This window comes from Nocardiopsis sp. CNR-923, from assembly GCF_001942255.1.
GTDB lineage: Bacteria > Actinomycetota > Actinomycetes > Streptosporangiales > Streptosporangiaceae > Nocardiopsis.
The window spans coordinates 57,672-114,249 of sequence record NZ_MKKC01000011.1; the positions used below are offsets into that span (position 1 = coordinate 57,672).

Annotated in this window: 48 protein-coding genes and 13 pseudogenes (1 of these 61 running past the window's edge); 24 read left to right on the forward strand and 37 right to left on the reverse strand. The window is 73.4% G+C overall.

What is annotated here, in order from left to right; translation table 11 throughout:
* A pseudogene (locus tag BJF83_RS00565) lies at positions 1 to 641 on the forward strand (glycoside hydrolase family 10 protein); it begins 1,051 nt to the left of the window's first position.
* 125 nt (positions 642 to 766) lie between these two features.
* Here BJF83_RS00565 and BJF83_RS00570 read toward each other — a convergent pair.
* From BJF83_RS00570 to BJF83_RS00625, 12 genes and pseudogenes are all read right to left on the reverse strand, one after another.
* Positions 767 to 1,851: pseudogene (locus BJF83_RS00570) on the reverse strand (S-(hydroxymethyl)mycothiol dehydrogenase).
* Between the two features lie 122 nt (positions 1,852 to 1,973).
* On the reverse strand, positions 1,974 to 2,159 hold the full coding sequence (locus BJF83_RS00575; RefSeq protein ID WP_075924742.1) for a hypothetical protein: 186 nt from the start codon (positions 2,157 to 2,159) through the stop codon (positions 1,974 to 1,976).
* On the reverse strand, positions 2,120 to 2,488 hold the full coding sequence (locus BJF83_RS00580; RefSeq protein ID WP_075924743.1) for a DUF3817 domain-containing protein: 369 nt from the start codon (positions 2,486 to 2,488) through the stop codon (positions 2,120 to 2,122). Before BJF83_RS00580 ends, BJF83_RS00575 begins: the two co-directional genes overlap by 40 nt.
* Before the next feature lie 126 nt (positions 2,489 to 2,614).
* Positions 2,615 to 3,566 (reverse strand): annotated as a pseudogene (locus BJF83_RS00585) (GNAT family N-acetyltransferase).
* An 86-nt stretch (positions 3,567 to 3,652) separates the two neighbouring features.
* Positions 3,653 to 3,859: a DUF5988 family protein gene (locus tag BJF83_RS00590; protein ID WP_075924744.1), complete on the reverse strand. Its 207-nt coding sequence runs from the start codon at positions 3,857 to 3,859 to the stop codon at positions 3,653 to 3,655.
* A gap of 129 nt (positions 3,860 to 3,988) precedes the next feature.
* Positions 3,989 to 4,603, reverse strand: a complete 615-nt coding sequence (locus BJF83_RS27740; protein ID WP_075924745.1) for a hypothetical protein — start codon at positions 4,601 to 4,603, stop codon at positions 3,989 to 3,991.
* A 117-nt stretch (positions 4,604 to 4,720) separates the two neighbouring features.
* The gene (locus BJF83_RS00600; RefSeq protein ID WP_075924746.1) at positions 4,721 to 5,320 is read right to left on the reverse strand and encodes an HAD family phosphatase; all 600 of its coding nucleotides are present in this window, start codon (positions 5,318 to 5,320) and stop codon (positions 4,721 to 4,723) included.
* Positions 5,321 to 5,546: 226 nt separating this feature from the next.
* Positions 5,547 to 6,632, reverse strand: coding sequence for a protein-L-isoaspartate O-methyltransferase (locus tag BJF83_RS00605; RefSeq protein ID WP_075924795.1), 1,086 nt, complete (start codon positions 6,630 to 6,632; stop codon positions 5,547 to 5,549).
* Positions 6,633 to 6,684: 52 nt separating this feature from the next.
* A complete protein-coding gene (locus tag BJF83_RS00610; protein ID WP_143831731.1) occupies positions 6,685 to 7,098 on the reverse strand; it encodes a hypothetical protein in 414 nt (137 codons plus the stop codon).
* Positions 7,099 to 7,203: 105 nt separating this feature from the next.
* Entirely contained in the window at positions 7,204 to 8,052 is an 849-nt protein-coding gene (locus BJF83_RS00615) for a helix-turn-helix transcriptional regulator (RefSeq protein WP_075924748.1), read from the reverse strand.
* Positions 8,053 to 8,079: 27 nt separating this feature from the next.
* The gene (locus BJF83_RS00620; protein WP_075924749.1) at positions 8,080 to 8,607 is read right to left on the reverse strand and encodes a DUF6879 family protein; all 528 of its coding nucleotides are present in this window, start codon (positions 8,605 to 8,607) and stop codon (positions 8,080 to 8,082) included.
* On the reverse strand, positions 8,579 to 8,824 hold the full coding sequence (locus BJF83_RS00625; RefSeq protein WP_083678354.1) for a hypothetical protein: 246 nt from the start codon (positions 8,822 to 8,824) through the stop codon (positions 8,579 to 8,581). The genes BJF83_RS00620 and BJF83_RS00625 overlap by 29 nt, the downstream gene beginning before the upstream one ends.
* A 230-nt stretch (positions 8,825 to 9,054) precedes the next feature.
* Between BJF83_RS00625 and BJF83_RS00630 the strand changes: the two genes are divergently transcribed.
* The 3 genes from BJF83_RS00630 (at position 9,055) to BJF83_RS00640 (ending at position 11,300) form a co-directional block, all read left to right on the forward strand.
* A complete protein-coding gene (locus tag BJF83_RS00630; RefSeq protein WP_075924750.1) occupies positions 9,055 to 9,909 on the forward strand; it encodes a helix-turn-helix transcriptional regulator in 855 nt (284 codons plus the stop codon).
* Positions 9,906 to 10,121: a DUF397 domain-containing protein gene (locus BJF83_RS00635; RefSeq protein WP_075924751.1), complete on the forward strand. Its 216-nt coding sequence runs from the start codon at positions 9,906 to 9,908 to the stop codon at positions 10,119 to 10,121. The genes BJF83_RS00630 and BJF83_RS00635 overlap by 4 nt, the downstream gene beginning before the upstream one ends.
* A 405-nt stretch (positions 10,122 to 10,526) precedes the next feature.
* The gene (locus tag BJF83_RS00640; RefSeq protein WP_075924752.1) at positions 10,527 to 11,300 is read left to right on the forward strand and encodes a creatininase family protein; all 774 of its coding nucleotides are present in this window, start codon (positions 10,527 to 10,529) and stop codon (positions 11,298 to 11,300) included.
* Between the two features lie 30 nt (positions 11,301 to 11,330).
* Here BJF83_RS00640 and BJF83_RS00645 read toward each other — a convergent pair.
* The 8 genes and pseudogenes from BJF83_RS00645 to BJF83_RS00680 all read right to left on the reverse strand — a co-directional run.
* Positions 11,331 to 12,353, reverse strand: a pseudogene (locus tag BJF83_RS00645) (lysylphosphatidylglycerol synthase transmembrane domain-containing protein); the annotation flags it as partial.
* Entirely contained in the window at positions 12,337 to 13,134 is a 798-nt protein-coding gene (locus tag BJF83_RS00650; RefSeq protein WP_075924798.1) for a class I SAM-dependent methyltransferase, read from the reverse strand. The pseudogene BJF83_RS00645 and the gene BJF83_RS00650, both read right to left, overlap by 17 nt.
* Positions 13,131 to 14,168, reverse strand: a complete 1,038-nt coding sequence (locus BJF83_RS00655; RefSeq protein ID WP_075924753.1) for a glycosyltransferase family 4 protein — start codon at positions 14,166 to 14,168, stop codon at positions 13,131 to 13,133. Before BJF83_RS00655 ends, BJF83_RS00650 begins: the two co-directional genes overlap by 4 nt.
* Complete coding sequence (locus BJF83_RS00660; RefSeq protein ID WP_075924754.1) at positions 14,165 to 14,548, reverse strand: 6-carboxytetrahydropterin synthase; 384 nt, start codon at positions 14,546 to 14,548, stop codon at positions 14,165 to 14,167. Before BJF83_RS00660 ends, BJF83_RS00655 begins: the two co-directional genes overlap by 4 nt.
* A gap of 75 nt (positions 14,549 to 14,623) precedes the next feature.
* Positions 14,624 to 15,597: pseudogene (locus BJF83_RS00665) on the reverse strand (zinc-binding alcohol dehydrogenase).
* Positions 15,598 to 15,648: 51 nt separating this feature from the next.
* Positions 15,649 to 16,224 carry a CDP-alcohol phosphatidyltransferase family protein gene (locus BJF83_RS00670; RefSeq protein WP_316042166.1) on the reverse strand — a complete coding sequence of 192 codons (576 nt, stop codon included), beginning with the start codon at positions 16,222 to 16,224 and terminating at the stop codon, positions 15,649 to 15,651.
* Between the two features lie 137 nt (positions 16,225 to 16,361).
* Positions 16,362 to 17,006, reverse strand: coding sequence for a GTP cyclohydrolase II (locus BJF83_RS00675; protein ID WP_075924755.1), 645 nt, complete (start codon positions 17,004 to 17,006; stop codon positions 16,362 to 16,364).
* Between the two features lie 183 nt (positions 17,007 to 17,189).
* Positions 17,190 to 17,828, reverse strand: a complete 639-nt coding sequence (locus tag BJF83_RS00680) for a hypothetical protein (protein WP_075924756.1) — start codon at positions 17,826 to 17,828, stop codon at positions 17,190 to 17,192.
* A gap of 508 nt (positions 17,829 to 18,336) precedes the next feature.
* Here BJF83_RS00680 and BJF83_RS00685 point away from each other — a divergent pair.
* On the forward strand, positions 18,337 to 18,588 hold the full coding sequence (locus tag BJF83_RS00685) for a hypothetical protein (protein ID WP_075924757.1): 252 nt from the start codon (positions 18,337 to 18,339) through the stop codon (positions 18,586 to 18,588).
* A 449-nt stretch (positions 18,589 to 19,037) separates the two neighbouring features.
* Positions 19,038 to 19,558 (forward strand): annotated as a pseudogene (locus tag BJF83_RS00690) (GNAT family N-acetyltransferase).
* A 59-nt stretch (positions 19,559 to 19,617) separates the two neighbouring features.
* Here BJF83_RS00690 and BJF83_RS00695 read toward each other — a convergent pair.
* Positions 19,618 to 20,181 (reverse strand): aldo/keto reductase, encoded by a 564-nt coding sequence (locus BJF83_RS00695; RefSeq protein WP_316042167.1) that lies wholly within the window; start codon positions 20,179 to 20,181, stop codon positions 19,618 to 19,620.
* A gap of 311 nt (positions 20,182 to 20,492) precedes the next feature.
* A pseudogene (locus BJF83_RS00705) lies at positions 20,493 to 21,295 on the reverse strand (IclR family transcriptional regulator C-terminal domain-containing protein).
* A 172-nt stretch (positions 21,296 to 21,467) separates the two neighbouring features.
* Here BJF83_RS00705 and pcaD point away from each other — a divergent pair.
* Positions 21,468 to 22,244 (forward strand): 3-oxoadipate enol-lactonase, encoded by a 777-nt coding sequence (gene pcaD, locus BJF83_RS00710; protein WP_075924758.1) that lies wholly within the window; start codon positions 21,468 to 21,470, stop codon positions 22,242 to 22,244.
* Between the two features lie 192 nt (positions 22,245 to 22,436).
* Here pcaD and BJF83_RS00715 read toward each other — a convergent pair whose 3' ends face one another.
* From BJF83_RS00715 to BJF83_RS00740, 6 genes are all read right to left on the reverse strand, one after another.
* On the reverse strand, positions 22,437 to 23,273 hold the full coding sequence (locus tag BJF83_RS00715; RefSeq protein ID WP_075924759.1) for an SAM-dependent methyltransferase: 837 nt from the start codon (positions 23,271 to 23,273) through the stop codon (positions 22,437 to 22,439).
* Between the two features lie 350 nt (positions 23,274 to 23,623).
* Positions 23,624 to 24,355, reverse strand: coding sequence for a hypothetical protein (locus BJF83_RS00720; RefSeq protein WP_075924760.1), 732 nt, complete (start codon positions 24,353 to 24,355; stop codon positions 23,624 to 23,626).
* A complete protein-coding gene (locus BJF83_RS00725; protein WP_262391207.1) occupies positions 24,352 to 26,889 on the reverse strand; it encodes a DEAD/DEAH box helicase in 2,538 nt (845 codons plus the stop codon). The genes BJF83_RS00720 and BJF83_RS00725 overlap by 4 nt, the downstream gene beginning before the upstream one ends.
* The gene (locus BJF83_RS00730) at positions 26,837 to 27,487 is read right to left on the reverse strand and encodes a hypothetical protein (RefSeq protein WP_075924761.1); all 651 of its coding nucleotides are present in this window, start codon (positions 27,485 to 27,487) and stop codon (positions 26,837 to 26,839) included. The genes BJF83_RS00725 and BJF83_RS00730 overlap by 53 nt, the downstream gene beginning before the upstream one ends.
* Positions 27,488 to 27,540: 53 nt before the next feature.
* Positions 27,541 to 28,947, reverse strand: a complete 1,407-nt coding sequence (locus BJF83_RS00735; RefSeq protein WP_075924762.1) for an MFS transporter — start codon at positions 28,945 to 28,947, stop codon at positions 27,541 to 27,543.
* A gap of 8 nt (positions 28,948 to 28,955) precedes the next feature.
* Positions 28,956 to 29,780 (reverse strand): glycerophosphodiester phosphodiesterase, encoded by an 825-nt coding sequence (locus tag BJF83_RS00740; protein WP_187347053.1) that lies wholly within the window; start codon positions 29,778 to 29,780, stop codon positions 28,956 to 28,958.
* 152 nt (positions 29,781 to 29,932) lie between these two features.
* On the opposite strand from BJF83_RS00740, the gene BJF83_RS28140 reads away from it, so the two are divergent.
* From BJF83_RS28140 to BJF83_RS00760, 7 genes and pseudogenes are all read left to right on the forward strand, one after another.
* Positions 29,933 to 30,142: a hypothetical protein gene (locus BJF83_RS28140; protein WP_262391208.1), complete on the forward strand. Its 210-nt coding sequence runs from the start codon at positions 29,933 to 29,935 to the stop codon at positions 30,140 to 30,142.
* Positions 30,142 to 30,414, forward strand: coding sequence for an Rv3235 family protein (locus BJF83_RS28145; protein WP_262391209.1), 273 nt, complete (start codon positions 30,142 to 30,144; stop codon positions 30,412 to 30,414). The genes BJF83_RS28140 and BJF83_RS28145 overlap by 1 nt, the downstream gene beginning before the upstream one ends.
* 301 nt (positions 30,415 to 30,715) lie before the next feature.
* A pseudogene (locus tag BJF83_RS00750) lies at positions 30,716 to 32,606 on the forward strand (alpha/beta fold hydrolase).
* A 308-nt stretch (positions 32,607 to 32,914) separates the two neighbouring features.
* On the forward strand, positions 32,915 to 33,454 hold the full coding sequence (locus tag BJF83_RS28150) for a hypothetical protein (protein WP_262391210.1): 540 nt from the start codon (positions 32,915 to 32,917) through the stop codon (positions 33,452 to 33,454).
* Between the two features lie 23 nt (positions 33,455 to 33,477).
* Entirely contained in the window at positions 33,478 to 34,080 is a 603-nt protein-coding gene (locus tag BJF83_RS28155; RefSeq protein ID WP_262391211.1) for an RNA-guided endonuclease TnpB family protein, read from the forward strand.
* 218 nt (positions 34,081 to 34,298) lie between these two features.
* Positions 34,299 to 34,475, forward strand: a complete 177-nt coding sequence (locus tag BJF83_RS27745; RefSeq protein WP_143831736.1) for a DUF4175 domain-containing protein — start codon at positions 34,299 to 34,301, stop codon at positions 34,473 to 34,475.
* Positions 34,476 to 34,604: 129 nt separating this feature from the next.
* Positions 34,605 to 36,196, forward strand: a pseudogene (locus BJF83_RS00760) (glycosyltransferase).
* A gap of 37 nt (positions 36,197 to 36,233) precedes the next feature.
* On the opposite strand, the gene pstS reads toward BJF83_RS00760, so the two are convergent.
* On the reverse strand, positions 36,234 to 37,388 hold the full coding sequence (pstS, locus tag BJF83_RS00765; protein WP_187347054.1) for a phosphate ABC transporter substrate-binding protein PstS: 1,155 nt from the start codon (positions 37,386 to 37,388) through the stop codon (positions 36,234 to 36,236).
* 194 nt (positions 37,389 to 37,582) lie between these two features.
* Here pstS and treY point away from each other — a divergent pair.
* The 4 genes and pseudogenes from treY to BJF83_RS25830 all read left to right on the forward strand — a co-directional run bounded on the left by treY (position 37,583) and on the right by BJF83_RS25830 (position 43,569).
* Positions 37,583 to 39,971: pseudogene (gene treY, locus BJF83_RS00770) on the forward strand (malto-oligosyltrehalose synthase).
* Positions 39,972 to 40,215: 244 nt separating this feature from the next.
* Positions 40,216 to 41,159: pseudogene (locus tag BJF83_RS00775) on the forward strand (putative RNA methyltransferase).
* A 156-nt stretch (positions 41,160 to 41,315) separates the two neighbouring features.
* Positions 41,316 to 43,087, forward strand: a pseudogene (gene treZ / locus BJF83_RS00780) (malto-oligosyltrehalose trehalohydrolase).
* A 176-nt stretch (positions 43,088 to 43,263) separates the two neighbouring features.
* Complete coding sequence (locus BJF83_RS25830; protein WP_143831733.1) at positions 43,264 to 43,569, forward strand: alpha/beta fold hydrolase; 306 nt, start codon at positions 43,264 to 43,266, stop codon at positions 43,567 to 43,569.
* 4 nt (positions 43,570 to 43,573) lie between these two features.
* Here the strand turns inward: BJF83_RS25830 and erm are convergent, their stop codons facing one another.
* Positions 43,574 to 44,374, reverse strand: a complete 801-nt coding sequence (gene erm, locus BJF83_RS00790) for an ErmE/ErmH/ErmO/ErmR family 23S rRNA (adenine(2058)-N(6))-methyltransferase (RefSeq protein WP_075924764.1) — start codon at positions 44,372 to 44,374, stop codon at positions 43,574 to 43,576.
* A 279-nt stretch (positions 44,375 to 44,653) separates the two neighbouring features.
* Positions 44,654 to 44,785: a hypothetical protein gene (locus BJF83_RS28160; RefSeq protein ID WP_262391212.1), complete on the reverse strand. Its 132-nt coding sequence runs from the start codon at positions 44,783 to 44,785 to the stop codon at positions 44,654 to 44,656.
* A 64-nt stretch (positions 44,786 to 44,849) separates the two neighbouring features.
* On the opposite strand from BJF83_RS28160, the gene BJF83_RS00795 reads away from it, so the two are divergent.
* Positions 44,850 to 45,551, forward strand: coding sequence for a class I SAM-dependent methyltransferase (locus BJF83_RS00795; RefSeq protein ID WP_075924765.1), 702 nt, complete (start codon positions 44,850 to 44,852; stop codon positions 45,549 to 45,551).
* An 89-nt stretch (positions 45,552 to 45,640) separates the two neighbouring features.
* Here the strand turns inward: BJF83_RS00795 and BJF83_RS00800 are convergent, their stop codons facing one another.
* Positions 45,641 to 46,366, reverse strand: a complete 726-nt coding sequence (locus BJF83_RS00800; RefSeq protein WP_075924766.1) for a response regulator transcription factor — start codon at positions 46,364 to 46,366, stop codon at positions 45,641 to 45,643.
* Between the two features lie 807 nt (positions 46,367 to 47,173).
* Here BJF83_RS00800 and BJF83_RS00805 point away from each other — a divergent pair.
* Genes BJF83_RS00805 through BJF83_RS00815 form a run of 3 tightly spaced genes read left to right on the forward strand, consistent with a single transcriptional unit; the run spans position 47,174 to position 50,141 of the window.
* Positions 47,174 to 47,773, forward strand: coding sequence for a TetR/AcrR family transcriptional regulator (locus BJF83_RS00805; protein WP_075924767.1), 600 nt, complete (start codon positions 47,174 to 47,176; stop codon positions 47,771 to 47,773).
* Complete coding sequence (locus BJF83_RS00810) at positions 47,770 to 48,630, forward strand: ABC transporter ATP-binding protein (RefSeq protein ID WP_075924768.1); 861 nt, start codon at positions 47,770 to 47,772, stop codon at positions 48,628 to 48,630. The genes BJF83_RS00805 and BJF83_RS00810 overlap by 4 nt, the downstream gene beginning before the upstream one ends.
* On the forward strand, positions 48,627 to 50,141 hold the full coding sequence (locus BJF83_RS00815; RefSeq protein WP_075924769.1) for a hypothetical protein: 1,515 nt from the start codon (positions 48,627 to 48,629) through the stop codon (positions 50,139 to 50,141). The genes BJF83_RS00810 and BJF83_RS00815 overlap by 4 nt, the downstream gene beginning before the upstream one ends.
* Before the next feature lie 9 nt (positions 50,142 to 50,150).
* Here BJF83_RS00815 and BJF83_RS30205 read toward each other — a convergent pair whose 3' ends face one another.
* Genes BJF83_RS30205 through BJF83_RS30215 form a run of 3 tightly spaced genes read right to left on the reverse strand, consistent with a single transcriptional unit; the run spans position 50,151 to position 51,417 of the window.
* On the reverse strand, positions 50,151 to 50,474 hold the full coding sequence (locus BJF83_RS30205) for a hypothetical protein (RefSeq protein ID WP_316042168.1): 324 nt from the start codon (positions 50,472 to 50,474) through the stop codon (positions 50,151 to 50,153).
* Positions 50,462 to 51,232 (reverse strand): MFS transporter, encoded by a 771-nt coding sequence (locus BJF83_RS30210; protein WP_316042169.1) that lies wholly within the window; start codon positions 51,230 to 51,232, stop codon positions 50,462 to 50,464. The genes BJF83_RS30205 and BJF83_RS30210 overlap by 13 nt, the downstream gene beginning before the upstream one ends.
* Positions 51,229 to 51,417 carry a hypothetical protein gene (locus BJF83_RS30215; RefSeq protein WP_316042170.1) on the reverse strand — a complete coding sequence of 63 codons (189 nt, stop codon included), beginning with the start codon at positions 51,415 to 51,417 and terminating at the stop codon, positions 51,229 to 51,231. Before BJF83_RS30215 ends, BJF83_RS30210 begins: the two co-directional genes overlap by 4 nt.
* 80 nt (positions 51,418 to 51,497) lie before the next feature.
* On the opposite strand from BJF83_RS30215, the gene BJF83_RS00825 reads away from it, so the two are divergent.
* Positions 51,498 to 52,052 carry a transcriptional regulator gene (locus tag BJF83_RS00825; RefSeq protein ID WP_075924770.1) on the forward strand — a complete coding sequence of 185 codons (555 nt, stop codon included), beginning with the start codon at positions 51,498 to 51,500 and terminating at the stop codon, positions 52,050 to 52,052.
* A 427-nt stretch (positions 52,053 to 52,479) separates the two neighbouring features.
* Here BJF83_RS00825 and BJF83_RS00830 read toward each other — a convergent pair whose 3' ends face one another.
* On the reverse strand, positions 52,480 to 53,076 hold the full coding sequence (locus tag BJF83_RS00830; protein ID WP_075924771.1) for an ABATE domain-containing protein: 597 nt from the start codon (positions 53,074 to 53,076) through the stop codon (positions 52,480 to 52,482).
* A 122-nt stretch (positions 53,077 to 53,198) separates the two neighbouring features.
* On the opposite strand from BJF83_RS00830, the gene BJF83_RS00835 reads away from it, so the two are divergent.
* The gene (locus tag BJF83_RS00835; protein WP_075924772.1) at positions 53,199 to 53,990 is read left to right on the forward strand and encodes an MBL fold metallo-hydrolase; all 792 of its coding nucleotides are present in this window, start codon (positions 53,199 to 53,201) and stop codon (positions 53,988 to 53,990) included.
* Positions 53,991 to 54,179: 189 nt separating this feature from the next.
* On the opposite strand, the pseudogene BJF83_RS00840 reads toward BJF83_RS00835, so the two are convergent.
* Positions 54,180 to 56,206: pseudogene (locus tag BJF83_RS00840) on the reverse strand (DUF6351 family protein).
* Between the last annotated feature and the right edge of the window lie 372 nt (positions 56,207 to 56,578).

Sequence of the window (56,578 nt, forward strand, 5' to 3'; positions counted from 1 at the left end):
ATCGACTACGTCGCCCCGCAGCTGTACTGGGACCGGGGGTTCGGCGTCGCGGACTACGAGACCCTGACCGACTGGTGGGCGGACGAGGTCGAGGGCACCGGGGTGGATCTGTACATCGGGCAGGCCGCCTACCGCGTGGGCGACGACGGCTGGAGCGGCGAGGACGCGCTGAGCACCCAGCTCGACTACTCCGGGCAGGACGCCCGGGTCGGCGGGGACGTCTACTTCTCCATCAGGAGCCTGAGGGAGAACGCGGCCGAGGCCTACGCCCACCTGGTCCGGACCCACTACCCCCATCCGGCGCTCGCGCCGGGGACGGCGCCGCAGGGCCGCGCACCGCTGACCGGGCGGGTCGGGGCCGTGGCCGCCCGACCCGACGGCGACCGGGTCGACGTGGAGTGGGAGGCGGTCGAGGAGGCCCGGTTCTACGCCGTGTACCGGGTCGCGGCGGGCGCGCGGGCTCCGCCGACGGCCCCGGGGAGTGTCCGAGCCTGGAGCCCGGGGACCTCGTGGGCGTCACCGGCGGGACGTCGCTGACCGACGCCGCCCCGGCCGAGGACGGGGACGGGTACGTGGTCACCGCCCTGGACGTCTTCCGCAGCGAGGGCCCCGCCAGCGAGATCGTGCGCGTGCGTGATTAGGGGTTGGACACGGACACGGGAGCCGTGCCCCTCCACCCGCACGTCGCGGCGGGTGCGACGCCGCTTCCGCAGGTGGCCTGTCCCGTCCTGGTGACCGCTCCTGGTCGCCCGACCGACGGCGGACCTCAGAGCCGCACCACCGACCGCAGCACCTCGCCTCGCCGCATGCGCGCGAACGCCTCCTCCACGTCCCCCAGCCCGATCTCCTCGCTGACGAACGTGTCCAGGTCCAACCGGCCCTGGCGGTACAGGTCGACGAGCACGGGGAAGTCGCGGGAGGGCAGGCAGTCGCCGTACCAGGAGGACTTCAGCGACCCGCCGCGGGCGAACACCTCCAGAAGGGGCAGCTCCAGCCGCATCCGCGGGGTGGGCACCCCGACCAGGACGACCGTGCCCGCCAGGTCGCGCGCGTAGAACGCCTGCTCGTAGGTCTGGGGCGTGCCGACCGCCTCGATGACCACGTCCGCGCCGAACCCGCCGGTGCGGGCGCGCACGGCGGCGACCGGGTCCTCGTCCCGGGCGTTGACGGTGTGGGTGGCGCCGAGCCCGCGCGCCCGGTCGAGCTTGCGGTCGTCCAGGTCCACGGCGATGATCCGCGCAGCACCGGCCAACCTGGCCCCGGCCACGGCGGCGCAGCCCACGCCGCCGCAGCCGATCACCGCCACCGAGTCGCCCCGCCCCACACCGCCGGTGTTGACCGCCGCGCCGATGCCCGCCATGACCCCGCAGCCGAGCAGCCCCACCGCGGCGGGGGAGGCGTCCGGGTCTACCGGGGTGCACTGGCCCGCGGCCACGAGCGTCCGGTCGGCGAAGCGCCGATGCCCAGGGCGGGGGAGAGCGGGGTGCCGTCCTCCAACGTCATGGCCCGCGTCGCGTTGCGGGTGGCGAAGCAGTACTGCGGACGTCCCCGCCGACAGGCACGGCAGTCCCCGCACACCGCGCGCCAGTTGAGCACGACGTGGTCCCCGGGCGCCACGGTCGTCACGTCCGCGCCGACCGACTCCACCACCCCCGCCGCCTCGTGGCCGAGGAGGAACGGGAAGCCGTCGGAGATCTCGCCCTCGCGGTAGTGCAGGTCGGTGTGGCACACCCCGCACGCGCGCACCGCGACCACGGCCTCGCCCGGACCGGGATCGGGGACGAGGACCGTGGTGAGCTCGACGGGCGATCCCTGGGAGCGGGCGACCACTCCGCGTACGCGCTGGACCATCGGGAGCACCTCCACCGGGGCCGGGGCGCGGCGCCGAGCGCGCCGCGTCCTGAGCATGCCCCGGGGACACGGCGGCCGAAACCGTCCGCCGGTCGGCGCGCCGCGCCCGTGGTCCACGCGGATCAGGACTGCGCGCTCAGCCCCAGCCCCGGGACCCCGTCGACCAGAATCTCCTGCCCCGAGGTGAAGGTCGCCTCGAACCCGAGGAAGAGCACGGCGCGGGCGACCTCGGCGATGGTGCCGTGGCGGCCCATGGGGGCCACCGCGTTCACCCGCATGCCGCGCGGCAGCAGCTCCGCGGCCAGCACACGGCCGAAGCCGAGCACGGCCGGTCCAGACGCCCGGTGCGGCGCAGCCACCACTCCGCGGGCAGCGTCCCCAGCGGAGGCACCGAGGCGGCCAACGCCACCAGGGTCGACCAGATCCCCCAGCGCAGGTGCAGCGCGGCGGCCACGGTCAACGCCACGTAGAGCAGGAACGCGCCGCCGTGCAGCGGCCCGAACACGTGCACGCCGACCTCGCTGCCGCCGCCCAGGTACTTGAAACCCATGCCGACCAGCAGTCCGCCCCAGGTCACGGCCTCGACCACCGCCACCACGCGAAAGGCCGTCGCTGTCGTACGCGGTTGGACGCTCACTCTGTGTCCCCGGGGTCGTCTGCGCTGGCCACCTCAGGTCCCGGCGCGCGACGCCGGGACCGTTCCCAGGCTAGGCCACCCCTGAGAGACGGGCGCCGCGGGTCCGGGTCGACCGGCGGCCGACCCTCAACCAGCGGTCGCGGGCTTGACGAGCGGTGCGTCCCGCGTCAACTCCCGGAACCCGACACCGTGGTACAGCCCGCGCGCCTCGGGATGCCCCGGGGCGCCCAGGCAGGCGACGGTCGTGTGCGTGGCCCCGGCCGCCCGCGCCAGACGCATGCCGTGCAGGAGCATCGCCCTCGCCAGCCCCAGACGCCGGTAGTCCGGATGCGTCCCGACCGGCTCGAACTCAACGGTTGCGTTCGCCTCGTCGAGCCACATGATCGTCGAGGAAGCCATCGTTGCGTCCGGCGCCTCCACCAGGATGTGCAGGTCGCCGCGGTACCCCGTCGTCCGCCGGACGCCCTGGTAGCCCTCGGCCGTGTACGCCGAGCGCCCAGGCGTCCAGATGGGCCTGGACCGCGGCCTCCGGCCCGGCCTCGTCGGCGGTGCGGAACCGGAACCCCTCCGGCAGGACCGGCTGATCCACGTCGGCGAGGTCCCGCTCGTTGAGCTGGGTCCATTGACCGGTGTCGCCGAGCGAGGCCGGGTCGGTCTCGTATCCGTGCGCCGCCCATCGCTGCAGGGCGAACGCGTCGGCGGCGCTCGGCGACACCGTCCGCTCGACGCCCGCCGCCGTGCCGTCGTACCAGTCGATCACCTCGTCGACCAGTCCGGCGTGGTCGGGATGGACCTGGTACGCGAGATAGGCGTCGGTGACGTCCTTCACCGATCCGTCGCTCAGCCGCACCGTGCGCGGAAGCTTGGCCCAGCTCCACGCCACCAGGTCTCCGTCGGAGAACCACAGCCGACGCCGCCACCCCGCGCCCGCGTGGGCGTGTCCCGCGCCCCAGTTCCAGGCCAGTTCGCCGAAGGCCGCGTCGCTGTTCACCAGGTCGGGTCGGGTGGCGGTGACACGCTGGGCCAGACCCTGCATGAGCCGCAGGTCCGCGGCGGTCAGGCGCTCTGAGTTCGTCATGGCACGCCACTGTGCCAGGCTCGCGCCGGGCCGTCGAGCGGTTTTTCGGGGCCGCCGATCACGGCGCGGCGTCCCCGGAACACCGCCTACGAGGCCATCTCCGTGCGGGAGGTCCACTCGTAGACGGGCAGGTCCCCCTCGTCGGTGTACCGGTGACGCGCGGTGGCGCTGAAGTGTTCGTAGCCGCCGCGGAACGGGATCTTGACCTGGTCGCCCGCGCGCGGCGCGGGCACGATCCGCTGGGGAAGGTCCTTCGGCCCGCCTTCCAGCACCGCCTTGTGTGTCTCGTCCATACGATCAGACTCGCACGCCCCTCGGGGCCTGTCACGCATCGCTCGGCCGCCTTTACCCAGGCGGGAGGGGGTGGGTGCACGAGTGCCCCGCCGGGGTCCGACGGGGCACTCGGGTGTTCGGCGCGGTGCCTACCGGCGACCCATGGGGGCCGCGTCGGCCGGAGCGGCCTCCGACTCGGCCGGAGCGGCCTCGGCGGCCTCGGCGGCCTCGGCGGGCGCCGCCTCCGCGTTCTCCGCCGGGGCGGCCTCGTTCGCCTGAGCGGGCTCGGCGGCCTCGACCTCGGCGGGCGCGGCCTCGTTCGGAGCAACCTCGATGGTGTCCCCGGTCTCAGCGGCTTCCTCGGCCTCCGCGGCGTCGGCGGGGTTCTGCAGGACGAGCAGAGCCTGCACCGCGGGGTCCATCTCGCGGATCGTGTCGCCCGCGCTCACGTACTCGATGGCCTGCGCCCGGCCGTTGGACTCGAACTGGTCGCAGGAGTTCCGGATCAGGATGACCGGCGACTCGGTGTTGTTCGTGAACCGGTGGAACTCCGTGTTCTTCGCCTCCTTGAGCACCTCCTCCGGCAGGTTGTGGCAGGAACCGGGCTTGACGTCGGTGATGACGTGCTCGTTGGTCTTGAGCTGGCTCCAGTCGACGACCTCGAAGGTCAGCGAGCCCTCCGCGGCCTGGGCCGGGGTGGCGATGGACAGAGTCAGCGCGCAGGCGGCGAGGCCCGTCGCGGCGGCGGTGGTGAAGCGAACCACGATTACACCTTCGTACGGGAATGATTACAAAACGTTATACACACGGGTGGGTGCGGATCGCGAGCACGTCGGGGGCATGCAGGAAGACTGTTGGCCGTCCCGTGGCCTGGGATTTATTCATTTGACGAGGAGGCGCTCCCGCAGCGCCCCCAGGGAGGTGAACCGGTGCGCCGCCAGCCCCAGCCGGACGGCCGCGTCGACGTTGGCCTGCCGGTCGTCCACGAACAGCACCCGCGCGGCGGGCACCTCCAACCGCTCCACCGCCCACGCGAAGGCCGCGGGCTCCGGCTTGGCGCGGCGGATGCGGCTGGACAGGCCCACCACCGAGAACGGCTCCAACACCCGGGCGTGCCGTTCCCCGAAGAAGTCGGCGATCTCCGCCGGAATGTTGGACAGCAGCCCGAGGCGCATCCCCTCGGCGGCCAGCCCCGCGACGTAGGCGACCATCTCCTCGTCGACCCGCGACCAACTCTCCACGTCCAGGGCGAGCAGCCGCCGCACCCGCCGCTCGTCGAAGACCACGCCGAGCCGGTCGGCCACCGACTTCCAGTACGCGGGTCCGTCGAGGTCGCCCCGGTCGTAGGCCTGACGCGGGAACCAGTAGGCGTCCCAGAAGTCCGCCCCGGCCGCTCCGGCCTCCCGTTCCAGGGCCGCGCGCCCCTCGGGCGACTGGTCGCGGGCGATCACCCCGAACATGTCGAACAGCACGGCGTCCACGGATCGGGCCTGCCGTCGGATCGGATCCGACCACCCTAGCGCCGCGCCCCTACGCCCCTGGGAGCGGCCCGACCAAGGGGTTACGGCGCGAACTGCTGCTTCACCAGAGACTTCCACGGCACGTCCCCGGCGACGGCGTCCATGAGCACCTCGTTCACCGTCTCGCCCAGTGCCACCACGAACTCGCCATCGGGCGGCCTCGCCGAGTGCCCGTCGACCCCAGTGCCTAACAGGTGTGCTCCCAGACTCCGAGCGAGCCCACCTCCACCCGGTGGACCTTGTTCGGTGGATCGGCCTCCAAACAGAAAGCGTCCAGCTCGGGCCAGCCCGCTTCGGACAGCCACTGATAGGCGTTTCGGAGCCGGTCCACGAGGGACAGGCGTCCGCCGCTGGTGATTGATCCGTCCGGCCACAGGTACGCCCACGAGGAGTCGTCGGCTCCCAGGTAGACGATCCTGCCGATCGCCCCGTTGAACGGGCGCACCCCCACACCGACCCGTACTCCGGGGAGCATGAGCATCAGCCGTGTGATCAAGCCGCGTTCGACGAGATCACCAGAGGTGAAGGGCATGACTCCGGTCGTCTCCGGCCGACGCCCGAGACCGGGAAAGTCCCCGTCCGGAACCCGCTGGGTGCGGTCGTGCATGAACATCGCATCACTCACGAACGGGCCGGACACACATGACGGCCCCGTTTTGCGCAGGGCCGCGACGGGGGTGCGCTGCCAGTTCGAATCGGCTGCCCAAGGAGTGACGATCAGCGAGCCCAGTTCGATTCGCGCGATCCATTCCGGGGGAACACGGCTGACGGCACAGGTGGCGATGACCGCGTCGAAGACGTCGGCATCCGACGGCATCGTGCCGGTGACGACCCGCACACCGGTCCCGGCCAGCCGCACCCGTGCGTGTGCGGCCATGTCAGCGTCGATCTCCACGGTCGTGACGTGCCCGGTGGGGCCGACAAGCGACGACAGGATCGCGGCGTTCCACCCGCTGCCGGTGCCGATCTCCAGTACGCGCATCCCGGGTTCGATGTTCGCCGCCGAGATCATGTCCGCCATGAGCTGCGGGGCCGATGACGACGAGCTGGGTTCGTTGCGCGGCCCCGAGCCCCCGTCGTTGGCCTGGGTGGTCACCGCGCCGTCGGTGTAGACGACGCACGCCCACCTGTCGGGATCGGCGGTGCGCAAGAGCGGCAGGCCGGTGATGTCCGGCCACACCATGTCGGGGATGTACAGGTGCCGGGGGTGGTTGGCGAACGCGGCGCGGATCGTGTCGGTGGTGTCGAGCTTGGCGACGAGCTGAGCGTGCATGTCGTCGAGCACCGCTACTCCACTTCTCCCGTCCCGTTGCACCCGGGGCAGCTCATGAGGATTTCCTCGCTGTCCCAGTCGTTGTCCTTCTGTCCGTCGTGTTTGGCGGTGACGGTGCGTCGCCCTTGCACATCGAGCACTTCTTGGACATGAGGAGGGTCCCTGAGGTCGTGGCGGTCGAGTCGGGGGTGCCCGGGGTTTCCGGGGCGGTGGGGTGTTCGCTCCCGGTGGATCCGAACGGCCGACCGACGCGCTGCCCGGGGCTCTCCAACGCGGCCACGAACAGCTCCAACGTGGGCTCGATGATCGTGGGCGCGGTCAGACCCGACGGGGAGCGGTCGGTGGCCACCCACAGATTGCTGTTGCGGTGGATGGCGTAGCGGTCGCCGTAGTGCCTGCGCAGCACGGCGAGCGCCACGGCGCTCGGGTCGGGTGACCGCTCGTCAGAGGCGGGGGAAAGGCGCATGGGAGCATCCGATCTGCGTCGGCGATGCGGTGATCGCTGGTCTGATCAGGACGCTACAGAGAGTGTGTGTCGGACTCCAAGCGAGTTGCATGAAGTTGCGCAGATTCAGTCGAGCGCCTCGATGGCGGAGGTGATCAGCGCTCGGGCCTCGGCCCCGTACACGGCGTGCTGCTGGAGCCGTCCGAACGCCTTGACGTACGTCGCGACCTCGGTGGGGGCCTCGATGGTGAGTTCGGCGGTGGTGAGTTCGATCCGGACCAGGAGGTCGTCGTAAATAGTGAAGCCTTCCAATGGCAGAACCCGGCGTGGGGTGGGAAAGGGGATGATTCCTACCGAGACGTTGGGGAGGGGCATGACGGATAGTAGGTGTCCGAGCTGACCTGCCATGACTCCGGTGTCACCCAGTCGGTATCTCAGGGCCGATTCTTCCAAGACCATCACGAAGTGGTGGTTCCCTCGCCGGAGGATACGCGAACGATCTACTCTGGCCTCGACCACCGCTTCGATATCCTCTTCCTCGCCGTCGAGTTCCGTGATGGCTGTGAAGAGCGCCGAGATGTAGCTCGGAGTCTGGAGGAACCCCGGAACCACATCCGGCGTGTAGATCCGGAAGAGTTCGGTTTGTTCATACAGGGGAACGTAGGATTCCTGAAGTTGGCGAAGCCCAGCTCTTTGCTTGCGTCTCCACTCCACATAGAGGGATTCGGCGTTTCGCGACGCGGAAATGAGATCGGCTGCCTGCTCATCCGCGTCGCAGGCTCGGCACCAGGCCCTGATGTCCGCGTCGGAAGGGGGGGTCCTCGCGTTCTCGATGCGTGAGGACTTGGACTTGTGCCAGTCGCAGTGCGCGGCCAGTTCGGCCCCCGTCAACCCGGCGCTCAGGCGGATGTCCTTCAGGCGTGCGGCGACGGCCTCACGGGCTGCTTTGGCGCTGGACGGAGAGTACGAGGGCACGAACTGGGTTTCCGGTGAGGGAGGCGGTCAGATGCGGAAGTCGTCGTGGGGGATCGCGCGTTCCCAGACGGCTTCGAAGGCCGAGGAACACAGCTTGGCCACTTCCGGGGCTTCGGTGACCTCCTCATCGATCATCTGCCCATCTCCCGAGAAGTGGTTGATGCGGACGATTCGGTCGTCGAAGAGCCAGAAGTCGTTGCCAGGGAAGGCGATGTCGGTCGCCTGACGACGTGGCAACCAGCGTACGTGTTCCCCAGCGATGATGTTTCCCTGGGTTCCCTCGTGCTCGTAACGGATGTACTCGGTCACTGGCGTGGATACGACCCGTGCTCGGCGTACGAGGACGCCCCGGGCCGTGGCGTTGGCGATTGCCTGGTAGAAGGGGTGCCACCAGGAGTCGCGATCGTCCCAGTCTTCACGACGCCCCTCGCGCTTCCACCTCTCGAAGCCCTCCATCTCGTCGTCCATACCATAGATGTCGCGCATCTCCAGGTGGACGGCGGACTCCCGGCACGCGTCGAGCATGTCAACGAAGTCGGGTGCGTTCTGCGTCATCGCAAGCCTCCCTCAGGATCTCGACCATGCGGGCGGGAACTCGAACGACCGCCTCGTGTTCCGGGATGTCGCCGACCTCGCGGCAGGCGGTCAGAGTGCCCTCATCGGCCCTCCACCCCTGAATGACCAGGTCAGCGGTGACGTCGTCAACGAAGATCGTAGGGGAGCCCTTCTTGTCTGACTCCGGGTCCTTGCCGACGAACTTCAGGTTCACCATGATGCTGTCCTCTCGGGGGTTGGTTGCATCCGGTTGCACCAAGATCCGTGAGAGCTGGACGCCCTGTCAAGGGTTCCTGATGCTCTGCGCTGAAGAATGACCACTTTGAGTAGTGCTGCGTCATATGTCGCGCCAGCAGGTCTCCTCGTCGAATCCTCTTCAGAACTTTCATGAAAGAACTTGAAAGCCATCACGCTCAGTGCTTACCCTATGGCGCAGAGGAGGTGGTCATGGCTGATGTGACGGTCGGGCGACGGCGGCTCGGCATTGATCTGCGGAGGCTGCGTGAGCAGCGCGAGATGACCAACGCCGAGGTCGCGCGGGAGTCCGGGCTCTCCGAAGCGACGCTCAGCCGCATCGAGAACGGCAAGCGCGTCGTCAAGCCGAGTGAGCTGCGCGTCCTCATGAACCTGTACGGGGTGACCGACCCTGACCAGCAGGCACGATTCGCCGCGATGTCCAAGGTCAGCGCCAAGGACAACTGGTGGGACGACTACGACGACGTCCTTCCCTCCGGGCTCGGGAGCTACGTCGGCCTGGAGGCCGAAGCAGATCGTCTGCGGAGCTACCACCCCAGCGTCATCCACGCCCTGCTCGCCACCGAGGACTATGCCCGTGCGGTGACGCGGGCGACCATGCCCGATGGATCGCAGGATGACCTCGATCGTCTCGTGGAGTTGAAGATGCAGCGCCGACAGGTGCTGGAACGCGAGAACCCCCTGAGGCTGTGGGCCATCCTCGACGAGGCCGCGCTCCGGAGGCCGTTCGGCGGACCCGCGGCCATGCGTGCCCAGTTCACGCATCTTGTGGAGATGGCGCACAGGCCCAACATCACCGTGCAGATCATGCCGTTCAGCCGAGGACCACATGCGGGTCTGGTCGGTCCGTTCATGCTGATCGAGTTCGAGGATCCGGACGACCTGGATCACGTCTACGTCGAGTCCCCAGCCGGGAACCTGTTCCTCCAGAAGCGTCCGCTGGTGGCAGAATTCCGAGAGAGTTTCTCCCTGATGAGCGCTTCTGCTCTGGCGCCCGAGGACCTCGAAGAGTTCATTTCCAGTATCGCAAAGGACCTGACCGAATGACTGCTGTTCCTGACCTCTCCGGCGCGCACTGGTTCAAGGCTCAGGCCAGTGACACCGCCAAGGGCTGCGTGGAGGTGGCGCACCTGGACGAGGGGACCGCCGTGCGCAACTCCCGGGACCCGCAGGGCGGCGTGCTGTTCTTCACCCCCCATGAATGGGAGTGCTTCCTCGACGGGGCGCACAAGGGCGAGTTCGTCCGGCCCGCTCGGTAACCGAGAGAACCACTGCCCGGGGCGTCCATGAGGTGGCACTCCGTCGCCCCGGGCAGTGCTCACCGAAGGGAGATCCACGATGACCGAGGACCACACCAACGGCACTACCTCTGTCTACCACGACGAGCCCGGCGCGGAGTTCTTCGAGTTGCGGCTGACCGAGGGCGAGCACAGGGCCGGGCGTTCGCCTGGGGCATGGAGCTGCCAGACGGCGGCACGGTCGTCTACAACATCCTCGACCGCTCGATCATCCGGGGGAGCCTGCCGGAACGCACCGCCCGTCGTCTGCGCGCCGAGCTCGTCTGGTTGTGACGCACCGCCGGGTCACGGGGCACACCGTCCCGTGGCCCGGCGCACCTCTGCGCCCTGCGGTCCGTACCGCCCGTACCCGCGATACTGGGGCCCATGGACGACCTCATGCTCTCGCTCCTGCCCCTGACCACCACAGTGGAGGAGGGCGAACGCGACTCCCGCGTCGCACTGCTGCCCGTGGGCAGCCTCGAACAGCACGGCCCCCACCTGCCCCTGATCACCGACACCGTCATCGCCTGCGTCCTGGCGCGCGAACTCGCCCGCGCCCACCCGGTGCGGCTCCTGCCGCCGCTGACCATCTCCTGCTCCCACGAGCACACCGCATGGCCGGGCACCGTCAGCATCTCCGCGCGCACCCTGCACGCCATGGTCGCCGACATCGCCGCCTCGCTCGGCGACACCCGGCTCGTCCTGGTCAACGGCCACGGCGGCAACCACGTCCTGGCCAACGTCGTCCAGGAATCGCGCGGGGCCATGGCGCTCTTCCCCCAGGCGCACGAGTGGGAGGCGGCACGCGGGGCCGCCGGGATGGCCACCGACAACGACACCGACATGCACGCGGGGGAGCTGGAGACCTCGGTCCTGCTGCACACCTACCCGCACCTGGTCCGCTCCGGTCGCGCCGACCACGTCACCGGCCCCCGCGACCACCTGCCCACACTGGGCCTGGCTTCCTACACCGCCACCGGCGTGGTCGGCCGTCCCTCACTGGCCACCGCCGACAAGGGCCGACGGCTGCTCGCCGCCCTCGTCGAGGACCTCACCGGACACCTGACCGCCCTGGACCCGGCGGCCGACCAGGCGCACGACGATCACCGCCGCTCCGGGCAGCCCCGACACCAGCGCCAGCAGCCCATAGACGACTGACGCCGTCACCCCCTGCTCGGCGCCGAGTCCGGCGGCGCCGAACGCCAACGCCGTCACCGCCTCGCGCGGCCCCCACCCGCCCACGTTCACCGGCAGGCTCATCGCGAGCAGGGACAGCACCACCAGCGGCACCACCTGGGCCACGGGGGCCGACACCCCCGCCACCGAGGCCGAGAACACGAACAGGCCCACGTGACCGGCCAGCGCCGCAACCGACAGTCCCACGACCTCCGCTCCGCGCGCGAGCACGCCCGCGCGGGCGTCCACCGCCGTGTCCCGCAGCACGCGCCACCACCGGGGACGCCGCCTCCGACCCAGCACCAACCCCGCACCGACCAGCGCCGCGGCGGCCACGATCACCCCGGCGGACACGCCGACCGCCCGCAGCCCCGGACCGAACAGCGCCGCCGGAAGGGCGAACAGCAGCGCCGCGCCGGTCACCGCCAGCACGACCTGACCGGCCACCCGCTCCAACACCACCGCACGCACCCCGCGCCCCACGTCACCCGCGTACCGGCCGTGGCTGACCGCCCGGTGGACGTCGCCCAGCACCCCGGCGGGCAGCACGGCGTTGAGGAACACGGCGCGGTAGTAGTCCCCGACCGCCCGCGCGAACGGCAGCCGCAGCCCGACCCCGCGCGCCACCACCCACCAGCGTGCCGCGCTCAGCACGGTCGTGTACGCCCCCACCCCCAACGCCACCAGCACGGCACTGGCGTCCACCACCGCGAACGCGGACGTGAACGCCGCCGCGGGGAACCACCACACCACGCCCGCCAGGATCGCCGCCCCCGCCAGGGACCGCAGCCATCCGGTGCACAGTCGCGCGATGCCGTGGCCCCGTCGTCCATCGGTGGTCCGCGGGGCTCGCCTGGCGCCCCGCCCCCGCGGTCCCCGGAGGCCTCGCGGTGCGCTCACGCTCAACCGCGGGTCCGACGCCCTCATGGCGGCATCCCCCGCAGAGGCGTCCGGTCTCCCGGAGCACGCCCTGGCGCGTCGTACGGTTCGCGCGTCCCCCACGTCGCTCGCGTGTCCTTCACGGCGCCTCCGCATCCGGTGCCCGGGGCGCGAGCACCACGAGGTCGGTGTGGTGGACCGTGGCCCGCAGGCGGCCGCGCCCGCACTGTTCCAGCCGCCGCTCCAGATACGCCGACACCGCGAGCCCGGGTTCCTGCTCGGCCGCCGCGCCCACCCATCCGAGCAACCACGCGCGCAGCAGGTCGCGGTGCTCCGGCCCCAACCGCCACGGGCTCGCGAACGCGCGCGTGCGTGCTCCCAACCCCCCGAACACGCCGGCAGTGACGGCAACGGCGTCGGGCCCGAGCCTGCCTCCGCGCCGCTGGTGGTCGTCGAAGGCCCGGCCCACCCGTGCGTCGAGCGGATCGGTCGGCGACAGCTCCACCCGGCCCGACACCGTCAGCGTCAACAGCGCCGGACATCCGGCCCCGACGACGGCCCCGGCCAACGCCTCCACCTCCGCGCGCGTCAACAGGTCCAGCAGTGCCGAGGCCGCCACCAGGGTCACACCGTCCAGATCGCGGGCCCGCAGGGACGCCAAGTCCAGTGCGCGGGTCCGCACGTGGCCGACCGGCACGCTCTCCCGCGCCAGCGCCAGCAGGGCCGGGTCCCGGTCCACCAGCACCCACCGCCGTGTCTCCGGCAGCCGCGGCGCGAGCCAACGACCGAACGACCCCGTGCCGCAGCCCAGGTCGGCGACCACACGACCGTGGCCGCGCACCTGCTCGACCGCCCGCTCCGACCTGGCCCGCGCGTCCGCTCCCTCGCGCAGCGCCAGCCACTCCGGTGCGAACGCCGGTACTCCGGTCGAGGTCAACGGCACCCCTCCTCGTCGAGGACCGCGCACATCGCGCGCGCCGTCTGCTTCCATCCTGCCAACTCTGATCGCCTCCGGCGCGCCGAGGTTCGCAGTCTCTCGCGCAGATCCCGGTCGGTGAGCCAGAGCCGCAGCGACGCGGCGAGCGCGCCGGCGTCCTCCGGAGCGACGAGGAGGCCGGGTCGAGAGCCCCCGGCGTCCCGCCCCAGCGCCTCGGGAACCCCGCCGACCCGTGCGGCCACCACCGGCACACCGTGCGCGAGAGCCTCGGTCACCGCCATGCCGAACGTCTCGGCCCGGGAGGGGAGCACCACCAGGTCGGCCGCGGCGTAGGCGGCCTCCAGATCGGCCCCGGTGAGCGCACCGGTCAGGCGCACCCCCAACGCCCCCGCCCGTGCCCGCACGCGCCCGGCGTGCGCGCCCCGGCCGGCCGGGCCCACGCACACGCACTCCCACGGCAGGTCCTCCAGCCGTGCCAGGGCCTCCAGGAGCAGGTCGTGCCCCTTGCGCGGGGTCACCGACGCCACGCACAGCAGGTGGGAGACGCCGTCGGTGCCGGGTGCGAGCGGTGCGGGGTCGGTGCCCGGAGCGACGTGGTGGACCCGGGCCAGGCCGTGGTGGTCGGCCAGCCTCTGGGCCGCCCACGCGCTGGTGGCGACCACCCCGGTCATCGTGAGCACCGCGCGCTCGCGGTCGTCCAGGTCGGCGGCCTGGTCGGAGGTCAGCCCGGTCTCGTCGGCCAGGGGGAGGTGGACCAGGACCACGATCCGCAGCCGCCCGGCGTGCGGCGCCACGACCTCGGGCACCCCGCAGGCGACCAGCCCGTCCACCAGCACACCGGCGCCGTCGGGCAGGCGCGCCAGCTCCCGGGCCAGGCGGTCGCGGTCGGCGGTGTCCGGCCGCGGCCAGGATCCGGGCGCCTCGACGCGACGCACGGGCCGCCCGAGCGCGTCGAGTGCCGCGGCGATCCGCGCGTCGTAGGTGTTGCCGCCGCTGGGAACGGTGGCCGCGGGCACCACGAACGTGACGGTCACAGCTCGCGCTCGTAGGTCGCCCACGCCACGTGCGACTCGTGCAGCGTCACCGACACTCCGGTCAGGCCGCGCCCGCGCGCGTCGATCCGCTCCACCAGCCGGTCGGCGACCACGCGGGCCAGGAACTCGGTGGAGGTGTTCACCCCCGCGAACTCGGGGACCTCGTCCAGGTTCCGGTAGTTCAGCTCGGCGACCAGCGCGCCGAGTTCCCGGGTCACCAGGCCGATGTCCACGACGATCCCGTCGTCGTCGAGCTCGGGGCGGCGCAGGGTCGCGTCCACGACGAACGTGGCGCCGTGCAACCTGCGCGCGGGCCCGAACACCTCGCCTCGGAAGCTGTGCGCGACCATCAGGTGGTCGCGGACGGTGACACTGAACAACGTCTCGTCCTCTCGGGTCGGGAATCGGGACGGGCGCGGGCCCGGACGAGCCGGGGCCCGGACGGTCGGCGGGGGTCAGGGGTAGGCGACGCGGTGGCACAGGGCGGGAAGTGACCCGTCGGCCAGACGGGGCAGGACCGACGGCAACTCCTCGAAGCGGCTCTCCCCGGTGACGACCGCGTCGAATGCCGGGTCGGCGAGCAGCCGCAGGGCCAGGTCCAGTCGGTCGCCGAAGCCGTACCGGCCGCGCCGGGCGGGAGCGACGGCCCCGACCTGGCTGGCTCGCACGGTCAGGCGACGGGAGTGGAAGTCGCCGCCGAGCGGCACGCTCACCTGGCGATCGCCGTACCAGCTCAGCTCGACCACCTCGCCCTCCGAGGCGACCAACTCCAGGCACCGCGCCAGCCCCCGCTGGCTCGCGCTGGTGTGGAAGACCAGGTCCCGCTGGGAGGCCGCCGCCTCGGGCGTCGCGAACCCGACCCCCAGCCGGTCAGCGGTCCCGGCGCGCGCGGGATCGACGTCCACCAGCTGCACCCGGCGCCCGGGACCCCGGCGGCCAACCGGGCCAGGCAGCATCCCACCATTCCCGCGCCGACCACGGTGACGCGGTCCCCGACCAGCGGTGGCGCGTCCCACAGCGCGTTCACCGCCGTCTCCACGGTCCCGGCCAGGATCGCCCGCCCGGGCGGCACGTCGTCGGGCACGCGCCGGACCGCCGCCGCCGGGACCACGAACCGGGTCTGGTGCGGGTACAGGCTGAACACCGCGCCTCCGACCAGGTCGGCCGGGCCCGCCTCGACCACCCCGACGTTGAGGTACCCGTACTTGACCGGGCCGGGGAAGTCCCCCTCCTGGAAGGGCGCCCGCATCGTCCCGTACTGGCCGGGCGGAACCCCGCCCCGCAGGACCAGGGCCTCGGTGCCCCGGCTCACCCCCGAGTACAGCGTGCGCACCAGCACCTCGCCCTCGCCCGGCGCGGCCACGGCGATGTCGCGCACCTCGCCGGATCCGCGGCCGTCCACCCAGAACGCGCGCGCCCGCTCACCCATACGTCCTCGTCCTCCGCTTCACACCGGGCGATCGCCGGACCCTGGCGCGGGTCACGTCCTCGCCGACGCCGACCTCGGCGCCCTGGCCGTGCGGGGCCGCGCGGCGCTCCACAACCCCAGGACGTCGCGGCCGAACGACCACACCAGCGCCGCCAGGGCCGACGCCACCAGCACGGTCGCCGCGGCCACCGGCAGCACCCCCGCCGCCGCGACCACGAGGACCACCCCCTGCACGGCGGCGACCGCCTTGCGCGCGCGGCTCGGCGGCAGCGGGCCCCGTAGCCACGGGGCCAGCCAGGACGCCGCGCCGAACGCGTACCGCATCAGCCCGGTCACCAGCACCCACGGGCCCAGGCCAAGGGCCACGAACGCGCTCAGCACCAGGATCAGCAGCGCGTCGGTCTCCATGTCGAACGCCGCGCCGAACCCCGACTCCGTCCCGCTCCGGCGCGCCACCACGCCGTCCGCCAGGTCGAGCGCGAGCGCCGCCGAGGCCAGGAAGACCAGCGTCCACACCGCGCCGCCGTCGACGGCCAGCGCGAGGATCCCTCCGCCCAGGACCGCTCGAAACAACGTGATCCCGTCCGCGACCCCCAGACCGCGCGACCGGACCGGCGCGCCGACCACAGCAGCAGGGCCGCGCCCGCCACCGCGTGCGCGATCCCCGCCCACCACGCCCATAACCCCAACCCCACCGTCGCGGCCAGTCCGCACAGCAGCGCGGTCTGCGCCACCACGCGCCCGCCACCTGGTAGCGCACCGGCTCACCCACGGTGGGGCTCCGTATCGGCTCCGCCCAGGTGGGGCAGGTCGTGCCCCATACGGTCCCGCTTGGCGGTCAGGTAGGCGATGTTCTCCTCGCGCGGGGCGGAGAGCAGGGGTACCCGCGCCGCCACCTTGATCCCGTGGTCCTCCAGGGCGCGCCCCTTGGCGGGGTTGTTCGACAGCAGTCGCACCGACCGCACCGCCAGATGCCGGAGCAGGCGCGCGGCGGCCCCGTAGGAGCGGGCGTCCACCGGGAGCCCGAGCGCCGTGGCCGAGTCGACCGTGTCCAGACCCTCGCCGTCCTGGACGGCGAGCGTGCGCACCTTCTCCAGCAGACCGATCCCGCGTCCCTCGTGGCCGCGCAGGTAGACGAGCACGCCTTGGCCGCGTTCGACGATCGCGTCGAGTGCCGCGTTCAGCTGGTCGCCGCACTCGCACCGCAGGGCGCCGAGGGCGTCGCCGGTGACGCACTCGGAGTGCAGCCGGACCAGGACATCCTCACCGTCGCCGAGCGCGCCGAAGGTCAGCGCCAGGTGCTCCTGCCGGTCCACGGGGTCGCGGAAGGCCAGTGCCCGAAACATCCCACGGTGGGTGGCCAGCTCGGACTCGGCGACGTCAGCCGGGTCAATGGTCTGCTCGTACATGATCCCCCTCGCGCAGGCGTCACAACGGGCCGGTGCCCACCCGGTCCGTAGCGAAAACCTCGCCGTGGGTGGGCGTATCGGCCGTCATCCTCCATGGATGAGGGGGCAGGGGAGAAAGTTGCGCCGCGTTCCGGTTCGGGAGTGGGCGACCGGAGCCCGGAAAGCCGAAGCTCGGGGGCCCGCTCAGGGCTCGGAAAGGACGACGCGGATCTCCCCGCCCAGCGTCGCGCCACCGGACAGTCGCAGGGTGGCGCCGCTCCAGAACCGCCCCGGCGCGTAGTAGCCGGGGCGGCGACCGCGCGGCAGCAGCCCCATCGCCTCGTAGGTCAGGCCCATGACCTCCGCGCAGTAGGTGGTCTCCAGGTCGCGGTCGCGGGCGCGGCTGCCCAGCGGGACCCGGCCGCGGAGCCAGCGGGCGACCATCGCCGCCGAGGAGGGGAAGGGGGTGCCGTTGAGCCTGGCCACGACGCGCAGCGCGGCGTCCTCCATGGCGGGGGTCGCCACGGGGTCGAGCTGCCGCAGCCAGCACTCCTGACCGTATCGGCGGCCCCACACCAGGACGGCTTCCCGCAGGTCGTGCAGCTGCGCTCCCCGCTGGTGGGCGCCCGTCCACATGTCGACGAGTGAACGGCCGAGTTCGGCGTGCCACATCAGCGGTGGGAGGTCCTCGATCGTGAGGGTCATGCCGACGTGGTTGACCGGGCTGTTCGTGCCGAACTGGATCGCCCGGTCGGCCGCGCTCGTGCCACGGAACACCCACGCGTCGCCGGTCCGCGTGATGGCCAGGGCCTCGCCCAGGGACAGGTTCGTTTCCGGAACCATCCTTCTCACCCTTCTCCTTCGAGGATGCCCCGGCCCTGTGCCCGGGGAGGAATCGGAGCTTTTCACCTCACAGGACTACGGAACCGAGCCGACCCGAGTGATATGTCTCACATGGGATCACAGCGCGCTCCTCCCCTCGACGCTTCCCGCTGGTGCGCCGACCGCGACGACACCACCGCGCACGCGGGGCCGGGCGCGCCTGGGACCAGCACGACCCGCCGCGCGCCGGACACGGACCGGGGCGGACCGGCGTCCGGCCCGGTGCCAGGGAGACCGCGCGGGGGCGCACGGCGTCCGGAGAGATCCTCCGCCCGTACCGCGTCCGGGGTGTCGCGCCCCGGGGGCGCGAACCCGGCGGTGTCGGTCCGGGCGGCTCCCGGTCGGCGGGAGCACGGGCCCCCGAGCCCCGGTGGGCGCACGTCGGCCTGAGCCAGGGATCCCCGCACTACCCTTGGCGGGAGGGAACTCGTTCCGAGAATTCCTTTCCTTCAGGGAGGGGAGCAGTCACGTGCGTTGGAGGAGAGTGCTCGGTGTGGCCGCCTTCGTCGGGGTCGCCGCCACCGGGGCGGTGATCGCCCGTGCCGAACGCAGGCGCCGTGCGTACACGCCCGACCAGGTCAGGGAGCGCCTGCGCGAGCGGGTGGCCAGGATCGAGGCCCGGGAGGAGGCGCCACCCGCCCCGCAGCCGCGCACGTGGCGCGACCGCCTCGCCGGCCGCTGGCGCGCGCACCCGGTGCCGCACCCCAGGCCGCCCCGGTGAAACGCCGCGGAGGGGAATCCGGCGCGGTGCGATGACTTTCGGCGTGACCGGGGGTCCTCCTGGTGACGGTGTCCGCACATCCACCCTGGGAGGCCCCTGGTGAACCGCTCCACGACCCCGCCCAGGACTCCACGCCCGATCTGCGCGACGTGCCCACCCGCGTCGTGGTCGCAATCGGCGAGGACTCGGCCGGTGAGCTGTGCGACCGTGCGTCGAGGGCGCTGGCCGCCGGGGTCGGGGCCGAACCGGTCTTGATTCCCCGGCGGCCACATCGCTTCGCCGAGGACCCCGGGGCGTTCCACGGCCGCCTGCGCGAGGTGCTCGCCCAGGCGTGGGAACGCGGTGTGAACGTCCTCCTCGACGCCGCGATCCCGCCCAGGTCGCGGGGGTCGCACATAGGTGCGGCGGCCCCCTGTCGCGGTCGCGCGGTCCGGGTTACCGTGGTTCCTATGAGCCTTGAGCTGCGGACCGACCGACTCCTCATCAGGGAGTGGGAGCTGGGCGACGCGGACGCGGCCCTGCCCATCTACGGGGCCGAGAACGTCGCTCGCTGCTGACGCCGGAGTGGCGCCCGGTGGCCGACATCGACGCGATGCGATCGGTGCTGCACGCCTGGATCGAGGCGGGCCCCAACCTGATCCCGCCCGCCGGGCGGTGGGCGATCGTGCGCGCCAGCGACGGTGAACTGGTGGGCGGGCTGTCACTCAAGCTGCTCCCGCCCTTCGAGGAGGACTTCGAGCTCAGCTGGGCGATCCGCCCCGACCTGTGGGGGCGGGGGTATGCGACCGAGGCCAGTGGGGCCGTCACCCGCTGGGCCTTCCAGCAGGGCATCGAGGAGCTCTTCGCGGTCGCGCGGCCGAGGAACGAGCGCGCGATCTCCGTGGCGCGCCGACTCGGGATGGAGTGGGTCGGCGAGACCGAGAAGTACTACGGCATGCGCCTGCAGGTGTTCCGGATGCGACCCGCCTGACCCGAGCCGGACGCGGGCGGCCCGCCGTGGAGCGGCCTGCGGCCGGGCCGCCCGCGCTTTCACGCCAGAGCGAACATCGGCGGGTCGAGCCGCGCGAAGCCCTCCTGGCGGTGGTAGGGCGACCGGTGGTAGGGCGGCTCGCGGTGGCTCACCGCGTCCAGGCGCGCCACCTGGTCGGGGGTGAGCTCCCACCCGGTCGCCCCCAGGTTGTCGCGCAGTTGGTCCTCCTCGCGCGCGCCGACGATGACGGAGGAGACCGTGGGCCGGCGCAGGAGCCAGTTGATCGCGACCTGTGGCACCGTCCGCCCGGTCAGGCGGCCCCAGCCCAGCGGGCTCCACACCAGGGCGCCCACCCCCTGGTCGGCGGCCAACGGCATGAGCTCCCACTCGTAATCGCGGCCGATGGGGGAGTAGCAGACCTGGTGGGCGACGTACCGGGGCAGGTGCAGGCGGTCGGCGGCGGCCAGGGCCTTCATCAACTGCCATCCGGCGTGGTGGGACACCCCCACGTAGCGGACCTTGCCGTCGCGGACCAGGGCGTCCAGCGCGGACAGGCTCTCCTCGACCGGGGTGGCGGCGTCGAACCCGTGCAGCTGGAGCAGGTCGATCCGGTCGGTGTGCAAGCGGCGCAGCGCTCGTTCGGCGCCGTCGATGGTCCGCGCGGTCTCGGCGCCCCTGTACTACCGCGCTCTCATGAGCGGCGACCCGCTGGACCCGGAGAGCGTGACACGCGCGGCCCGCGCCGTCTTCGAGGCGGCTCGGGCCGGGGTGTACGTGCGGTCGTCAGGGGCCAGCGGCCCGGGTTCCGCGCCCCGGGCGGGTCAGCGGCCCGGCTCGGGGCGATCCCCGGTCGACTGGTCGCCCGCCTCAGGGCGGACCGGGGCGAGCGGCTCGGCGGGGCCGACGTAGGCGTGGCGGCGCCGGGTCGGCACGGTCACCGCTCGGCGTCCCGGCAGGCCACGGACGCCAGATCGGCCTCGATCAGCGCGGCGGTCTTCAGCAGGGCCGGGCGCAGGCGGTGGTGGATGTCCTCGAACGAGGACCGCCCCGCGTACGCGGACACGTTCAACGCCGCGACCACCCGGCCGCACGTGTCGCGGATCGGCGCGGCCACGGCGCGCAGCCCCTCCTCCAACTCCTGGTCCACGATCGCGTAGCCCCGCTGGCGCACACGCTCCAGCTCGGCGCGCAGGCGGGCTCGGTCGGTGATCGTGTACCGGGTGAGCTTGAGGAGGGTGACCCGGGACAGGTAGGAGTTCAGGGCGTCGTCGTCGAACCCGGCGAGTATGACGCGCCCCGTCGACGTCGCCGCCGCGGGGAAGCGGGTACCCACGGTGCCCGTCACCGTCATGATGCGCGGGGTCGCCACCCGCGCGACGAGGATGATGTCGTCGCCGTCCAAAACCGACACCGACGCCGACTCGCGCACCCGCGCGGACAGGTCCTCCAGGTGCGGCTGGGCGACATCGGGGAGCCCGGCCGAGCACACGTAGGCGTAGCCCAGTTCCAGGACGCGGGGAGTGAGGAAGAACAGACGCCCGTCGGTGCGCACGTAGCCGAGGTCGACCAGTGTGAGCAGGAAGCGTCGGGCGGCGGCGCGCGTCAGGTCGGTCGCACGGGCACGTCGCTCAGGGTCATGGACGGCTGTTCGGCGGAGAAGGCGCCGAGCACCGACAGTCCCCGCTCCAGGGACTGAACGAAGTGGGTGCCGCGGGCCGGTTCGGCTTCGGTCGACATGGGGCCTTCCTGGTCGGGACAGGGGTGGGCGGGAGCGGGAACGCCCGTGGTCGCAGTGATCGTGTCACACCGTGCTGGACGCGTCACGCTCGCGGTGGCCCGGAGGGATCGACTGATCGAATCGCGGGTAGGACCGGCGGAGCGAGCCGTGCCGAGGAGAAGAGGGAAAACGATGAGCGTCGACGTCCACCACACCGAGAGCGGACCGGCGAAGGCCCCGCCCCTGGTGCTCGCGGGGTCGCTCGGCTCCACGCTCCGGATGTGGGATCCGCAGGTCGAGGCGCTCTCGGCCGACTTCCGCGTGATCCGCTACGACCACCGCGGACACGGCGGAACCCCCGCCCCCACGGGCCCGTACTCGATGGCCGACCTCGGCGCAGACGTGCTGCGGCTCCTGGACCGGCTGGGGATCCGACGCGCGCACTTCGCCGGGCTCTCCCTCGGCGGCATGGTCGGTCAGTGGCTGGGGGTCCACGCCCCCGAGCGGATCGACCGTCTGGCCCTGCTCGCCACGTCCCCGCACATAGGGCCGCCGAGCACCTGGCGCGACCGGATCGCCATCGTCCGCGAGCGCGGCGCGGGGGCACTCGCCGACGCGGTCGTGGAACGGTGGTTCACCCCGGCCTACGCCAAGGAGCACTCGGAGGAGGTGGCCCGCATACGCGACGAGATCGCCGCCACCGACCCCGAGGGGTACGCGGGCTGCTGCGCCGCCATCGAGCACCACGACGTGCGCGGCGTACTGGACCGGATCCAGGCGCCGACACTGGTGTTGGCGGGGGCCGACGACGCGGGCACCCCGCCGCGCGGCCACGGCGAACTCATCGCCGAACGGGTGCCGGACGCCCGGCTGGTCGTCCTCGACGACGCGGCCCACCTGCTGTCCTGGCAGCGGGCCGCCAAGGTCAACACCCTGCTCGCGGAGCACTTCGCGTCGCCGTCGGGGTGATCCGGACCGACGGCTTCCGCCCGTCCGGGCGGTAGCGGTCGGCGTGCGTGGACGGGTTCCGACCCGTACCGCGCGGTGCCCGTTCCAGGTGGGCGTGCGTTCCGGGGCGGGAGGCCGCCCGGACCGGGGCCCGACGGTCAGCGTGTCGGACGTGGTCCGGCGGGCCCTCCGAACGCGAGGACGTTTCCGGGGTCAGCGCTTGACGGCCACCCCCGCCATCTCCCACAACGTGACGTCGGGGTCCGCCGGGCGCCTGAGCGGGGCCCGCTCAGGGTGCCGCCAGGTGGCGCAGTCGACCGTGCGCGGACCCGAGTCACGCTCGTCGGTCCACGCGCTGGCCAACTCCAACCCGGCGAAGGCGGCCTCGGCCTCCCGCTCGCTGCGGACCCGGCCCCAGGGTGTGCCGAAGGACAGGATCTTCTCGGTGATCCACTCGCCCGCGGCGGGGTCGTCGGTGACGCAGTGGGAGAAGATCACGTGGGAGCCGGGCGCCAGACGGTCGACGAGCGAGCCCAGGGCGCCGAAGGGGTCCCCGTCGTCGGGGACGCAGTGCAACAGGGAGACCGCCATCAGGCATACCGGCAGGTCGGTGTCGATGAGACGCCGGGTCTCGGGCGCGTCCAGGATCCCGTCGCCGGCGCGCAGGTCCTCGTGCAGGAACGCGGTCCGTCGGCCGTCGTCGATCAGGGCCCGGCCGTGCGCGGCGACGATCGGGTCGTTGTCCACGTACACCACCCGGGCGCCGGGGTTGGCGCGCTGCGCGACGTGGTGGGTGTTGTCGGCCGTCGGCAGCCCCGCCCCCAGGTCCAGGAACTGCTCCACCCCCCGCGAGGCCACGAACTCGACCGCGCGCGTGAGGTAGGCGCGGTTGTCGTTGGCGAGGGCGAACACCTCCGGCACCCGGTCCAGGAGAACGTTGCAGGCCACCCTGTCCACCTCGAAGTTGTCCTTGCCGCCCAGCAGGTAGTCGTACATGCGTGCGATGCTGGGGGTGTCCATGTCGATATCGGGGGGGAAGCGATCGGCCATATGCGGTCCGGGGCGCGCCGACTCCTGAGCCGGGGCGGGTCCCTGCCTCCTTGCTGTGCGATGCGGGTGTGGCCGCCGGACGCGGTGCGACCGGCGGGCGCGGGCGCTCACGGGGAGCGTCCACGGCGAGGAGGACCGGACTCGGCGGTGGGCCCCTGAGCGGGTGCGGGACGCGGGCTCCGTGTGCGCACCGGCACGCGGGGTGGCTGGCCCCACGGCGGGGTGCGCGGTCGACGGTCGCCGCGGCGCGGGCGCATCCCGGTGGCCCACACTCTCCCGGTGCGGTCTCCAGAGGAATCGTAACCGGGGAACTACGCGCCCATCGGTGTTTTCCACAGAAATCCCCGCGGCTATTCGCCTTTCGCGCGGGCGTCCTTCCCCCGCGCGAACAATGGCAGCTCGTCAGCGATCGCTCCCGGCGCGGCGGCCCGGACGCGTGCGCCGACGCTCGGCGCGAAGCGCGGCGGGGCGGGCGGTTCGGGCGCCGACCAGAACGCGGTCGCCGAGACGGCTGCCGCTTCCCGCCCGTTCTCCGAAAGGGGGATCCATTCCGTTCCGCGTGCGCCGGCCGGTGCGTTCTGCTCCACCTCCCGGTCCGGCGCCGCTCCGTTCCCCTGGACGGAGAACGCCGCCACCCGCTCCATCAGGTCACGGCGCTCGCGACCCGCCCAGCGCGCCAGCGTGAACGGGTCCCGGTCGGCCTCCCGCGCCAGCGCGGACGCGGTCGCGGACAGGTGGGAGCAGCGGCCCTCCCAGCCGTCGCACGAACAGGTGGCGACCACGTCCGCCCACCCGCGCGGCGCCAGCGCCAGCCCCAGGAGTCCGAACACGCGCGCCGTGGCCGGCGGCAGCTCACCGGCCAGCAGTCGAGCCCGGAACACCGGCTGCGAGGCCAGCGCCGCGCACGCCCGATCCCAGTCGCCGTCCGAGAGCACCGGCCGGATGAGGCTCGTCTCGTGGACGCCGCCCACCCGGGCGAGCACCTCGCCCGGCCGCACCGCCACCCGCTCCACCGCGTCCCCGGCGTCGTCGGCCGACACGCCCAGGGCGGCGCCGACCAGGGCCGACCACGTCTGGCTCATCCGGCCACGGCCTCCGGCGTCAGGCGCACCACCCGGCGCAGGTCCTCCACCGACAGCCCCGCCAACCAGTGCTCCCCGGTGGTCACCGCGCCCTCGGCCAGCGCGCTCTTGCGCTCGATCATCTCGTCCACCCGCTCCTCCACGGTTCCCACGCACACCAGCTTGCGCACCTGTACGTCCCGACGCTGCCCGATCCGGAACGCACGGTCGGTGGCCTGGTCCTCCACGGCCGGGTTCCACCACCGGTCCACGTGCACCACGTGGTTGGCGGCGGTCAGGTTCAGTCCGGTCCCGGCAGCCCTGAGCGACAGCAGGAACACCATCGGACCGGGTGTGTCCTGGAAGCGCCGCATCAGCTCCTCGCGTTCGGCCCGTGAGGTGCCTCCGTGCAGCCACAGCACCGGGACCCCCAGCCGGGAGCGCAGGTAGGGGGCCATGCGGTCGCCGAAGCGCGCGTACTGGGTGAAGCACAGCGCCTTGTCGCCCCGCGCCACCGCCTCGCCCAGGATCGCCTCCAACCGGTCGAGCTTTCCGGAGCGTCCGGCCAGTGCCGAGCCGTCCCCCAGGAACTGGGCCGGGTGGTTGCAGATCTGCTTGAGCCGCGCCATCGTCGCCAGGACCAGACCCTTGCGCTCCTTCTCGTCCGCCTCCGCCATCCGCTCGGCCATGTCGTCGGCCACCGCTTTGTACAGCGACGCCTGCTCCGGGGTGAGCGTGCACCACGTGCGCACCTCGAACTTCTCCGGCAGGTCCGCGATGATCGACCGGTCGGTCTTGAGCCGCCGCAGCACGAACGGACGGGTCAGCCGGCGCACCAGTTCCGTCGCGGCGCCCCCGTCGCCGCCTGCGGGCTCGGCCACCGCGCGCTGGAAGTCCTGGACCGACCCCAGCAGTCCGGGGTTGGCGAAGTCCATGACCGACCACAGTTCGCCCAGGTTGTTCTCCACGGGAGTCCCGGTCAGGGCGATCCGAGTGGCGGCGGGCAGCGACCGCACCGCCCGCGCCTGGCGGGTGCCGTGGTTCTTGAGCGCCTGGGCCTCGTCGCACACCACCCGGTGCCATGGCAGCGCGGCCAGTTCCTCGGCGTCGCGGGTGACCACACCGTACGTGGTCACCACCAGGTCGCACGCTCCGACCAGCCGCGCCAGCGCGTTGCCGGCCGGCCGGTCCGGGCCGTGCTGGACGTGTACGCGCAGGCGGGGGGCGAACCGTGCGGACTCGCGCGACCAGTTGCCCACCAGCGACACCGGGCACACCAGGAGTGTCGGACCCGGGGCCCGTCCCCCCGCGCGCTCGTCGGTGAGCAGGGCCAGCAGCTGGACGGTCTTGCCCAGCCCCATGTCGTCGGCCAGGATCGCGCCCAGGCCGAGCTCGCCGAGAAAGCGCAGCCACGACGCGCCCCGGTCCTGGTAGGGGCGCAGTGTGCCCTCGAAGCCCGCCGGAGCGCCCAGGGGGCGCAGTTCCGCCGAGACGCCGCCCTCCAGCAGCGCGCCGATGGGTCCCCCGGCGACCACGTCGGTGACGGGCAGGGGGGCGGCGTCCGCGACCCCGATCGCCGCACGCAGCGCCTCGTCCATCCGCGACCACCGGCGACCGCGACTGCGCAGCGCCTCCAGGGCGGAACCGACCCGTTCGGGGTCGATCTCCATCCACCGGCCGCGCACGCGCACCAACGACCGCTTGAGCCGGGCCAGTTCCGCGAGCTCGTCCACTTCCTCCCCGGACAGCGGCTCCCCGGAGTCCGGCCCGTTCACGAGCGTCTCGAAGGAGACCCTGACCAGGTCGTCCACGCCCACCCCGCCCCGGGGCCGACGCGGGGCCTGCGCCACGGTCATGCGCAGTCCCAGGGCCTGGCGGCCGTGCCACTCGGGCAGGACCACGCCGAACCCGGCGGCGCTCAGCCTCGGCGCGGCCTCGGCGACGAAGGACTCCGCGCCGGCGGTGTCCAGGAACAGGCGGGCGGGCGCCAGTTCGCGCAGTGCGCGGCGCAGTGCGGGGCAGTGGCGGCGGGCGGCGCGGCGCAGGTCGGCCAGAGCGGTCTCGCCCACGTCGTCGGGCAGCCAGGCGGCGCCCTCACCGAGCCAGACGCGTTCCAGGGGCAGCCGCAGCCCCGGGTCGGCGTCGGACCGCACCCAGAACTCCACCGCCCAGGGACCGTCCCGGTCGGGTTCGCGCAGCACGAACAGCAGCTGGGCCCGGCCCTGGCCGCGCACGCGCGCCCGCCACTCGCGCAGGGGCCCGCGCAGCGCCTCGGCGGCGGCCGGGTCGACGCGCGGGTTCGCTCCGGTGAGCGCGGACGCCAGCCGGGCCGTCGGAGTGCCGCCCTTCGACGCCGTGCTCGCCCCTGCGAACTCGCCGGTCGCGGTCGTCGGCGCCGCGTCCGTCCCGCCCGCGTCACCCGCGTCACCCGCGTCACCCGTGGCGCCCGCGTCACCCGTGGCGCCCGCGGCGCCGTCGCCCCGGCCGCGCGGTGGCGTCGGGTCAGGCGGCGGGCGACGGCGTCGGTGAGCAGCTCCAGAGGAGCGAGCACGCACGAGCGGGCCACCGCGTCGGGGCCGTCCTCGGGAAGGTGGGCGCGGGCCGCGGTCGGAAGGGCGCCGGTGAGCGCCGACAGGTGGGTCTCGGCGTCCTCGACCGGGGCGGGCCGCCAGCGCGCCCGAGCCGGGTCGCGACCAGGTCGGGCAGGACGCAGCCGGTGGCGACGAGGTGCTCGGCGAAGTCGCGGACCGCCCCCAGGTGCGCCAGGGCGGGGCCCAGCCGGACCCGGCCGTCCCCGGGGCCCGCCAAGGCGTCCAACAGGGACTCGGCGCGGTACGCGTCCAGGACCAGCGCGGGAACCCGCCAGGACAGCAGTCGCGCCGCAGCGCCCCCGGAACCGGCGGAGTCGGAGCGGGCCGGGGCGCGGTCGTCGCCGGGCAGGGTCAGGCGCAGCGTGTCGGCGGCGGCGCCGGACGCCGTCGGCCCGGCACCCAGGGCCCCGAGGAGTGACCGCAGCTCACCGGCCGACAGGGCGAAGGGGTGCGCACGGGGGGCGGCCGCGGGACCCGGACCGGACGCGGCGGCCACGGACCGGGCCCGCTCGGCCCACACCGCCAGCGCGTCCCCGACCCACACCCCGTGCAGAACCCGCACCGCGCCTCCCCGTCCGTCGTCGGCCCCAAGTATGACCGGGGCCGACGACGGGTTCACAGGCGGCTCGGCACCTCGTTGCCGACCGCCGCGATCCCGGCGCTCATGCGCGTCCGCCACAGCAGGACGGCGCCCAGGACGAAGAACACGATCAGCGAGACGATCGCCACCCGGTAGCCGCCGGTGAGACTGACCGCGACCGTGACCACCAGCGACCCCAGGAACGTCGAGCCCCGGTCGGAGATCTGGAACAGGCTGAAGTACTCCGCCTCGCGGCCCTTGGGGATCAGCTGGGAGAACATCGACCTCGCCAGCGACTGTGTGCCGCCCAGCACCAGACCGATGCCCACGCCCATGGCCACGAACAGCGGCACGTTGCCCGCGGGCAGGAAGTAGCCCAGGGCGACCAGCGCGCACCAGGCCACCAGTGAGCCGAGCACCGTCGCCTTGGCGCCGACCAGCCGCGCGACGCGCCCCGCCACGAACGCGCCCGCGAAGGCGACGAACTGGATGACGAGGATCGTCATGATCAGCGCGCTCTCGTCCAGGCGAAGGTCCTGGCTGGCGAACGGCGCGGCGTAGCGGATGGCCGCCTGGATGCCGTCGTTGAAGAAGATGAACGCCACGAGGAAGAGGATGGTGTTCGGGTACCTGCGCATGTCGCGCAGCGTGTGCCCGAACTGGCGCAGGGACTGCCCCACCCTCGGCCGCCCCCGCGAGGCCAGGGCCAGAGCGCCGTAGCGGTCGCGCAGCGGCCGGACGGCGAGGACGGTGAACCCCGCCCACCACAGGCCGACCGAGGCGAACGCGATCCGCACCGCGTGGTCGGTGCCGATCCCCAGGGAATCGGCCGACAGCACCAGCCCCAGATGGACGGCCAGCAGCAGGGCGCCGCCCAGGTACCCGATACCCCAGCCCGTGACCGACACCCGGTCGCGCTCGTCCGGTGTGGAGATCTCGGGGAGGAACGCGTTGTAGACCACGATCGAGAGTCCGTACAGGACGTTGGCCAGCACGAACAGCGCGGCGGCCAGCTGGTAGCCGCCGGTGGCCGCGTACAGGCCCGCCGTGCACGCCGATCCGCCCACAGCGAGCCAGACCAGCCACCGCCGCTTGTGCCGCGACTGGTCGACCATCGCGCCGACGGTGGGCAGCAGGACGATCTGGAGGAGGATCGCCACGGTCGTCAGCGCCGGGTAGAGCGCGTTCGGGTGCAGGGTGAGCGCGTCCACGCCCAGCGGTGCGATGGACAGGGACGGGTCCTGGCACGCCCGCGCGTCGGGCGCGCCGGCCGACACGCACGCCAGGTTGCTCAGGTACGGGCCGATGAGCACGGTCACCACCGAAGTGATGAACACCGAGTTGGCCCAGTCGTAGACGTACCAACCGCGCTGTTCGCGCCTGCGCTGCGCTGGATCGGGGGAGGGGGAGCCGGTGGTCGCCGGTTCCGGGGGGTTGACCATGGGAAACGCTATCCGTTCTTCGTGGTTCTGTCGGCGCCGTGGGCGTCGTCGGGCCACCGGCCGCGCCGGGTGAGCACCCGTTTGAGGCCGACGGTGTCGTCGGTGACGATCCCGTCCACACCGGCGTCGAGCAGGCGCTCCATGACTCCGGTGTCGTTGACCGTCCACACGTGCACCTGGAGGCCCAGGCGGTGGGCGGTGTGGATGAGGTCGCGGCTCAGCACGGGGAAGGAGCCCTGGCGCAGGGGGATCTGCGCGCACACCGGGACCCGGCTGGCCAGCCCGCGCAGCAGCGGCGACAGCGCGGCCACGCGCAGTCGGGCGACGTCGACCGGGCCGCAGGAGGTGGCGACGGGTCGGCCGAGGAGACGGCGTGCCCGGTCCAGCCGCGACTGGTCGAAGGAGCCCACGCACACGCGGTCCCAGGCGTTGGTGCGGCGCAGGACGTCGCGCAGGGGCAGGACGGCGTCGTCCGACTTCAGGTCGATGTTGAACCGCGCCCCCGGCCACGTGCCCAACAGGTCCTCCAGCACCGGCACCGGCTCGCTACCGGCCACCCGGGCCCGCGCCACCTCGCGGTAGGGCAGGTCGCCGATGGCGCCGCTGATGTCCGTGGCCCGGTCCAGGGTGCGGTCGTGGAAGGCCATGAGGACGCCGTCGCCGGTGGCGTGCACGTCCGTCTCCAGGTAGGTGTACCCGAGGTCGACGGCGTGCTGGAAGGCGGCGGCGGTGTTCTCCAGTTCGGTGCGCCGGACGCCCTGGTCGTCGGTGACCCACCCGCCCCGGTGCGCGAGGGCCAGCGGGGTGGGGGAGGAAAGGTACGCGTTGGTCACCCTGGTCAGTATGCCGGGTGCGGCGTACGCGCCCTCGCCCGGCCGGACGGCGCCGTGGCCAGGAAACCTGGAATTCCCGGTGGCCGTTCGGCGGCGCTCGCCCCTCCTTGTCCGGTGAAGGCGCACGACCGCTTCTCGGAAGGGAACCGTCCATGGCCCACGCCGCCCGACACCCGCTGTGCCCGCGCCCGGCCTGCTCCCCGACGCACCGACCCGCCGCCACCCCCGCCAGGACCCCGCTCCGCCGCCCGCGCCGGGGTCGGTGCGGCGCCCCGCTCCAGGGCCACCGGACCCCGGACGACGTGTACACGCTCGCTCAGCGGATGGCGGAGGTCCTGGTGGGCCGCCGGGCGCGGAGGTGATGCGCGACCAACTGGCCGTCCCCGTCCGGGAGGAGCTGCGACGCCTGCGGGCCAGTGTGCCGTGCGGGATCGCGCCCAGGCTGGGGCGCGTATTCCACCAGGCGCTGGCGCCCGCGTCCCTGGAGGTCAGCGCCGTGATCGCCTGTGACCGCCGCGCGCGGGCGTTCGCCTTCCGGGCCCGCCGCAGGGCCGACCGGTGGGTGTGCACGCACCTGGAGACCGACCGCATGCACGGTTCGCTGGCACGGTCGCGGCAGAGCCCGCGGCGGTGAGCGGCCGACGCGCGGTGGCCGCGTGGCGGTGGGGACGCGGTTCCACGCCGCGGCACACACGAACGGATCGAGGTCGCCTATGTCCTGGATTTTCAGAGTGAGGCACGGATAGGGTCCCCGTGGGTCGGTTCCTCCCGGAGTGGGCCGGCCCGTCCGGATGGCGGTCCCGTCTCACCCACTCGGGACACGACCACCCCTGCCTCGTGCCGACCACACGGTGCCCCCGGACAACGGATCCGCCGTCAAGGAAAAGGAGGGGCCGCCCGGCTCACCCCTGTGCCGGTGCGGCCGAGATCGACGCATGCGACCTTCTGACATCGTCCACCTGCACAGCATCAGCGCCCCCACGCTCTCGCCGGACGCGCCCGCGCCGCCTTCTCCGTGATCCGCCCGGATCTGGAGGAGGACGCCTACACCGGAGCCCTGTGGTCGGTGCCCACCGACGGCTCCGCGCCGCCCCGCCAGCTCACCCGCGGCACCCGGGACGACACGCCCGTGTGGTCGCCCGACGGCCGGTGGATCGCCTTCCTGCGCCCGGACGACGCCAAGCGGGCCCAGCTCCACGTGCTGCCCGCCGACGGCGGCGAGCCCTGGAAGGTGACCGACCACCCGCTCGGCGTCGCCAACGCCCGCTGGAGCCCGGACTCCACCCGCCTCGCCTACACCGCGCGCGTTCCCGAACCCGGCCGCTACGCGGGCGTCGAGCCAGCCAAGGAGCCGCCCCGCAGGATCACCCGTCTGCGGTACCGCATGGACGGCCTCGGCTACACCAACGACCGCCGCCCCCAGCTGTTCGTCACCGCCCCGATCGACCCCTCCGCGACCCGGGCGAGCCGGTCCAGGTCACCGACGCCGACGCCGACCACGGCGCCCCCGCGTGGAGCCCGGACGGCTCCCTGTTGGCCTTCGCCGCCCGGCACGCCGACCGCGGCGACCTGGTCGAGGACGTGTGGGTGTGCGCTCCCGAGGCGGGCGCGCAGCCGCGCCGCGTCACCGCGGGGGACCTCAGCGCCGAGGCTCCCCGCTTCTCCGCAGACGGCGCCACGGTCTACTTCCTCGCCGACGAACTCGGCCCGGACCTGGACGACTTCGTCGGCCGGACCACGGGCGTGTGGTCGGTTCCGGCGGACGGTTCGGCCGCGCCGACCCGGCTGACCCCGCAGGAGGGCCCGCGTGCGACCGGCGGGGTCCTGACGACCGCCCAGCACCTGATGACCCGGATCGAGAACCGGGGCGCGGTGCACCTGGTGCGGGTTCCCCCCGACGGCGGCGAGCCCGCCACCCTGGTCGGCGGGCCGGTGGAGACCCGGTCCTTCGACCACCGGGGCGGGGTGACCGTCGCCGTGGTCGCCGACGGCGCGTCCAGCGGCGAGGTCGTGCGCGTGACCGGGGACGGCCACCGGGTCCTGACCTCCTTCGCCCAGGGGCTGGACCCGCACCCGATGACGGAGCTGACCGCCCACACCGCCGACGGCTACCCCGTGCACGGCTGGGTGGCCCTGCCGGAGGGGGAGGGGCCGCACCCGGTCGTGCTGATGATCCACGGCGGCCCGTTCACCCAGTACGGCTGGCAGCTCTTCGACGAGACCCAGGTCTACGTCGAGGCCGGTTACGCGGTGCTCATGTGCAACCCGCGCGGCTCGTCGGGCTACGGGCACGCACACGGCCGCGCGATCATCGGCTCGGTCGGCGCGGTCACCGCCACGGACGTGCTCGCCTTCCTCGACGAGGCCCTGCGGGACGAACGCCTGGACGCCTCACGGGTGGGCGTCATGGGCGGATCGCACGGCGGCTTCATGACGACCTGGATCGCCGCGCACCACGGAGATCGGTTCCGGGCCGCGATCACCGAGCGCGCGGTCAACGCGGTCGACAGCTTCCAGGGTTCGTCCGACATCGGTTCGTTCTTCCCCGGCCCCCTGTACGGGCCGCCGCAGACGTGGGCGAAGGAGAGCCCGCTCACCTACGCCGACCAGATCAGCGTCCCGGTCCTGATCATCCACTCGGAGGAGGACTGGCGCTGTCCCGTGGAGCAGGCGCAGCGCCTGTTCGTGGCGCTGCGCACGCGCGGGCACGAGGCCGAGATGCTGCTGTTCCCCGCCGAGGGCCACGAACTGACGCGCTCGGGGCTGCCCAGCCACCGGGTCGCCCGCTTCGAGGCCGTCCTCGACTGGTGGGCCCGGCACCTGTGACCCGGTCAGGGGGTCGGTCCTGGGATGCCCGGCTCCCTACCTGGTCCCACCGTGAGACGTCGCGCAGAATCTGGCGGAATGTCCACGGTGTCTCCGTCCAAGCGTGGCCACCGTTCGATTGGTTACGTAAAGCGATGGTATCGTCACTGACATGAGTCCAGAAGCCTCGGTCAAGCGGCAGGTCGGGCACCGCGCCCGGCTCACGTTGTCGCCTGCCCAGGCGGCCAAGCTGGACGATCAGGCGCACGCCGCCCGCGCTGTGGAACGCCCTGCACGAGTGGTGGACCATGGTCTCGGAGAACCGGCGCGTGTCCTTGAAGGACGCCGACGCGGCGATCAGGCAGGCCCGTATGGACATCGACTTCCTGGCCGCTCTGCCCGCGCAGGCCGCCCAAGCTGTGCTCAAGACCTACTACCGGGCGTGGCAGAACTGCTGGGCGGGCCGCGCTGACGAGCCCACTTTCAAGTCTCGGCTCTGGGCGGTGATGTCGGTGGACGTCCCGCAGGGCCGGGACTTGAACATCACTCGTGTGTACCGCCGCTGGGGGATGGTCAACCTGCCCAAAATCGGTCGGGTGCGGTTCCGTTGGACCAAGGACTTGCCGGTGGGAAAACGCGCGAGCGCTGAGAACAGGGTCACCGGGGCCCGTCTGGTCAAGGACGCGCTGGGCTGGCACATCGCCTTCCGCGTCCAGAGCCTGGAGAGCGCTCCCCAGGCGCACCCCGGCCCCGAGGTCGGCATCGACGTGGGCGTCGCCGTGCCGCTGGCCCTGTCGGACGGTAACCACCAGCACCACGCCGTCCCGCCAGGACCGAGGGCGGTACGGCCGACCGGGACAAGTGGCTGAACGCCGACGAGCAGGCCGAGCTGTTGCGCCTGGAACGGCGGGCCGCCCACCGCAATGCACGCCGCACCCCCGGCGAGCGCACCTCGCGCCGCCTACAACGCACCTATGACCAGATCCGCCGGTTGCGCGCAAGAGCCACGCGACGCCACCAGGACTGGCAGCACAAGACCACCACCGCCCTGGCCGAGCGGTACGGGACGATCGTGGTCGAAGCACTTACCATCACGAACATGACCCGCTCAGCCCGGGGTACCGTGGAGGAGCCGGGGGCCAACGTCGCGCGGAAAGCTGGGCTGAACCGTGCCATCGCCCAGGAGGCGTGGGGACGCACGGTGGAGATGCTGGCGTACAAGCTCGCTCACCGGGGCGGCGCCCTGGTGAGGGTGCCCGCTCCGGGGACCTCCCAGCGTTGCTCGGAGTGCGGGTTCACCAGGCTTGGCAACCGCCAGGACCAGGCCATGTTCGTGTGCAAGAAGGACGGCTGCGGGTGGTCGGGCAATGCCGACTACAACGCTGCTCGCAACATCTTGCACCTATACCGGATCGGCCACGTAGTGGAGATCCCGGCTGCCGGGAGGGCAGTCGTCAGGCGTGCTCGCCGCGTCAAGCCCACCACCGCGAGGTAGGAGGGAATCCCCCGGATCCATCCCGGGGAGCACTTCAATCGGGCAACGGCAACATGATCCACGGCTCCAACCCGTCCAAGCCGCTGGAGGAGGTCGCCCTGGCCGACTACTGGGACGGGGTGTTCACCGTCGCCGTCCGCGTCGGCTAGCGGACCCGGTGCCCGGGGCGGCGATCCGCCCGGGTGACGACCACCGCCGAACCGCGTATTCTCTGCCGAATGGGACGACTTCTCCTCAAGATCGGCGTCGGCCTGGCCGTGGTTCTGGCTCTGTTCTGGCTGCTGTCCATCGTGATCGGCGTGCTGGTGTGGGTGCTGGTGATCGCCTCGGTCATCGGGGTGGTCTGGCTCGGTGTCACGATGCTCAGGTCCGACGCGGGCGATTCCGGACGTTGACCGTCCGCGACCCTTTCGTAACACATCGGCGATCGTCGCCACGCCGATGGAAATCATGGCTATAGTGACTCTGTGTCACTGAATAAGCACGTAGCGTCTCATGTCGACGGAGTGTCCCACCGCGGCCGCGTGGAACGCGTGCGCACCCGCGTCTTCCGCAACGACTGGAGCGCCCTGACGCCGCCGCGGCTCGGCCGGTGGACCCCCGAGCTGCGGGTCAGCGTCGTCATCCCCGCGCGGGGCGGACAGCGCCGACTCGACCTCGCCCTGGCCGCCCTGGCCGTGCAGACCTACCCCGACCACCTCCTGGAGGTCGTGGTCGTCGACATCCACACAGCGCCCCCGCTGCGGCTGCCCGCCGCGCGCCCGCGCGACTGCCGCCTTCTGCGCGCTCCCGAGGGCGTCTGGGGCGCGGGTACGCGCGCGCCCTCGGCGCCCACGCCAGCTCCGGCGACATCCTCATCTGGATGGACGCCGACATGGTCACCTGCCCCGAGTTCGTCGAGGCCCAGGCCCGCTGGCACCACACCCACGCCGAGGCTGTCACCCTCGGCCGCGTCCGCTTCGCCGACACCGGTCCCACCGACGCCCGCGACGTGATCGCCCGCGCCCGCACCCGGACCCTGCACGACACCCTGGAGACCGGACGCCACCACGAGTGGGTCGAGCACCTGTTGCGCGACAGCGGCGACCTGCGCGACGCCGACCACCTGGGCTTCCACGCCTATGTGGGCTCCGCCGCGGGACTGCGGCGCAGTCTGTACGAGGCCGCGGGAGGGGTCGACCCCGACCTCGACCTGGGCCAGGACACCGAGTTCGGTTACCGGCTGTGGCAGGCGGGCGCCGTCATGGTGCCCGAACGCGCCGCCACCGCCTGGCACGTGGGCCGCGCCGCCACCACGCGCACCCGGCTGCCTTCCGAACGATTCCGCACCGAGGTCCTCGCCGAACTCATGCCGCACCCCCACGCCTACCGCGAACCCCTGCCCTTCCACCGCAGGCGCGTCCCCTTGGTCCACGCGGCCGTCGACGTCTCCGGCGCCCCCTACGACCTGGTGCGCGGCTGCGTCGACCGGATCCTGGACAGCGCCGAGACCGATCTCGGCCTGACCCTCGTCGCCGACTGGGAGGGCATCGGCTCCGGGTCCGCCCACGTCGGCGACCCCCAGTTGGACCTGCGCCTGGTCCAGGCCAACTACCTGGGCGAACCCCGCGTCTCCTTCGCCTCGACCATGCCGCGCACCGGGTTCCCCTCCCCGTTCCTGCTGCGCGTGCCCGTCGCGTGGGGCCTGGGGCAGGTGGCGCTCTCCCGCATGCTCGCCAGCGCCGAACGCGCCCGCGCCGGGCTCACCGAACTCTTCCCCGCCACCTCGCCCACCCGCGACGCCGGGGTGCGGCTGTGGCGGACCCGCGCTCTGGCCCGCGCCCTGCGCGTCCGCGGCGACGGAGAGGACCTGGGCGACGTGGTCGCCGAACTCCACGGCCGCTACCGTATCCACGCCGGGGAGGAGACCCTCACCGACCTGTCGCTGTACCGGTCGGTCCCGCCCCCGCCGCGACCGGCCCCCGAGGCACGCGTGCGGTTCACGGAGGCCACGGGCACCGAGGCGTGCCCGGACCACGAGGCCGAGCACGTTCCCGAGACGGACGGCCGCGGCCGCATCGGGTCCTGGCTGCGCGCCTGGCGGGGCGGGCCGCGCCGCTCGCGCGACCACGACTGACGGCCCGGACCGGACACGGCCGGTCCGGGCAAGGACCTCAGTCGCGCACGCCGATGGAGTCGATGGAGGCCATCAGCTGCTCGCGCAGAGCGTCGTTGACCGGGGCCGACCCGGTCTCGTCGGAGACGTTCTGCTGACCCTCGGGGCTGACGACGTAGCGCAGGAAGGCCTGGAGCCGCTCGACCGTGCCCGCGTCGTCGTACTCGCCGCACACGACCTCGTAGCTGACCAGTACCATCGGGTAGCTGCCCGGCGCGGTCGTGCCGTAGTCCAGGTCCAGGGCCAGGTCGAACTCGTTGACGTTGTCCTCGCGGCGCGGAGAGTCCGCCACCACCTGGGCCGCGGCCTCGGGCGAGATCTCCACGAACTCCTCGCCCACGCCCAGGTTCACCGTCGACATCCCGTGCACGTGCGACATCTCCACGTACCCGATCGCGCCCCGGGCGCGCTCGACCGTGTCGGCGATGCCGCTGTTGCCCTGCGCGGACTCGACCGGGTCGATCGGCCACTGCCCGTCCGCCTCGTGCGGCCAGGCGTCCGGCGCGGCGGCGGACAGGTAGCGCGTGAAGTTCTCCGTCGTTCCGGAGTCGTCGGACCGGTTGACGGGGGTGATCGCCAGGTCGGGCAGGTCCGCGTCGGGGTTGGTCTCGGCGATCTCCGGGTCGTCCCAGCGGGTGATCTCCTGGTCGAAGATCTTCGCCAGGGTGTCCGGGCGCAGATCCAGCGAATCGACGCCGTCCAGGTTGAACACCGCGGCGATGGCCACCACGTAGGCGGGCAGGTTGATGGTGTCCGACCCGTGGCACCGCTGCTCCGCGTCGGCGTTCTCCTGCGGGCTCATCGCCGCGTCGGTCCCCGCGAAGTCGACGGCGCCGTCGATGAACTGGCTGCGACCGCCGCCGGACCCGATCGAGTCGTAGTACACGCGGGCGCCCTCGCACGCCGTCTGGTACCCCGCGATCCACGTGGTCATCGCGTTCTCCTGCGCGCTGGAGCCCGCACCGGACAGGCTCCCGGAGAAGCACTCGACGTCCTCGGGGGTGGCGATCTGGAGCCCCCCGGGAACGGCGTCGTCGCTGCCGCAGGCGGTGGTCGCCAGCATCAGACCGGCCAACGCGGCCGACGCCGCGCCCCGATGGGCGGCGCCACGGCGCCGGACGCGGAACGGGGAGTGCTTGTGGGACGGGAGCACGGCTGCTTCAAACCCTCTCGTCGATGTCGGTGGGCGCGGGCGCGGGTGCGTCATCGCAGGTGGTGGTGGGACGCCGACGAGTCTAGCCATCGCCGGGCGGGCCCGCCCAACGCGGTTCCGTGTGGGATGCCGCTCATCGAGCGGTCCGCACGCCGTGCATGACACGCGCGCCGCATGGGCAGGTGTCCTGCGTGATGAGCGCACACGACACGACCGCCACGGCCGCGCCGACGTCAACCTACCGCCTCCAGCTGCGGCCCGGGTTCACCCTCGCCGACGCCACGGCGCTGCTGGACCACCTCGGCCGGATGGGGGTCGGCGCCGTCTACCTGTCGCCGCTGCTGACCGCCGCGCCCGGATCCCAGCACGGGTACGACGTCGTCGACCCCACCGAGGTGGCCCCGGCCCTGGGCGGCGACACCGCCCGCGCGGCCCTCGTCGCCAAGCGCAGACCTGGGCATCGGCGTGGTCGTCGACATCGTCCCCAACCACATGTCCGTCGCCGACCCGGCCGCCAACGCCTGGTGGTGGGACGTGCTCGCGCACGGCCGCGACTCCGTCCACGCGCGCTGCTTCGACATCGACTTCGACGCCGGTCCGCTGATCATCCCCGTCCTGGCCGACGACGGCGACGGAGGCCGTGCCGCGCTGGACGACCTCGCCGTCGCCGACGGCTGTCTGGCCTACCACGACAGGCGCTACCCCCTCGCACCCGGCTCCCACACACCCGGCGACACCCCCGACCAGGTGCACGAGCGCCAGCACTACCGGCTGGTGTCCTGGCGGCGCGGCGACACCGAACTCACCTACCGCCGCTTCTTCGACGTCAGCGACCTGGCCGCCGTCCGCGTCGAGGAGCCCGGGGTCTTCGACGCCGCCCACGCCGAGATCCTGCGCTGGGCCGACCTCGGGCAACTGGACGGACTGCGCGTGGACCACGTCGACGGCCTCACCGACCCCGGCGGCTACCTGCGCCGCCTCGCCGAGCGCTTCGACGGGTGGGTCGTGGTCGAGAAGATCCTCGCCCCGCACGAGACACTTCCCCAGTCCTGGCCCGTCGACGGCACCACCGGCTACGACGCGCTGCGCGAGGTGTGCGGCGTCTTCGTCGACCCCGAAGGCCTGCCGGAGTTCACCGCGCTGGCCGTCGAACAGGGCGTCGACACGGACACCGGGCACGCCGACGCCCACGCCCGCCGCCAGGCCGCCACCCGACTCCTGCACGCCGAGGTGCGCCGGATCGCCGCGCTCCTTCCCGCCCAACCGCCCGCCAGCACCCCCCGGCCCTCCGCGATGGCGGCCCGCCAACGGGAGGAGGCCGTCGCCGAACTCCTGTGCTCCTTCGACGTGTACCGCTCCTATCTGCCCGAGGCGGAGGCCGCCTGGGACCGGGCCGTGCGCCGTGCCGCCGACCGGCGACCCGACCTCGCCTTCGACCTGGCCGTCATCGACCGCCGCGTCCGCGCGGACCCCCGGGGCGAACCCGCCCGCCGCATCCAGCAGACCAGCGGCATGGTCATGGCGATGGGGGTCGAGAACACCGCCTTCTACCGGGGCACCCGGTTCGTCGCGGCCAACGAGGTCGGCGGCGACCCCGCCCACGCCGCGCTGGCCCCCGAGGAGTTCCACGCCCGCGCCGCGCACCGCCAGGCGACCACCCCGCACACCATGACCGCCCTGTCCACCCACGACACCAAGCGCTCCGAGGACGTGCGCGCCCGCCTGGCCGCCCTGACCGAGATCGCGGGCGAGGCCGCCGCGGCCGTGCGCCGCTGGACCGACCGCCACGCCCTGCCCGAACCCGCCCTCAACCTCCTGGGCTGGCAGACGCTCGTCGGCGCCTGGCCGATCGGCGAACGCCGCCTGTCCGAATACCTGCTCAAGGCCGCCCGCGAGGCCCGCCTGGGCACCTCCTGGACCGACCCCGACCCCGACTTCGAGGAACACGTCCGCGCCTGGCCCGCCCGTGTCCTGGGCGACCCCGGGCTCAGCGCCGAGGTGGCCGCGATGGTCGACGCCGTCTGCGGCGCCGGATGGAGCAACTCCCTCGGCCAGCGGACCCTGCAACTCCTGGGCCCCGGCGTCCCCGACGTCTACCAGGGCGCCGAGCTGTGGGACCTGTCCCTGGTCGACCCCGACAACCGCCGCCCCGTCGACTGGTCCGTCCGCGCCGACCTGCTCGAACGGATCGAACGCGGCTGGCGCCCACCCGTCGACGACACCGGCGCGGCCAAGCTCCACCTCGTGCGGGCCTGCCTTCGTCTGCGCCGTGAGCTGCGCCCCGGCGGCTACCTCCCCCTCACCGCCACCGGCCCGGCCGCCCGCCACGCGCTCGCCTTCGCCCGCACCTCGGCCGGGAGCCGCCGCCCCGACGTCGTCGCCGTCGCCACCCGCCTGCCGCTCACCCTCGCCGCGGAGGGCGGCTGGCGCGACACCGTGCTACCGCTCCCGTCGGGCCCCGGAACCTGGACCGACCGGCTCACCGGCCGCGAACTCGCGCCCGCGCGCCTGGACGGCTACACCCTCGCCCCCCTCGCCGACCTGCTCGACCACTACCCGGTGGCGGTCCTGGTCCGCGCGTGAGGTCCGGCCGACCCGCCGCGGACCGGTCACCGCCCCGACCGGTGGGGGCGGCGGGGATCTCCGTACACGTCGGGCGGGGACGTCAGGGGGCGGGGCCGACCGCCTCCCCGAACCGGCGTGAGCCCGAAGCCGGACCCGGCCGGGAGCCGCCGCGGCGATGACCGTCCCTGTTCCCCGCGCACGAGCGGACGCACCCGGTCACCGGTCCGGGTACGGGCGGACCCATCGGTAGGCTGAAGCGATCATGGCGCCCACCGACACCCCACACCACACCGGCCCCAGGCTGCGCATGCCCGACGCCGTCGCCGCGGCCCTGGCCTGCCCCACGTGCGGCACCGCCCTGGCGCCCGGCCCCCGCGGGCTGGAGTGCGCCGCCGGGCACTGCTTCAATGTCGCCCGCGAGGCTACGCCAGCCTGCTCACCGGCGCCACCCCGCCCGGCGCCGGGGACAGCAGGGAGATGGTCGCCGACCGGCTCCGCTTCCAGCACGCCGGTCACTACGACGCGATCGGCCGCGCCCTGGCCGACACCCTCGACCGCCAACTCAGCGACCGTCCCGACCCCCTGATCGCCGATGTCGGCGGCGGCACCGGCCACTACCTCACCCAGGTCCTGACCGCACTGCCCGACGCGGTCGGACTCACCCTGGACGTCTCCAAGTTCGCCGCCCGCCGCGCCGCCCGCGCCCACCCGCGCGGCGGGGCCGTCACCGCCGACGCCTGGCGTGCCCTGCCGCTGCGCACCGGCGCCGTCGACGCCCTGCTCAACGTGTTCGCACCGCGCGCCGCCGCCGAGTTCCGCCGGGTCCTGCGCCCAGACGGCGTCCTGGTCCTGGTCACCCCCGCACCCGACCACCTCGCCGAACTGCGCGCGCCGCTGGGCCTGCTCGACGTCGATCCCCGTAAGGACGAGCGCCTGGCCGAGGGCCTGCACGGGCACTTCGCGCCCGCGGGGGAGCGCGAGGTCCGCTTCACCATGGACCTGACCCGCGACGACGCGACCACCGTCGTCGGCATGGGACCCAGCGCCCGCCACATCGCCTCCGACGACCTGCGTGCCCGCGTGCGGGCCCTGCCCGAGCCGACGCCCGTCACCGCCTCGGTCCGCGTCCACGTCTACCGGCCCCGTGAGGACTCCGACACCGCCGCTCCTCGGCGGGGTCGGCCGAGAGCGGAAGACCCCGCGTGAGCGGGCGGATCCTGACGTTCGCCCCGTGCCCCTCCCGTGAGCGCTGGACCTGGGTTCCTGCGGCGCGGGGCCGAACCCGGTGGCCCGCGACGGGGCTGGGCCCCGCGTCGCGCCGGCCAGGGGTGAGAACGGCCGGCGCCGGGTAGGCCACCCGGCGTGAGCGAACCGGACACCTCCACCAGCCCAGGTCTGGGCGTCCACGGCGACTTCGCCGTCTGGGCGCCCCACGCCGACCGCGTCCGACTCCGCGTCGACGGCACCGACCACCTCATGCGCCGCGGCGCCCGCGGATGGTGGTCCGCCCACGTCGACGGCGCCGGACCCGGCACCGACTACGGCTACCTGCTCGACGACGCCCCCGAGGTCCTGCCCGACCCCCGCTCCCGCTGGCAGCCCGAGGCGTCCACGCCCCCAGCCGCGTCTACGACCACGCCGCCTTCGCCTGGACGGACGCCGCCTGGACCGGCCGCCCACTGCCCGGCGCGGTGCTCTACGAACTGCACACGGGCACCTTCACCCCCCGGGGCACGCTCACGGCCGCCGTCGACCGCCTCGACCACCTCGTCGACCTCGGCGTGACCCACGTCGGACTCATGCCGGTCAACGCCTTCGACGGAACCCACGGCTGGGGCTACGACGGGGTGCTGTGGTCGGCCGTCCACCAGCCCTACGGCGGCCCCGACGCCCTCAAGGCCCTCGTCGACGCCTGCCACGCACGCGGACTCGCCGTCGTCCTGGACGTGGTGCACAACCACCTCGGCCCCTCCGGCGCCTACCTGCCCCGGTTCGGCCCCTACTTCGACGGCGAGACCGCCTGGGGCCCCTCGCTCAACCTCGACGGACCCCACTCCGACCCCGTCCGCCGCCTGGTCCTCGACAACTGCCTCGACTGGCTGCGCCACTTCCACCTCGACGGGCTGCGCCTGGACGCCGTGCACGCCCTGCGCGACGACCGTGCCACCCACCTGCTGGCCGAGCTGTCCGCCGAGGTCGACGCGCTCGCCACCGCCCTGGGCCGCCCGCTGTCCCTGGTCGCCGAGTCCGACCGCAACGACCCGCGCACCGTCCTGCCCCGGCAGGCGGGGGGCCTGGGGATGACCGCGCAGTGGTCCGACGACCTCCACCACGCCCTGCACACCGCCCTGTCCGGGGAGACCCACGGCTACTACCGCGACTTCTCCGGCCCCGACGTGCTGCCCGCGGTCCTGCGCCGCGTCTTCTGGCACGCGGGCACCTACTCCTCCTTCCGCCGCCGCACGCACGGCGCGCCGGTCGACACCGCGCGCGTGCCCGGCAGCCGCTTTCTCGCCTACCTGAGCACCCACGACCAGATCGGCAACCGCGCGCGCGGCGACCGCATGGGCTCGTACGTGTCGCCGGGTCTGCTCTGCTGCGGGGCCGCGCTCGTCCTGTGCTCGCCCTACACGCCCATGCTGTTCATGGGCGAGGAGTGGGCGGCCACCACGCCGTGGCCGTTCTTCGCCTCCTTCGACGACCCCGAACTCGCCGAGGCGGTCCGCCGGGGGCGGCGCCGCGAGTTCGCCGACCTGGGATGGGCGCACGAGGAGATCCCCGACCCGATGGACCCGGCGACCCGCGCCGCGGCCGTCCTGGACTGGGAACAGCGGTACCGGGAGCCGCACCGCCGCGTCCTGGACGCCCACCGCTCCCTCATCGCCCTGCGCCGCGCCGAACCCGACCTCGCCGACCCCCGCCTGGACCGCTTCGAGGTGCGGGCCAGCGCCGACGGCCGCCAGCTCGTCCTGGTCCGCGGGGCCCTGCGCCTGGTGTGCAACCTCGCCGACGGCGCCGCCCGCGTCGAACTGGACGCGCCGCCGCGCGAGGTGCTGCTGGCCACCGGTGGGCCGAGGAACGCCGGGGCCTCGGTGACCCTGCCCGGGGAGTCCTTCGCGGTGCTCCGGGTCTGACTCGGCCCACCCGTCCAGGAGAGGTGGCCCGGCGCCGCGCGCGGGAACCGCGACCGCGGGTCCGCCGGGCGCGCCACGACCGTCTGCGGCGGCGTGTACGCTCCGGTCGACCGATGATCCGACGGGATGACACCGTCCCGTGCGAGAGGGAGGACGGCATCCGTGGCCGACACCGTGTGGCACCTCGACGAACGGTTCGACGCCCCGAACGGGACGGTGCGCTGGACCAGGCTGGGCGAGGGCGCACCCGTCGTCCTCCTGCACGGCACACCGCCGAGGTCGAGGACGCCTACGCCGACCTCGACCTCCCGGCGCTCGTCGTCTGGGGCCGCGAGGACACCTGGCTGCCCCTCGAACGCGGTGAACGGCTGGCCGCAGCCCTCCTCTGGGCCCGGCTGCACCCCCTGACGGGCGCTGGGCACCTGGTCCAGGAGGACGCACCGGCCGAACTGACGGCCGCCCTCCTGGACTTCCTCGCCTGAGCGCCTACCCCTCCAGCGCGAGGAAGAGCGCCAGCCACTGGCCGGGCGTCACCAGGCCGACGGGCGTCCCCGGGGCGACCCCGGCCGCGCGCAGCGCCGCGTCCACCCGCCGCGCGGGGTGGACGCGGCGCAACGAGGCACCCAACGACCCGCCCGTGCCGCCGAACCCCAGCTCGACCATCCCGCGGTAGGCGCCCCTGCGCTCCCGGGGCAGCAGCGGATCCGGTCTGCGCCGGAGCACCAGCACCCCGGAGTCGACCCGGGGGACCGGCCGGAACCGGCTCCGATCGATCCGCCCGGCCAGCGACCACGACCACTCCGGCCAGGTCAGCACGGTCAACCGGGTCCAGCGCCCGTAGGCGCCGGTGCGCTTGCGCGCGTACTCCAGTTGGGTGACCAGCGTGGCCGAGGTCAGGCCGGGCGCGTCCAGGCACCAGCGGACGATGTCGGCGGTGCGCGCGTACGGGATGTTGCCGACCACGGTGAACGGGCCGCGCGGCGGTCGAACGCGCGTGAAGTCCGCGCACACCACCCGCACGCCCCGATCCGGGTCGCGGTAGCGGGCGGCCAGGCGCTCGGCCAGGCGGCGGTCGATCTCGTAGGCGATCACGTGCCGGGCGGCTGGGGCGAGCAACCGGGTGAGGGCCCCGTCGCCGGGGCCCACCTCGACCACCAGGTCGTCGGAGGTCACCCCGCAGACCCGGACCACGTGCCGGGCGGCGCGGGGGTCGGCGAGGAAGTTCTGGGAGAAGCGGCGGCGGCGGTCACCGGCGGAGCCGGGGCGCGGACGCGTCGTGCGAGCCATGGAAGGGTCCGATCCAGCCACGCGTGTGGCGGACGTGGACGGGCGGCACGGACGGGCGCGACGAGGCGCGCACGCTGGAAGGAGAAGGGGTCCGGGCGGCCCGTCCGAGACGGTTCGGGGACGGGACTGGACCTGGACCGGTACGCGCGCACGACGGCTGGAGCCCGCCGTCCGCACACGGCGGCGCGCGCACGTGCGGGCACGTCGGCGCCGGGGTGGGGCGGCGGGCGGTCACCGTGGGACGGAGCCGCCGGGTTCGGGGGGCTCGCGGAAGGCGTCCTAGTCCAGGGACCCGGACCGGGGACGCACGACGCGGTCGTGGGCGCTCGCGGACCAGGACTGGACCTGGTTCACGATCGCGTGGAAGCTGGCCATGCGCCCACCGTAGGAGGACGCAGCCTTCGCGGGCAACAGGTTTTCCACAGCTCTGGAAATGCGGTGGCGGGCCGCTCGCCCGCGACGACATACTCGCGGCATGCCGAACTTCGCGGACTTCGACACCCGTCACTACCGCACCGTCGACGTGGCCTCCGGCTACGACGGCTGGTCGAGCACCTACGAGGACTGCGTCCTGGACGCCATGGACCTGGCCCTGCTCGACGGGCTCACCCGCCCCGACTGGTCCGGCGTGGCCCGCGCCGCCGACCTGGGCTGCGGAACCGGCCGCACCGGGGCGTGGCTGCGCGCCAGGGGCGTGCCGCACGTGGACGGCGTCGACCTCAGTGAGGGGATGCTCGGCCTGGCCCGCCAGCGCGGCGCGCACACCACCCTGGCCCGGGGGGACGTGCGCGACACCGGGCTGCCGGGCGGCGGCTACGACCTGGTGATCTCCTCACTCATCGACGAGCACCTGCCCGACCTCGCCCCCTACTACGCCGAGGCCTGGCGGATCGCCGCGCCCGGCGGCGCTCTGGTGCTGGTCGCCTACCACCCGCAGTTCGTCATGGTCTCCGGCATGCCCACCCACTTCACCGACGCCTCCGGTGAGGACATCGCGATCAGCACCCACCTGCACCTGCTCAGCGACCACACGAGCGCGGCCATGGCCGCCGGGTGGACCCTGGCGGAGCTGGCCGAGGCCACGGTGGACGACACCTGGGTGGCGGCCAAGCCCACGTGGAAACGGTTCCGCGGTCACCCGATCTCGGCGGTCATGGTCTGGGCCAAGCCCGAGTGAGTCCGGGTCAGGTGCGGGTCAGCGGGTCGAGGCGCGGGGCACTGGAACGCGGTCACCCGCGCTCGCGCCGTCCCCTCGGGCTCGGGCGCTCAGTTCTGGACGTACTCCGCGCGCACGGCGTAGATCGCGGCCTCGGTGCGCGAGTGCACCTGAAGTTTCTCCAGGATGTTGCGGACGTGGTTCTTCACGGTGTTCTCCGTGATGAACAGGCGCGTGCCGATCTCCCGGTTGTTGAGCGAGCGCGCCAGCAGCTTGAGCACCTCGGTCTCCCGTGGCGTCAGTTGCGGCAGGGGAGGGGTGCTGCGCGGGGTGCTCTCCTGTTTGGCCAGTTCGGCGAACTCGCCGATGAGTTTGGTGGCCATCACCGGATTCACGAACGACCGGCCCGCGGCGATCGCGCGGACGGCGCCCGCGATGTCGGTGACCCCGATCTCCTTGAGCAGGTACCCCGTGGCGCCCGCCTTGAGCGCGTCGAAGAGGTCGACCTCCTCGTCGCTCATGGTCAGCATGATGAACTTGACCCGCGGCAGCGCCTCGCGGATGCGCGAGCAGGCGTCGATGCCGCCGACCTGGGGCATGCGCACGTCCATGAGGATGACGTCGGGGTGGTGCTGGGCGGCGAGGTGCACCGCCTCCTCGCCGTCCCCGGCCTCGCTGACCACGTCGATGTCCAACTCCACGTCCAGGACCGACACCAGACCCCGTCGGAACAGGGCGTGGTCGTCCACGACGAGGACGCGGATGGGGGCGGACGGGGCGAGGGGCTCCTCTTGGCCCGGATCGGGGGTGGGGGGCTGGGGGGGTGGCGGGCTCACGTCGGTGGCCTTTCTCGCGCATGACAGACCAGAGGATCCACGCCCCCCGCCCGTGCTGGGTGTGGTCCGGTGGCGGGGAACGCACCGGGAAGGGAGTTTCCACTTTAGGCAGGATTCTCGCGGTCTACCGCGGAATCACGTGAACCTACTCGACGGTATCCCGGTCATCTCACCAGGAAACGGGCAGAAAGCGGGGGATTCGCGGGCTCGTGCGCCGTGCTCCTCTTCGTGAGGGATGGCAATGATGCCCGTTTTGGTGCAGACCGAAAGTGGAGTTCTCTACGGAAGACGCGGCTTCCTTCCGCGTCGGCGCCGCACGAGCGCACGCGCCCTGCCCATGCCGTTCCCGTCCCGACCCCTGCAGAAGAACGGGTTCTCGCATTCCATCGTCCCCGGCCGATTCAGATAGTTGCAGAACATGCAGGTCCAACCGCTGTCGAGGCGGGGATGGAATCGTTTCTCCGGCCGGGGGAGTGAGATGCGACTCATCGAGCGGACTCTCTTTCCTTGGATGTGCCCATGCTTCCACGGGCCGCGCGGCGACAGCGGTTTTTCGGGCTCTTCCGCGCGTGGAATCCGGAGCCGGGGGACCGGGTCGCTCAGCGGGGCGGGCTCCGCCGTGGTCGGGCTCCCCGGGGCGGTTCAGTACGGTCACCGGCGTGTCGCGGTGCGCCGGGCGGGTCGCCCGGGCCGCTTGTCCACGGCGACCAGGGCGGTGGGTCGCGGGGTCGGCGCGTCCGGACGCGGTGCTTGCCCGCTCAAGATGTTCTCCACTAACATATTAGTCACTAATATCTTGGGGGACGGATGTCGGACTGGCGGGCGGACAAGCGGGCGCGGACCCGGGCGAGGATCCAGGACGCGGCCCTGGACCTGTTCGCGAGGCACGGCTACGACCAGGTCACCGTGGAACGCGTCGCCGCCGCCGCGGGGGTCTCCCACACGACGTTCTTCCGGTACTTCCCCACCAAGGAGGACGTCGTGCTCCGCGACGACTACGACCCGCTGATCGCGCGCTACGTCTCCGCCAGGACCGAGACCGACTCGGTCGAACGCGTCCGACTGGGCCTCGCCGACGCCTTCATGCACCTCGACACGGCCGCGCTGGAGACCGCCCGCGAGCGCACGCGACTGATGCTCTCCGCGCCGAGCCTGCGCGCCCGTGTCTGGGAGAGCCAGGTCGCCACCCAGCGGCTGCTGGAGGAGGTCCTGCACGGGTCGACGCCCGGGCCCGTCCCCCTGGCGACCCGCGCCATCGCGGCCGCCTGCACGGCCGTGCTCACCACCACGGTCGCCACCTGGGCCGAGGACGGCCCCACCGGAGCCCTCCCGAGCATGGTCGACGAAGCCCTCGCGGCCCTACGCCCTCCCACGCCCGTGACCTGGGCGCAAAGGCGGCAGCCGTGAGCGCGATCCACGTGCGCGGTCTCACCGTGCGGTACCGCGGGGCGTGCGCCCCCGCCGTGGACGGCATGGACCTCACCGTCGAACGAGGCGAGGTCTTCGGCCTCCTCGGACCGAGCGGAGCCGGCAAGTCCACCGTCCACCGGGTCCTCACCCGGCGGATCCGCCGGTTCGGGGGGACCGTCGACGTGCTCGGCGCCCCCGTGGGCCGGGGCCGCGACCGGGACTTCTTCGAGCGGATCGGCGTCGCCTTCGAACTCCCCGCGCGCCTTCCCGCCCTGACCGCTCGGGAGGACCTCTCCGCCTTCGCCGCCCTGCACCGCGGGCCCACCGAGGACCCCGGGGAACTCCTGGAACTCCTGGACCTCGCGGAGGCCGCCGACCGCAGCACCGCCGGGTTCTCCAAAGGCATGCTCGTGCGCCTCAACCTGGCCCGGGCACTGGTCAACCGGCCCGAACTGCTCCTGGCGGACGAGCCCACCGGCGGGCTGGACCCGGTCCGGGCCGACCGCGTCCGGGAGGTGCTCAGGGACCGGGCCCGTCAGGGGGCCACGGTCTTCGTCACCACGCACGACATGCGCACCGCTGAGAGCGTCTGCGACCGGATCGCCCTCGTCGTCGACGGGCGTGTCCGCGCCGTCGACACGCCCCGGCGGCTGCGGCTCGCCCACAGGAGCCCCGGCGTCGTCGTGGAGTTCCGCAGGAACGGGCGGCTGGAGCGGCGGGAGCTTCCGCTGGACGGCTTGGCGGAGCCACTGGGGATCCCCGGGGCACGCGTGGAGACCGTGCACAGCCGGGAGGCCACACTCGACGACGTCTTCGCCCGCGTCACCGGCCGACGGATGGGACGGGAACCGTGAACGGCGTACTCGGGCGTCCCCGGGCCGCGCTGGTGTGGGAGGCGCGCACCCACGCCAGGCACGGCACGGCGGTCGCGGCCGCAGGCCTGGCGCTGGTGTGGGCCGCCGTCGTGCACGTGCTCCCCGAGGCGCCGGGCCGCACGGTCGCCGGGCTGCTGCTGTACCTGGACACCGCCGGGTTCGGCGTGCTGTTCGTCGCGGTCCTCATGCTCGGCGAGCGCACCAGTGGGGCGTGGGCGGCGCTGGCGGTGAGCCCCTTGGGCGCGGGGGAGTACCTGACCGCCCGGCTGGTGGCGTTCACGGTGATCGCCGCGGTGGCCGCCGTGCCGATCACGGCCGCCGCGCGTCCCGTCGGCGGTCTGGCCGGTGCGGTCGTGGCGGTGGCGGGCACAGCACTGCTCGCCGTGTCGCTGTGCGCGGTGTCGGTGGCCGCGTGCGCGTTCGCGCGGGACGTCGCCACTCTGATGGCCGTGGTTCCCCTCTGCCTGGGGCCGTTGCTGGTGCCGCCGCTGCTGGTCGCGGCGGGCGTGGCCGACCATCCGCTCCTGTACGCCGTTCCGAGCACGGCCGCCCACACGCTGGTGCGCTGGGGACTGGACCCCGGATCCGTGCCGGTGCCGGGGACGGCGGTTCCGGTGTTGGCGGCGGTCGCCGTGCTCGCGGCGGCCGGGGCCTGCCTGTGGGCGCGGTGGGCGCTGGTGCGGGCGCGCGCGGTCGAGGGGTCCCGGCCGCGGTGGAGCCGTGTCCGCTGGGGTGGGCGCCCCAGCCGCGGCCCTCGTGTGGCGGGGCGTCCCGTGCGGGTGCTGACGTGGGTGGACCTGCGTCGCGCGGGCACCGACGGCATGGTGTGGGCGCTGCTGGCCGGGCCGGTGGTGGTGGCCCTGGGGCTGCGCGCGGGCCTGGCGTTCGTGTCGGATCTTCCCGTGGCGGCGGGTGTCGACGTGGCGGGGTGGCGCCCGGTGCTCCTGTCGGCTCTGGTCCTTCTGCACGTGCCGATGATGGCCGGGTCGGCGGTGGCGTTGCGTGCGGTGGAGGACCGGGAACGGGGCGCCTTGGCCCTGTGGGGGGCCTCCCCACTGGGCACGGGCGCCTACCTCGCCTCCCGTGCCGCGGTCGCCGCCGGGGTGGCGGTGGCGCAGCTCGCGGTCGTTCTGCCGCTCAGCGGACTGGTCGACGGCGGTGCGCGGTCGGTGGCCGGCGCGATTCCGGCCGCTGGACTCCTGGCCGCCGCACTGGCGCTGGCGGTGGTGGCGACCGCCAGGGACCGGGTGCGCGCCCTGGTCGTCCTCAAGGGCGTGGGCGTGCTCTTCGTCCTGGCGCCCGTGGCGGTGTGGGCGCTCCCCCCGCCCTGGCCGTGGTTCCTGCTGCCCCTGCCGGTGACCTGGCCCTTGGCGGCCCTGCCCGCCTACGGCCTGGCGCCGGTCGTGCCCGCCGTACTGTCCGCCACCGCGGCGGGCGTGCTGCTGGTCGTGGGCGCGTGGCGGTGGGCGTGCGCGGCGGTCGACGGGTGAGGTGCGCGCTCAGCTCCGCTCCGGCCGGGTCCCGTTCAGGGCGGCCTCGTCCAAGCAGACCAGGACCACCAGCGGCGCGGCCATGAGCGACGCCATGACCGCGAACACCGCGCGCAGTCCCACGAGTTCGGCGAGCAGACCGCCCAGGGCCGCGCCCAGCGGCATGGTGCCCCACGCCACCAGCCGGTAGGCGCTGTTGACCCGGCCCAGCAGGCCGTCCGGTGTGACGCGCTGGCGCAGCGACACGGTGATGACGTTCCACACGGCGATGCTCGCGCCCCCCACGAGGAATCCCGCGCCCACCAGGAACGGGTTCGAGGTCAGGGCGGGCACGCCCACGAGCGCGGCGAAGCCACGACCGACGCACGCAGCGCCCAGGCCCGGCCGAGGAGCCCCTCCACGCGGTCGGCCGTCAGGGAGCCCGCGAGACTTCCCCCCGCGATGGCGGTCAACAGCAGACCGTAGGCGGGCTCGGTCAGGCCCATCGGGGAGCCGGGACCGACCGCGAACAGCACGAAGACCGCGAACGAGGCGCTGATGGCCAGGTTGGACACACCCACCAGGACCGCGAACACGCGCAGGAGGCGGTGCCGCCACAGGAAGCGCAGTCCCTCGGCGATGTCGGCCCGCACGGTGGTGCGGGTGGAGCGTTCGACCCGGAACCGGCCGCGCACGAGCAGCAGCGCGCCCACGGCCGCCAGCCAGAGCACGGCGGGGGCGGCGAACGCCGACGCCAGACCCAGCGCCACCAGCAGTCCGCCCAGCGGAGGCCCGGCGAACTCGTTGGCGGTGAGCTCGACCGAATGCAGTCGCCCGTTGGCGCGGGAGAGCCGACCGCGTGGGACCACCTGGGGAAGGATCGACTGCGCGGAGGTGTCGTACACGGTCTCGGCGGCGCCCGCGCAGAACGCCAGGGCGTACAGCACCTCGATCGATCCGGTGTCCAGGACCGACAGCGCGGCCAGGGCGCCGAGGAGCGCGGCGCGCGCGATGTTGGCCCCGAGCATGGCGGCGCGCCGGTCGACGCGGTCGGCGAGCGCTCCGGCGGGCAGGGCCAGCAGCAGCCAGGGCAGGCCCAGAGCGAGGGTCACACCCGCCACGAGCGCGGGCGCGTCGGTGTGGGCCAGGGCGGGGCCAGCGGCAGGGCGACCTTGAGCACGCCGTCGGCCAGGTTGGACAGGCCGGACGAGGCCAGCAGGAATCCGAAGCGGGTGTCCGGGGCACGCCGGGCCGCGTCGGGGGCCGGGTCCGGTCGCAAAGGGGAGTCATTGAACATAAATCGAGAATGACCGATCGATTGAGAAAAATCAATCTCGATGAGTTCCCGACCCCGCCTCCGTTCGTTAGGCTGTCGCCATGGTTGAGCTGGAGAACGGCGGCGACACGGTTCCCGCTGGGAGAGGTCGGCGGCGCCCGGCGACCGTGCGCGAGGCCAAGGCCCTGGCGCACCCGTTGCGCGTACGGATCCTGCGGCTGTGCCTGCACCGAGAGCTGACCAACAAGGAGCTCGCCGACCGGCTCGACACCACTCCGGGCACGGTGCTCTACCACGTCCGCCAGCTCGTCGACGCGGGCCTGCTCACCGCCGCGCCCGTGCGTACCGGCGACAGCGGAGCGTTGGAGAAGCCCTATCGATCCACGGGCCAGACCTGGTGGCTCTCGCTCGCAGACGCCCAGGACGAGTCCGCCGCCGCGCCCCTGGCCGCCTTCCAGGAGGAGCTGGGCGAGGCCGGGCCGGAGTCGGTGCGCGCGTTCTCCCGGTTCGTCCTGCACCTGTCCGACGAGGACGTCGCCGAACTCGACCGGCGCATCGTCGCCGTCCTGGACGAGTTCGTCGCCACCGACGACGAGCGCCGCGACCAGCCCCTGTGCGGCGGGTTGTTCGTCCTTCACCGGCCCGCCGGGTCCTGATGCGGGCTCCGCGGAAGGTCTGTTGCCGCGGCGGTCAGACCTCGTGCTCGGGGTTCGACCTATGGCCCAGGTCCAGGAGCTGGTCCTCGCCGGGAGGTACCCGTCAAGGGGTCTCGGTGCTCTCGATGGTGCCGTGACCGGGCTGATCGCACCCGGTCAGCCCGTGAGAGCTTGACCGCGGCTGGGGCTGTCTGACCGTCAGCGCGGTGGCCGGCGCACCGGGTGCGGGACGAACGAGTGCGGCGACCGGGTCAGGGCCGCGGCGTACCGCGCTCGTGGACGGGTCTGGACCACGGCCGAGGGCCGAACCACCCGACGTCAGCCCCGTCGGTGCGTCGCCGTCGTTCCCGGCCCAGCGCGTCCCAGGCCTTCTCCCGCGTCACCGAGACGGCGCCCTGGTTCTGGTGGACGATCCCCGCTGGGAGCCTCACTCCGTTCCCGTTCCGGAACGCCGGGCGTAGGCGCGGGCCGCACGGGCGCGGTCGCCGCAACGGGTCGAGCACCAGTGCCGACGGCCGTGCCGGACCAGGTACCGGTTGCAGGGGGCGGAGCCGCAGGCGGTGAGACGCTGGGCGTCCGCACTCGTGAGCAGGTCGGCGGCGTCGGCGGCGAGGGTCGCCAGGGCGTGGTCGAGGATCCGCGTGGTGGGGCGGGGCGTGGCGCGGTAGGGGCCGGACGTGTCCTCCCACAGCAGCAACGGGGCGGTGGGGACGCGGGTCAGCTCGTCGTTGACGGCGCTCAGGGCGGCGGGCGGGGCGGGCAGTCCGCGGGTGCGTGCGGCGAACAGCGCCCTGACCTGCTCGCGGAGCGCGCGCAGCCGCGACGCGCGCATCTGGCGCATGTCGGTGTCCGCCGGGGCCAGGTCGTGCTCGGTCAGCCACCGCCTCGCCGCCGGGACCGTGTCCAGGAGGTCGACGAAGCGTCCTGCCGGAAGTGCGATGACGGTGTTGACGAGGGCGAGGGAGGAGTACCGCTCCTCGCCCGGCGCGGGCAGCAGCTCAAGCTCGGCGGTGGGGTCTTCCATGGGTCTCATGCTACGGCGTACGGCCGCCCAGAAAGATCACGTTTGAACTTGCCTTCAACCGTGAGACTCATCTACGCTCGCATCACGGTTGAAAACGTATCTATCCGTGAGGTGTTTCCTTCATGTCCTCGTCCTCCACGACGGCCGCCCACGTCCCCGTCCGCGTCTTCGGCGGTCCGACCGCCCTGTTCGAGTACGGCGGCCTGCGCTTCCTGACCGACCCGACCTTCGACGGTCCCGGCGACTACCCCACGCCGGCCGGTGTGACCCTCACCAAGACAGCCCCCGCCACGGGCACGCCCGCCGACCTCGGCCGGGTGGACGCGGTGCTGCTCTCCCACGACGAGCACGCCGACAACCTCGACGTCTCCGGCCGCGCGCTGCTGGCCGACGTTCCGCTCACCCTGACCACCACCGGCGGCGGCCAGCGACTCGGGGGAAAGGCCACGGGCCTGGCGGACTGGGAGTCCGTCGAACTGGAGCGCCCCGGGGGCGGCACCGTCACCGTGACCGCCGTCCCCGCCGTGCACGGCCCGGCTCCGCGTGAGGAGGTCGAACCGATCGCCGGGCAGGTCGTCGGCTTCGTCCTGACCGGAGAGGGACTGCCCACCGTCTACGTCAGCGGCGACAACGCCTCGCTCGACCGGGTCCGCGAGATCGCCGACCGCTTCGCCCCGGTCGACACCGCCCTCCTGTTCGCCGGCGCGCCACGGTCCCCCGGTCTCTTCGACGAACTGCCCCTGGTCCTCGACAGCGCCCAGGCCGCCGAGGCGAGCCGCGTCCTCGGCGCACGTCGAGTGGTGCCGGTCCACTACGAGGGCTGGGCCCACTTCACGGAAGGCCGCGCGGACCTGGAAGCCGCCTTCGACGAGGCCGGACTGACCGACCGGCTGGACTGGGGCAGCCGGGGCTGACCGTGCCCCGGGCGAGCGGCGGCTCACCGCGCGGCCGCGTCCGTCGGCTCGGTGGCGTTGCGGAGGGCCGGCGTTCCCCCTGGGCGAGCGAGGCGCGCGCCGTCGGGAATCGCGTGTGAGCATGGGCCGAGTTCGTCCCGTCCGTGCGCCCCGGTTCCGGTCCTGCCCTGGGTGGGATTCAGGCTCAGATCAGAACCGGAGCCAGGTCCCCGCCAGCCCCCGCCGCCCCTCACCGGGAGCAGACCAGTCGCACACCCCGTCCGCGAACACCCGCGCCGCGCGCTCGGCCTGTTCCTGCGTGAACTCGGCCGGGTGCGCGTCGGCGTCGAAGGGCACCCGGCGGCACCGGATCACGTCCGAGGTCACCGGCGCGCCCGCGACCATGCGCGGCGACGCGTGCGTCGGGAAGGCCTCGGCGCAGGCGTCCCCGCTACCGGTTCCCAGGGGCAGCTGCTCGCCGACCACCCGCCGCCGGGGCCCGTCGCCCACCCAGCAAGCGTCGGTCAGCCACACGGGCCTCGCGGCGCGGATGTGCTCCATGGCGGGCCGCTCCGGGGCGCGCCTGCGCCGCTCCAGCACCCCCGTCGCCCAGGCGTCCAGCTCCCTCAGCGCCCGCCCGGCCACCGGCGCCGCAGCCGAGAACCCGCCCGACCCCCGCCCCTCGACCAGCATCACGTGGTTGTCGACGGAGCCGTTGGCCGCGCGCAGCCGCTCGCGGGTGGCGAACGAGTGGTAGCGCATGTGCACGTCGCCGTCCGGGGAGTCGTCGGTGTAGGTGCGGTGGTCCACGACCGGGATGCGCGACAGACCCGCTCCGCCCGCCAGCACCCTGCCGGTGCGGTAGGCGACCTCGGTCGCGGCGGGATCGGCCCCCGTGCGCGCGGCCACCACGTGCCCGTCGGCGTCGAGCCCGCCGACGTGCTCGTTCAGGTGCAGGAACTCGTCCACGCCGATCGTCCCGTCCAACAGCGCCCCGAGCCCGTACTGCACGCCGACGTTGTCCAGCGGACGCCGGGGCAGGCCGGTGTACGGATCCGTGCCGTACACGTTGACCGTGTGCGCGAACAGCTCGCAGCGGGCTCCGCCGGGGTTGCGCTCGGGGTGGTAGCGCAGTTCCCCGGGAACCCGCGCCCGACACACGCCCCGGGGGTCGATCCGCACCGCCTCCCCGGCCATGCGTGCGAGGCTCCGCCACGTCGGGAACCCCGAGACCGCCAGCCGCTGGTCGCGGGTGAGCGCGTCCGGGTGCTCACGGGCGTAGGCGTCGAGCAGTAGCGCGTCCGCCGCCGCCGGGACGAGCGAGGTCAGCACGTCGGGAAAGCTCTGGGAGACCAGGACGCCGTCCAGGAGCCCCGGGTAGTTGTCGGCGATCTGGTGGGACTGGTACGCGCCGCCGGAGGACCCCCAGCCGAGGGTGAGGTCGGGGGAGCCGTGGGCCAGGACGAAACGCTCGCGGACCGCCGCCATGGTCTCGGCGGCGAGCAGGTCGTTGCAGTTGAACCCGAACACGTTGAGCGTGGCGGAGGCGACCGCGTACCCCTGGGAGAGCATCCCGGCGTCGAGCACCCCGGCTGTGCGCGAGCCCTGCACGAACCAGCCGCCCTTGCAGCCGCCGCCGAACTTGTACACCAGCCTCCGGTTCCAGCCCTCGGGCGCGTGCCAGGGGTCGGGTTCCGCCGCGCCCGGGGTGAACAGCGTCGCCGTCTCGTAGATCGCCCGGTTGGCGGTCCCGGTCTCCACCCGCACGGTGAAGGGGACCCGCGCGCCCGTGGAGGTGGTGGTCCGTGCGGCGTCGCCCGGAACGCGGCCGGGGTCGGGCATCGCCGCCCACGCGCCGCCGGCGGTCCGGTACATGTGCCGGACCACGGTGGGGGCGGAGCAGTCCTCGTCCAGGGGCGCGCCGAGCGTGCCGCCGCCGTGCAGGGCGAAGACGTCGGTCTCACACGCGAACGGGCTCTCGTGCGGACCGGAGAACACCGGTCCCGACGCCGGGTGGTTGGTGACCGCCAGCCGGGTCCGCCGCCGCCCCAGCGCCGCCACCAGGGTGGCGCGCCCCTCGGGCAGCCCGGCGACCACCCCCTCCAGTGCGGGCCCGACGCCCTCCAGGTGGACCGTCGCCAGGCGCCGGTGACGTCCCGGCCGTCGACTCTGAGCCGGGCCCGGCCCGGGTCGGCACCGGCCGGCAGGCCGATCCGGACCAGGGCGGTGCCGCCCATGACCGCGTCGGCCCGGGAGGAGAGCACCTGGAGCGTCGGCCGACCCGCGCCGCCCGCGGCGGGGGGCGCGATCGCGGGGGCCGCCGACGGCGCCAGGACGGCGGCCAAGGCCCCGACGGCGTTCTGGGGGGCGGGCGGGGCCCCGGAGACGGTGAACACGGCGGCGCACAGGGCGGCTCCGGCGCCGACGAGGACGCGTCTGACGCGCGGTGTCACCACGGGCGTTCTCGGGGCGGATCGGCCGCGGGTGCCGCGGCCGGAGGCCGCTGGGGATCGCTCACGCACGCCCCGATCGTGTCCACCCGGTCAGCGCGGGCGCGGGGAACACACCGGGGATGAGGCGGGCTTTGCACTCCCATGACGCCTCGGATA

Bases quoted from the DNA above. Each gene is read 5' to 3' on its own strand.
- BJF83_RS00590 (WP_075924744.1), bottom strand. From the start codon at position 3,859: ATGGACGAGACACACAAGGCGGTGCTGGAAGGCGGGCCGAAGGACCTT.
- BJF83_RS00605 (WP_075924795.1), bottom strand. From the start codon at position 6,632: ATGCACGCTCAGCTCGTCGCCAAGCTCGACACCACCGACACGATCCGC.
- BJF83_RS00610 (WP_143831731.1), bottom strand. From the start codon at position 7,098: ATGCGCCTTTCCCCCGCCTCTGACGAGCGGTCACCCGACCCGAGCGCC.
- BJF83_RS00620 (WP_075924749.1), bottom strand. From the start codon at position 8,607: ATGACGCAGAACGCACCCGACTTCGTTGACATGCTCGACGCGTGCCGG.
- BJF83_RS00625 (WP_083678354.1), bottom strand. From the start codon at position 8,824: ATGGTGAACCTGAAGTTCGTCGGCAAGGACCCGGAGTCAGACAAGAAG.
- BJF83_RS00630 (WP_075924750.1), top strand. From the start codon at position 9,055: ATGGCTGATGTGACGGTCGGGCGACGGCGGCTCGGCATTGATCTGCGG.
- BJF83_RS00635 (WP_075924751.1), top strand. From the start codon at position 9,906: ATGACTGCTGTTCCTGACCTCTCCGGCGCGCACTGGTTCAAGGCTCAG.
- BJF83_RS00640 (WP_075924752.1), top strand. From the start codon at position 10,527: ATGGACGACCTCATGCTCTCGCTCCTGCCCCTGACCACCACAGTGGAG.
- BJF83_RS00675 (WP_075924755.1), bottom strand. From the start codon at position 17,006: ATGTACGAGCAGACCATTGACCCGGCTGACGTCGCCGAGTCCGAGCTG.
- BJF83_RS00680 (WP_075924756.1), bottom strand. From the start codon at position 17,828: ATGGTTCCGGAAACGAACCTGTCCCTGGGCGAGGCCCTGGCCATCACG.
- pcaD (WP_075924758.1), top strand. From the start codon at position 21,468: ATGAGCGTCGACGTCCACCACACCGAGAGCGGACCGGCGAAGGCCCCG.
- BJF83_RS00715 (WP_075924759.1), bottom strand. From the start codon at position 23,273: ATGGCCGATCGCTTCCCCCCCGATATCGACATGGACACCCCCAGCATC.
- BJF83_RS00720 (WP_075924760.1), bottom strand. From the start codon at position 24,355: ATGAGCCAGACGTGGTCGGCCCTGGTCGGCGCCGCCCTGGGCGTGTCG.
- BJF83_RS00735 (WP_075924762.1), bottom strand. From the start codon at position 28,947: ATGGTCAACCCCCCGGAACCGGCGACCACCGGCTCCCCCTCCCCCGAT.
- BJF83_RS28140 (WP_262391208.1), top strand. From the start codon at position 29,933: ATGGCCCACGCCGCCCGACACCCGCTGTGCCCGCGCCCGGCCTGCTCC.
- BJF83_RS28145 (WP_262391209.1), top strand. From the start codon at position 30,142: ATGCGCGACCAACTGGCCGTCCCCGTCCGGGAGGAGCTGCGACGCCTG.
- BJF83_RS27745 (WP_143831736.1), top strand. From the start codon at position 34,299: ATGGGACGACTTCTCCTCAAGATCGGCGTCGGCCTGGCCGTGGTTCTG.
- erm (WP_075924764.1), bottom strand. From the start codon at position 44,374: ATGGCTCGCACGACGCGTCCGCGCCCCGGCTCCGCCGGTGACCGCCGC.
- BJF83_RS00795 (WP_075924765.1), top strand. From the start codon at position 44,850: ATGCCGAACTTCGCGGACTTCGACACCCGTCACTACCGCACCGTCGAC.
- BJF83_RS00805 (WP_075924767.1), top strand. From the start codon at position 47,174: ATGTCGGACTGGCGGGCGGACAAGCGGGCGCGGACCCGGGCGAGGATC.
- BJF83_RS30215 (WP_316042170.1), bottom strand. From the start codon at position 51,417: ATGTTCAATGACTCCCCTTTGCGACCGGACCCGGCCCCCGACGCGGCC.
- BJF83_RS00825 (WP_075924770.1), top strand. From the start codon at position 51,498: ATGGTTGAGCTGGAGAACGGCGGCGACACGGTTCCCGCTGGGAGAGGT.
- BJF83_RS00830 (WP_075924771.1), bottom strand. From the start codon at position 53,076: ATGGAAGACCCCACCGCCGAGCTTGAGCTGCTGCCCGCGCCGGGCGAG.
- BJF83_RS00835 (WP_075924772.1), top strand. From the start codon at position 53,199: ATGTCCTCGTCCTCCACGACGGCCGCCCACGTCCCCGTCCGCGTCTTC.